Source organism: Clostridium nigeriense, assembly GCF_050585245.1.
Classification (GTDB): Bacteria; Bacillota; Clostridia; order Clostridiales; family Clostridiaceae; genus Clostridium; species Clostridium nigeriense_A.
The window spans coordinates 115,344-173,014 of sequence record NZ_JBNOOF010000009.1 but is presented as its reverse complement, the minus strand read 5'-3'; the positions used below and the strand labels follow the sequence as shown (position 1 = coordinate 173,014).

The following is a 57,671-nucleotide window of genomic DNA, read 5'->3' as shown; positions in this document are numbered from 1 at the left end:
CTTAGGCATATATCTTTCAATAAATATATTACTAACAGGAGTAAATTTTAAAGGCTTTGATTTAAACATAAAAGTGCTCATATTTACATTTACCTTTCTAAAAGTAATAATATACATTAAGTTAATTATAACAAAGTGGGGTAGTTGCCTCAACTAAAGTAGAAAATATAAATAGGAATATTATTTGCAGATATGGAAAAACTAATAAATGTGTTTGTTAACTTAATAATAAAAGAAGGGAGTGCTTATGGATATAAAGGGAAATTCGGGAAAGCTTATAAATATAGTAAATAAGCTATCCGTAATAGTGGTTACAATAATTATTATTTTAAATATCAATTATTCTAAATATAGTGCATCCGTTAATACTAATTTAAATACAGACATAAATAATAAATTTTATTCTGTATCAAATGAGATGTCTGATAATATGTTAGATAACTTGATCGTTGCATTAACAGGTAAGATTAATGGATATGAAGTAATGTTAGATGAGAATGTAATAGGATATACTTTTATAGAAAATAATTTAGATAATATAGAAGAAATAGTTTTACAAGAGTATATAATTCAAAATAATATAGAAGATGATATGGTTAAGTCCTTTGACATTGAGGGTAATATAGCATTAAAAGAAGATAGATTCGATGTAGAACTTCTTCAAACTAATGAAGATTTAGCAAAAAGTATCTATAACTTGCATAAAAAAGATTCAGAAAAAATTAAAATAAAAATAAAATATCTTAAAGAGGAAGTTAATAATATAAAACCATTTACTCTTATAATTCCTACTGAAGAGTTATATTTAGGAGAGAGCAAGGTAGAAGAGGGTTCATATGGAATAAAAAAGAATACTGTAGAGATTACTTCTGAAGGTGGAGAAGTTATAGAAACTAAAATAGTAAAAGAAGAGATCATAAAAGATCAAGTAAGCAAAAAAATATATAGAGGAACTAAGAATCCTTATGATTATGGAGTAGCTTTTTTAAAGCATCCAACTAGGGGGGGCTACATGACCTCTGGATATGGTGAGAGGTGGAACTCATTTCATAAGGGAATAGATATTGCAGGCAATATAGGTGATGATGTATTTGCCGCTATGGATGGCAAAGTTATTTATGCTCAATATAATGATGGGGGTTATGGAAACTTAATAATAATTGAGCATGAAGATGATATGAATACATATTATGGGCATTTGAGCGATTTTTATGTAAAAGTTGGAGATAAGGTTAAAAAAGGAGATGTAATTGGAGCAGTAGGTAATACTGGATTTAGTACAGGGCCGCATTTACACTTTGAATTAAGAGTAGATAATGAACCAGTTGATCCGACAGATTATATAGCTCAATAGATTTATATAAAAAACTCAAGCTTGTTTTAGCTTGAGTTTTTATTTCAATATAGATTTAATATTAATTATTCCATCACCTTGATAGTTATTTGGAATATCATCTAAAGGCTCACAAGATACTTTTAATAACGAAGTTATATCCTTCGGAGTTAGATTTTCATTATCTTCATAAATTAAGGCACAAATTCCGGCAACATAAGCGGCTGCTATAGAAGTACCACTAAAAGTTTTATAAGATAAATCTAATTTAGATGGATATAAGTTATTTCCATCCCTTTCTGATATATATGTTGTATCAGAATTCAATGAAACTATATCAACACAAGATGCACAAAGATTTGGTTTAGAATCTTTTCTTGATGATCCTGCTGAGGAATAAGTATAAGGTTTTATATTAGAAGTAGAGTCATATCCTGAGACTGTTATGCAATTATTACAAAGGGCTAATCCTATAATTGAGCCATCTGAGTTTTTATTACTTCCACTTGGAATTATACAAGTTATATTCTTACTTACTATTAATGAAACCATTGAATCAAAAAGTTTTTGCAAGAATATATTATAGCTTAATAATTCAAAAGGAAGACAAAGTATTTTAATATTACTTTTTTCATTTTCTTTAGATATTAGTTCCATTGCATATAAAATATCAGAAAAATATCCTTTTCCTGTTTTATCAAAAGCTTTATAAGAATAAATCTTACTTTCAGGTGCTATTCCACGATACATACCATTAGATTTTTTACCATTACCAGCAATAATTCCAGCTGTACAGGTTCCATGACCATTATCATCATATGGATGTCCTAAGTGATTAATTAAATCTACAAATGAAGAAATTCTATTATATGGAGTAACTAAATCTTGATGAGGATAGACTCCGGAATCTATTATAGCAACTCCTATTCCTCTACCTTTATTTTTATTTTTATTAGGTAATCTAACTTTGTTTGCAGTATTAACGCTAATACCACATAAAAATAAGTATTCATCAAAGCAAATATATTCAACTTCAGGATATTCTAAGAGCCTTTGTATACCCTTATAGTTTAAACTAGCGGAAATTATCTTACAGTGTTCTATATGACATATAACTTCACCTTTGTAAGAAGTTATTTTTTTTAGTATGCTATCTTGAAATCTTTTATATTTAATTAGAATCCTATAATTACTATAGGGCTTTGAAATTATACAAGCTTTTAAGTTTGGTTCTAATTTCCTATTTAAAGAAAACATATTACACTCCTAAAATTGATTACAATATATATTATATTAAAATGCGAAATTTTGTTAATATAATAAATAGCAATATAAAATAAATAAAAATTTACAATTAAAAGCAATCTTAAATTATATTAATTTAAGGTTGCTTTTATCATGGAGATATTATTTGATGAAAATATTTATCAATTACATTTAAAAAAGCTGTGACTAAAGATAAATAATTAAGAGTTACATTGCTATAATATTAAAGAAAACATTTACAAAATTTAGATTTATTAATTGTACATTAATATTTAACAATTTATTTAGAAAAAATATGATAAAATAGATATATAAAATGAATTTAACATAAAATAGAAATATTATTATTAACTAGTATATATAATTAATAATAATTTAAATAATGTTATAAAATATAGTTTATTATAGAAAGGAATGGTATTTATTTGAATTTAATAGTTTCAAAACTTAAGGAGGTTTTATACTCTGTTATTCCAATTACAGTTATAGTACTTATATTAAACTTTACATTAACACCTCTTGAGACCCCCTTAATTATAAGATTCCTTATAGGATCTCTAGCAATAATTATAGGACTTTCAATATTCTTAGTTGGAGTAGATATTGGTATAACTCCGATTGGTAATATTATGGGATCAAAAATGGCAAAATCAAATAAAATATTAATAGTTATTATTGCTGGATTAGTTTTAGGATTTGTCATATCTATTGCAGAACCGGATTTGCATATTTTAGCAGCACAGGTAGAAATGGTTACATCAGGGCTTATAGGAAAAGGGCTTATATTAGTTATTGTATCTATTGGAATAGCAATCATGTTAGCTTTAGGACTTGCTAGAATAGTATATAATATCCCTTTATACAAGATATTATCAGTATTATACGGATTTATTTTAATACTTGCTTTATTCACATCACCAGAGTTTTTAGCAATATCTTTTGATGCATCAGGGGCGACAACAGGAGCTCTTACGGTGCCATTTATATTAGCCCTTGCTATGGGGGTTTCAACTCTTAAAAAGGATAGTAAGTCTTCAGAAAAAGATAGTTTTGGATTGGTTGCAATAGCTTCTTCAGGAGCAATAATAGCTGTCATGATTATGAGTATAATATCAAGGATGGACAAGATATCAGGAAGTTTAGATATTAATACTAATTCATCTGATTTGATAATTGCACCATTTATAGAAAAGATACCTACAGTATCTAAAGAGATATTCATTGCACTTTTACCAATAGTATTAATTTTTCTTATATTTCAAAAGGTTTCTTTCAAGCTTTCAAAAAGGTCAGTTAAAAAAGTTTTATTTGGAATACTATTTACCTTTGTAGGATTAGTTATATTCCTAGTTGGTGTAAATGCTGGATTTATGGATTTAGGAACAGCATTAGGATATAAAATAGCTTCTTTAGACAGTAAAGCATATGTTATTATAGTAGGATTTGCATTAGGTTTTGTAACTATATTAGCAGAACCAGCTGTACACGTATTGACTCAACAAATTGAAGATGTTACAAGTGGATATGTAAAAAGAAATATTGTTATGATTACTCTATCAGTAGGAGTTGGGATAGCTGTTGGATTATCAATGCTTAGAATTGTGATTCCTGAAATAAAGCTATGGCATTATTTACTACCAGGGTATATAATTTCTATAGCAATGACTTATTTTGTTCCGAAGCTATTTGTTGGGATAGCTTTTGATTCAGGAGGAGTTGCATCAGGACCAATGACAGCAACATTTATATTAGCATTTGCTCAAGGAGCAGCAGAAGCAATTGAAGGAGCAAATGTTCTAGTAGATGGATTTGGAATGATTGCAATGGTTGCAATGACCCCTATAATTGCTTTACAAGTATTAGGTTTTATTTTTAAAATAAAATCTAAAAAAGGAGGAATCGAAAGTGACATTGGATAATTGTGAGTGCAAAAATATTGAACTTGTTTGTGTTATAGTAAACTTTGGATTAGGAAGTAAAATTATACACAAAGCTAAGCAAGAAGGTATTTTTGGAGGTACTATAACTTTATGCAGAGGTACAGTAAATAATAAAGTTCTAAGTTTTTTTGGTCTGACAGATGTAAGAAAAGAAATAGTATTAATGGTAGGTGAAGTAGATAAAGCATATAAAGCTTTAGAGAAATTAAATGAAGAATTTAAATTTGAAAAACCAAATCATGGTATAGCATTTACTACTTCAATTTCAAATATATTAGGAACAAGAAATTGTAAAATTAGTAACAGTGAAGAAAGAGGTGTAGATAATATTATGTATCAAGCTATAACAGTAATTGTTGATAAAGGTAGGGCAGAAGATGTGATTGATGCTGCTACCAAGGCAGGGTCTAAAGGCGGAACTATAATAAACGCTAGAGGGGCCGGAGTGCATGAGACTAGTAAGCTTTTTGCTATGGAAATTGAACCTGAAAAAGAAATTGTCATAATTTTATCTAAGACAGAAGATACAGATAAAATTGTTGCTTCAATTAAAGAGGAAATGAAAATAGATGAACCTGGAAAAGGAATTATCTACACTCAAGATATAAATAAAACCTATGGTTTATATGAGTAAACAGTATAAACTTGGTGAATAAATTTATTAAAATATAATTAATAAGTAAATATAGAGTTTGAAAATGTACAACAGTTAAGATGTTAATTTTAGCTGTTGTATTTTTTTATAAACATAATAATATATTTAGATTATGTAAAAAAGTATTTAATATATTAAAATATAAAATTTTATTAATTTTATTAATATATCTTGAATTCGAGATATATAAGATGTATAATTATCTTGAAATCAAGATAAGTGGGAATTGGAAATATACGAGTAATTTTAATATATGATTGAAAAATTAACTATCTTGATAGAAGAAGTACTAATAGAGATAATATAGAAATTAGAAATAATAAAATAGAGAATATATGAAGAGGAGGATGTCTTAGTAGGAAGAATTTATTTTAATTAAGAGATAAATTGTGATATTAATTTCAAATGTAGAATCTTACTAAGAATATAAAAATTAATATGAATAATAAAATTATAGGAATACAAGCAATAGATTTTCAATGGCAAGTAGAGAACCCATTTTTATTTTGTGCACATCACAAAGATTTTTATCCAAGAGGAAATAAAGATCAAGGAGTAGCAGTATCTTTGGAAGGGAGAGACATTCATAATGACTTTTCAAGAAAAGATGGTTTTAGCATGTATCATGGAGACAATGTACCAGGATTTCCAGTACATCCTCATAGAGGTTTTGAAACAGTAACGATAGTTTTAGATGGAGTAGTAGATCATTTTGACTCTAAGGGTGCTCATGGACGTTATGCTAAGGGCGATGTTCAATGGCTTACTACAGGGGCTGGATGTCAACATTCAGAGATGTTTCCCCTTATAAATGAAGATAAGGAAAATCCAGCGGAGTTATTTCAAATATGGGTTAACTTACCTAAAAAAGATAAATTCGTAAATCCGGATTACAAAATGATGTGGGATGAAGATATTCCATTATTAGAAGCTGTAGATAAAGAAGGTAAAAAGGCTACGGTAAAAGTAATTGCTGGAAATATGAAAGGAATAAAGAGTTTAGAACCGTGTAATAATTCTTGGGCTAAAGATAGAAATAATAATGTAGGAATATACTTAATTCATATGGAACCTAATTCGTCTATATCCTTAGATGCTGTATCAGAATCATTGATAAGAAATCTTTATTTTTATCAAGGAGAAGGTAATATTAATGTTGATGGTTATAATATTAAACCTTCAAATAGAGTAAAACTTTCGGGAAACGATGAAATTGAAATTGTGAATGAAGATAAAGAGTCGTATATTCTTATTTTAGAAGGGGAGCCAATATTAGAACCAGTAGCTCAATACGGACCTTTCGTTATGAATACAAGGGAAGAAATCCAAGAAGCTATAGAAGATTATCAAGAAACAGAATTTGGTGGATGGCCTTGGGAAAAGGATGATCCTGTCCATGATAAAAATCAAGGAAGAATAGCTTATTATCCTGATGGGAGTATTGAAAAAAGATAATTTAAATAAATGGTTTATTAAAAGAGCAATTGTACAACAAAATTGTATAATTGCTCTTTACTAAATATTTGATATTCTTAAGTGCCTTGGATAAGAAATAAATCTTACCTAAATGACATTGGACTTTAGCCCCTCCATTTAAAAATAATTATTCCAATTATCATGATTCCAATTCCAAGAAATTCTCTAAATCCAAATGTAACTCTCTCTGTACCAAAAAGTCCAAAGGCATCTACTATTCCTGCAGAAGCTAATTGAGCTATTAATATTATACCAATACCTAAGGTTGCACCCATAGAACCAATACTTTTCATAACAGTGAAAGTTATAATAACTCCAAGGATGCCTCCTAATAGATATAACTTATTTATCTCTTTTACAGCTTTGAAATTTCCTTTTCCAAAAAATATAACGATTATTAAAGTTAAAATTAATGCTGTGCCTTGAACTATTACATTTGTTTCCCAAGTTCCAACTTTCTCTTCAAGCCTTGTATTAAATATTCCTTGCAAGGTCATAGAAATTCCAGAAATTATTGCAAAAATTATTGATAGCATTATATCACCTCAAAAATATTATTACCATGAGATGAAAGAAATATTAAAAAACCCTCTATAATATATAGAAGGTTTTTAGGTGATTTTCTTAAAATGATTCTTCAATTTGAGTTACTGAATATCCTAAAGTAATTCCTAAGCTAATGAAGTCCTCAATAAGAGTTATATAATGATCTTCTGAAGGCGATATAATTAAATCATTTAAATCTATAAATAAATTTAAGAATTGATCGCTTAGACAATAATCATTTGGCTTTATAGCGATTTCCTCTACAGCATCATATTTTTTGTCTATGCCTACAGTTATTATAAGGGCAAAACAATCTAAGTACTTTTCAAATAGAGCTGAATTATTTAAAATTTCATCTTCTGAGATCCAATATTTATAACATTTTGTCTCATCAGCAAGATGGCTTATTTTTGTATGTAACTCTAGGTGCTTTCTAGCCCAAATTTTATATTCGCTTAAGCTGTTATCAATAATAATTTGTTTATTTCTCTCTCTTTGAGCTTCAAAAAAAGATTTAATGTTCATAAAGATCCCCCTATTTTTAAGGATTTATTATATTCTATTTTACAGAAATAAATTGAAGTTGAAAAGCTTAGTAAACGAATACAAAAAATAAATTTTAAATATTTTAATAAAATTAGAAAATAAAAAAGTACTTCTATATAATTTTGCTTATTCCGTTGCAAGCTACAAGTCATCGCAAAATTAATAGAAACACTTCAAAGCTTAAGGAATAAAATTGTAAAAAAGTTATTATAAGGGTAACATCTTTATAATTTCCTAAATAGTAAAAAAGAAGCTATATTAAAAACTAATAGTTAGCGTATAAGTTTTTAGCTTCTATTTCTAAATTATAAATATAAATTCTTTTTTAATGGATAACTTTTTACTAAGGTTTCTCTTTTATTATTTGAAAATCTCCATAACTCTATTCTATCTACCTTTAAAGTATCAAACTTAGATTTAAATTTAATTTCGCCATCAATTCTTTTCATATCTTTTGGGATAAAATTAAGGTTAGCTAAAGATATGTGCATTGGTGAATTGCCGCTAGTCTCCTGAAGATTAAATCCATGTAGTCTTAAGGTATCGTTCATTAATCTATTTATTCTTTTAATATAACCAACTTCTTGGATTTTCATATTGAGGGTTTTATTAGTTTCTGAAATAGAAACTTCTGGAGATAACTGAACCTTAAAGTTTTTATATGGTTTAATAATTTTATCCACTACAACATCTAATTTATCAATATTAGGATTTTCAATTACTTCTAAAGGTATATAAGGGGTTGGAGAATTCCTATTTGCCCTAAACTTTTTAGAAAGATTCTTTTGTATAGGATTTAAATTTTTATATGATTCATCATCAAATAATGCAACTAAGTAATATTTCATAGCTTCAGCCTCTCAAAATATATTAATTTATATGCATTTTAAATGTATACAAACTTTGTTATAAATTATAGCATATTACAGAAAATTAAAAAAGATTATATTATTGAAAAATTTTATTGGATATTTAGGCTAAAAGTAAGCAAAAATGCCTTTTGGAAGAAAAATCTCTATTTAATTAAATTATTTTTATGTTATAATGTAAAATGTAAGTTTTAAGAAAGTTACATAGAATGGATAAATGTTGAAATAATAGGAAAGATTAATATATATATATAAATTATGATAAGGGTGAAATGGATGGAAAAATTAGTAATAAATGGAGGAAGAGTTTTAAAAGGCTCAGTTGATATAAACGGTGCTAAAAACTCAGCAGTTGCTATACTTCCAGCTGCTATAATGTCAAGCAGTGGTAAGTGTGTTATTGATAACGTGCCAGATATTGAAGATGTACATTGTCTTGAAAGAATACTAACTAGTCTTGGATGTACAGTAAATAAATTAGATAATAATACTTTAGAGATAGATGCAACAGATGTTACAAGAGTTGAAGCTTGTACAAGTGATGTTAGAAGAATGAGAGCTTCATATTATTTTATAGGAGCTTTATTATCAAGATTTAAAAAGGCTAGAGTTGAGCTTCCAGGGGGATGTCCTATAGGTGTTAGACCAATAGACCAACACATAAAAGGATTTGAGGCATTAGGTGCTAAGGTTACTATTGAACATGGTGCTGTTACAGTTGAGGCAGAAAAGCTTCAAGGGGCTAATGTATTCTTTGACGTTGTTACTGTTGGAGCAACTATAAATGTTATGATTGCAGCAGCATTAGCAGAAGGGACTACTATACTTGAAAATGTTGCTAAGGAGCCCCATGTTGTTGATGTAGCTAACTTCTTAAACTCTATGGGTGCTGATATTAAGGGCGCCGGAACAGATGTAATTAGAATCAAAGGAGTAGAAAAGTTAACAGGATGTAATTATAGTGTTATTCCAGATCAAATTGAAGCCGGAACATTTATGATTGCAGCAGTTGCAACAAAAGGTGATGTAACTATTAAAAATGTTATTCCTAAACACTTAGAACCTATTGCAGCTAAGCTTACTGAAATGGGAGCTATAGTAGAAGAGGGCGATGATAGCGTTAGAGTGTATGTTGATGGAGACTTAAAGGGAGTTAATGTTAAAACTGCTCCTTATCCTGGATTTCCAACAGATGTTCAGCAACCAATGTCAGCTTTATTAAGCATAGTACCAGGCAAGAGTTTAATTGCAGAAAGTATTTGGGAAAGTAGACATAAACATATAGATGAACTTAAAAAAATGGGAGCAACTATTAAGGTTGAAGGAAGAACTGCAATAATAGAAGGCCAAGATAACTTAGTTGGAGCTAAGGTAATAGCAACAGATTTAAGAGCTGGAGCTGCTATGGTTATAGCAGGATTAGTAGCAGATGGTGTTACTGAAATATTAGAAATTGAGCATATTGATAGAGGATATCCTCATATTGAAAATAAGTTTTCAGCTTTAGGAGCAGATATTACTAGAGTAGTTATAGAAGAGTAATGTCTGATGGGGGATAGTGAGATGAAATTTTGTTCATTATATAGTGGGAGCAGTGGAAATAGTATTTTCATTGCTTCTGAAAATGCAAGGATACTAATAGATGCAGGATTACCAGGAAAAAAGATAGATGAAGCTTTAAAAAGCATTGGTGAAGATCCAAGACAATTGGACGGAATTTTTGTAACTCATGAGCATTCAGACCATATTAAAGGCATAGGAGTTTTATCTCGTAAATACGATATTCCTATTTATAGTAATGCAGATACTTGGACTGTAATGGAAGAATTGATAGGAAAAATAAAAGAACATAATATAAGAATAATGGATAGAAGATCTACTATGTCTATAAAGGACTTAGATGTAATTTCATATAATATACCACATGATGCTGTAGCACCAGTTGGATATACAGTTCACTGCAATGGAAGAAGAGCTAGCGTTACAACTGATTTTGGAATATATACTGAAGAAATAAGAGATAATATAAAAGATTCAGAAGTTATATTATTAGAAAGTAATCATGATGTTAATATGTTGAAGTTTGGACCATATCCATATGCTTTAAAAAGAAGAATATTAAGTGAAGTTGGTCACTTATCTAATGAGGATTGTGGTAAGGCGTTAGTAGACTTAATAAAATATAAGTCAAATAAGAGAATAATTTTAGGTCATTTAAGCGGAACTAATAATCACCCAGACTTAGCATTAGAAACTGTTAGTGAAGTTTTACGTGAAAATAACATTATACAAAAAGAAGATGTTGATTTGACTATGGCTAATAGGCATTGTCCTAGTGAGGTAATAGTTGTTTAATCAATTAAAATAAAATACTTATAAAATAACCATATAAAAAGGAGAATGAAATATGAGTTTATATAAGCAATGGACTGATATGGTAGTTGAATATGTAAAAGTAAAAGGAGAACAAGCTTTTTGGAATGAGTATATGGAAATAGAAAAGTCTATATACAAAGAAATATTATCAAAGCATGCAGAAAACTTTAAATTTACAATTAAAGATTTAGCTGAAAAACAAAAGACAACAGTTGAATTTGTTATGGGATTTGTTGATGGAGTTAATGATAGCTTAAAGAATCCTTTAGATTTAGAAAACTTAACAGCTGAAGAAGAAATAACATTAGATGTTGATTTAGAAAAGTTATACTTTAATATGTTAGATGCTAAAGCTGAATATTTATATAACTTACCACAATGGGATGGAATTTTTTCAGCTGAAAAGAGAAAAGAGATTCAAAAGCAATACAGAGAGTCTGTAATGGTAAGAAATGAAAATAAAATAGGAAGAAACGATCCTTGTCCATGTGGAAGTGGAAAAAAGTATAAGAAGTGTTGTGGAAAGTAATTGAATTATAGAGAGGCCTATAAATTATAGGTCTCTTTCTTTTAATATATATATTTATTATAATAAGGTTAAAATAAAATATCTGGGGGATATAGAATGGATAATAATTTACAATGGGTTAATGAACAAAGAATATTAATGGCTATTGAAGCACTTAATAAAAATAATATGAATGGGTATCTAGTTAATACTAAAGAAGAATTAATTGAAAAAATAAGAGAATTAGTAAAGGAAAATTCCACAGTTGCATGTGGTGGATCAATGTCTTTATTTGAAACAGGTGTTATAGATCATTTAAGAAGCGGAAGATATAACTTCTTAGATAGATATAAAGAAGGGCTAAGTAGAGAAGAATTAACAAGATTATTTAAGGAGAGCTTCTTTGCAGATGCCTATTTTGCAAGTAGTAATGCAGTAACTGAAGATGGTAAACTTTACAATATAGATGGTAACGGCAATAGAGTTGCAGCAATGCTTTTTGGACCAGAAAAAGTAATTCTTGTAGTTGGAGTTAATAAGATAGTCAAAAATATAGACGAAGCAGTTATAAGAAATAGAGAAATATCAGCTCCTGCAAATGCAAAAAGATTAAATAAGATGACACCTTGTGCTAAAGTTGGATATTGTATGGATTGTAAAAGTAATGATAAAATATGCAGAGAATTTATAGTAATATCAAGTCAAAGTAACAAAGATAGGATACATGTAATCTTTATGAATGAAGATATTGGATATTAGGATAAATTAAGAATGAAAAATTAGAAATAAAAATTAAGGATAAAATTCCGCTGCTTAAGCGGAATTTATTTACTTTATGCAGAGTAATATAGTGTCAAAAATTATAATCTAAAATAATTATATTATATAGGAATTAAAAAGGTAGGAGATTATAATGTTTGAGATGTTTCCGTTTTTATTCAATAATTTAATGAGCAATAACCCTAATGGAAAAATAGGTAATGTTAATAATATAAACAATAATAATTTAAATGGAAATGTATATAGTGGAAGCACTGATGATGGAAACTATAAATATGGTACATTTACTAATGGAAATGATATAATTAATGTGTTTAGTGGTAGCTTTATGGGTACATTCAATGGGATGTTTAATGACGTATTTAATTCACTAATTAATAATGAAAGTTTAATTAATAGTATAGTAGACTCAGTTTTAAGTAGTGATATGGTAAATTCTATAATTGAAGAAGAAGAGGAAGAAGAATTAAAATTAGAGTTTAGAGACTATGGAGATAGGTATCTTATAGAAGGAAAGATTGAAGGTGTAAATAAACAGGATATAGATATAGATTATGATAATGATCATATAAGCATAAAAATTAGTATAGCTGCATTAAGAAAAAGTGGATTATTAATATCAATGAATAAAGATAGAGATTATATTGAGAAAAGTTTCTATGTGCCAAGAGTAGATGCAAAAAGGATTCAAGCAGTATACAATGCAGATGTACTAAGAATATATTTAAAGAAGTTACCAGAAGCAGAAGAAGGAACTAAAATAATAGATGTAGAAGATTATACTACAGAATCAAGAGATTCAATAAAATAATAAATTAACCTATGAGGAGAAAATGGGAATGAATTTAACTATAATTTCAGTTGGAAAATTAAAAGAAAAATACTTAAAACAAGCAATAGATGAATATTCAAAAAGACTAAGTAGGTATTGTAAGTTAGAAATAATAGAGTTACCAGATGAAAAAACACCAGATAACGCATCAGAAAAAGAAGAACAACAAATAAAAGATAAAGAAGGAGATTTGATTCTTTCTAAAATAAAAGAAAATATGCATGTTGTTGCTATGGATTTAAAGGGGGAAAACCTAACATCAGAACAATTTGCATCATACATAGAAAACTGCGGAGTTATGGGTAATTCTAATATAGCATTCATAATAGGTGGAAGCTTAGGACTTTCACAAAAAGTAATAAAAAGAGCAAACTACAAACTTTGTTTCTCAAAAATGACATTTCCACATCAACTATTTAGAGTAATGCTTCTAGAACAAATCTATAGAGGATTTAGAATAATGAAGAATGAACCGTACCACAAATAAGTGCGGTTTTTACTAAAATTAGATAATTAAATATAAGGGAGATGTTATTTAAGAGGTGCCTCCACTATGAAACCAACAAAAATTATTTTATTGATTTTTTGTGGGTTTGTTTTTGTATTTATGAATAGAACATTTAATCTTAGAGTTTAGAACTCTAGGATTTTTTATTTAGAAAGCAAATAAAATTTTAAGATTATAATATTCATAAACTAAAATTAAGAAATCTGAAATAGTTGCTTATACAATATTAATAAAAAGTTATGAGTAAACTATTTAGACAGTTTTGAGATATTGTCTAAATATATACTATATAAATATATTGTAAATTGTTTTTTTAAATTCAGACTCTTATAATGAAATTAAGTTAGACGCGTGTCAAATAATTTACAATAGAAATGGGGAAAAAATATATGAGAGTTGCAATAGTTACAGGAGCATCTTCAGGTTTAGGTGTAGAATTTACTAAAACAATTATAAATAAATATAAAGATTTAGATGAAATATGGGTTGTTGCAAGAAGAAAAGAAAGACTACTTCAAATTGCAGATGAGTATAAGAATGTAAAGATAAAGCCTGTGTCGATAGATTTAGGAAAGGATGAATCATATGCAGAGTTAGAGTTAATTTTAAAAAAAGAAAAGCCAGAGATACAGATATTAATTAATAATGCAGGTTATGAAAAGATAGGATCTTTTAAAGATATGAATATGTCAGATATCCTTTCAATTATAGATGTTAATATAAAAGGAATGACAGCGATTAATAGGCTTTGTCTTCCTTATATGAAAAAAGGAAGCTTTGAAATTATTACTGGTTCAGTTTCTTCTTTTTCTCCAGTACCAAATCAAGCTGTATATAGTGCAAGCAAAAAATATATTTATTATTTTGGAAAAGCTCTTAGAGAAGAAATGAAAAAAGCAGGTATTAATGTATTGACTTTATGTCCTGGCAACATGGATACTGAAATGAATCCAAGAGGTAAAATGACACATAGTAAACAAATAAATTTACTGCCATACTTGGATATGAAGGTAGTTACAGAAAGGTGCCTTAAAAAAGCAGAGAATGGAAAAGCTATTTATACCCCAGGAGGATTTTATAAATTTTATAGAATATGCAGTAAGATAGCACCTTCTACATTTATGGTTAAAATAACGAAAAGATTTTTTTAGAAAGGATAATATACAGTCAAGATGAAATATGATTTAAGTAAGAAGACAAATCGTTTTGCGGAGAGAACATTAAAGGATTTTTCAGAAACATTATTTTCTTTACTAGAAAAGAAGAAATTTGAAGATATTACAGTAAATGAATTATGTAACTCATGCAATTATCCAAGAGCAACATTTTATAATTACTTTCAAGATATATATGATTTACTTGATTATTGCTGGGAGAATATGAGCATAAAAATTAATATTGAAGATTACAAGAGTATTGAACCAGATGAACGTACACAAGTACTATTTGAAAGATTATATGAATTCTTTGAAGAGGAAAAAGATATTGTAAATCGCATTATGATACACAATGAAATAAATGGAGCAATGGCAGAGTCATTAAAACGATTTATGCTTTTAAAAATAAGAGAGATACTATCTTCATGCAGGTGTGTTGAAAATCACAATATGCCATTAGAAATGATAACAATGCATTACAGCAATACTTTACAAATGGTTTTAGAATTTTGCTTTTTAAGGAAAAATCCAATTTCAAAAGAAGAAGCTAGAATAAGTATTGATTATCTATTAGGATCATTAGAAAGGAAAGGAAAGTTATTATGATACTATATTTTTCAGCGACAGGAAATTCTAAATATGTAGCAGAAAGAATTGCAAAGGCAACAAATGACGATTGTATATCTATACTAGATGTTATGAAAGATGAAAAATGCTCTTTATATATCAAGGAAAATGAAAATATAGGAATAGTTTCACCAACATATGCATGGGGATGTCCTTCTGTAATTATAGATTTTTTAAATAAGGTTTCTTTTAGTGGAAACAAGAAGAATTATTTTTACTATATAGCAACTTATGGAACAACACCAGGTAATAATGGTTATTTGGCTAATAAAGGTCTATCTCAAAGTACAGGAATAAAATTTGATGCTTTTTTTAGTGTGAAGATGCCGGATACATGGACACCTATATATGATTTATCGAATAAAGAAAAAGTAGATGCAATCAATAGGAAGGCTGAACCTCAGATAGATGAAATAATTGAAAAGATACAAAAGAAATCTTCAGGAGATTTCATGAAAAATAGAATACCAAAATTTACAGTAGCATTTTATAAACCATACTATGAAAATATGAGAAAAACTAAGCATTTCACTGTGGATAATAGTTGTATTGGATGTAGATTGTGTGAAAAAAAGTGCCCTGTTAATGCTATTGAAATTAAAGAGGGTAAACCAGTTTGGGTGAAAGATAAATGTACAATGTGCCTTGGATGTCTTCATCGATGTCCTAAATTTGCAATTCAGTATGGAAAAAATACAAGGAAGCATGGTCAGTATAAAAATCCTAATACAGGAAAATTATAATAGGTTTAAGAATTAGCATAATAGTAATAGCACAAAGAATAATGATACTATATAGTTTAATAATTACTAAAAATCTATTAGAGCAGGAGTAAAATTAAAGCAAATAAGATTTAACAAGAAATAATACTTAAAGTTAATTATAGAGTTTTAAGTATTATTTTTCCTATTATTCAATGAAAGTATTTTAGATATTATAGTCAAAAGAGATATGTTAGGATTGAAATTATCTATTTTAAGAAGCTTTATTAGTGAATCTGCTGATAAATTTGAGAGATATTTAAAAAAAGAAATAAAAATTTTAAGTACAGTGAATGTAGCTGAAAAACAGAAGGAAATAGATAACCTTTCAAAAGAGTATAGATTAATAGATACTAAATTGCAAGGATTAAATTGGACGACGGATATTATTTCTTAAGAAGTTAGATGGCAATTTTCAAGGGTGAACATAAGCTCAACTAATGAAGGTGTAAATTAGTACTATGATATAATGTGTAAACAATAAAAATTAAGTTCAGTAATGTTACAAGAGTAAAGTTATAAATTAATGTAACGACCATATGTTGTCTTGTAAATGAGGGTGGGATAGTTATCTAAAAGTTAATAAAAATAAATATATATTATAATTAAAAATAATATATTGAATAAATATTTTACTTATGCTTATAAGTTAAGAAATTAAGAATTGAGTAATAAAGAAAATGATAAAATGGTAAAAACAATAGTTGATAATGTTAATAAGGAAAGAATTAGAAAGGTAAATCCAGCAAAGAGGGACTTATCAAAAATAGATAATGAATTAGAAAAGCTAGATAAGAAAATAGTAAAGTTATTTGAAGCATGTGAAGATGAGATAATAACTAAGGAAGAGTTTAAGGTAAGAAAAGATGAATTATTTAAGTAAAGAAGAAGGAGTATCTATGAAGGATATTCCTTCTTCTTTATGTTAAGAAATAGTGGAATAAATACATTGAATTTAGATATTGAAATATAAGTTATATAGTATTTTATATAATAGAATTACTCTAATTCGATGATATTAAAAAACTGGAATCGAAATTTGCAAAGCATCTTAAGGAGATTTTAAGAACTTTTTAACAAAAACGCAAGATATATTCTTTACAATCAAATATATAAATAATAACACTAACAATGTTATTAAGGAGGAGAAATTGTGAAAGATACCAGTAAAATCACTAAGATACTATTTATCATTTATTTAATTGCTCTTTTTGAAATTATTATTTTTAAGTTAGAAATTCCGTTTACTAAAATGGGGTATCTTAGAAGTATAAACCTAATTCCTTTTTCTGAATCATTAATTGTAAATGGGGTAATTGATTTTTCAGAAATTTTTATGAATATGATAATTTTTATACCTTTAGGAATATATATAGAAATGTTATTTTCTAAATGGTCTACTATTAAAAAAATATCTGTTATTTTCATTGTAACCTTAATATGTGAAATATCGCAATTTATTATGGCTATAGGTACTTCTGATATTACAGATATTATTAATAATACTCTAGGTGGAATAATAGGATTACTAATAATGTACATTCTGGTTAAATTGTTTAAAGACAAGCATAAAATATATAAATTGATGAACATTGTTGCTACAATTGGAACAACATTTATGGCATTATTAATATCTATTGTTATATTTGCTAACATATAAATTAATATCCTAAGATATATAGAAATAGGATAAATTTTTTTTGCATTACTGTGAAATAGCATAATATTTAATTTTTGATTTATTACCTTTCAATGGATATGAGGAGGACTTAATATACAAGGGGGAGTTCAAGGGAAGAAAAGAAGAAGTAAATAAGATGGCTCAAATACTTTAAGAATAGAAAGAACCATTACTTGTAACACTTTCAGACGATGTAAGCGAAGAAATACCATATGCATTTATAAAGAGTATCTTAGAGAACTTCAGTAAAGTGTTAATAGAAAGCACAAGTAGAGATCAATAGAAGAAGGAGTATCTATAGAGGGTACTCCTTCTTCTTTTATGTTAAAAAGTGTTGGGATAAATGAATTGAATTTAGATATTGCTATATAAAGAATATTGAGGTTACTATTAATAAACAATATAATATTTATAATAGAGCTTAATTTGAAAAAATATTCATGTTTAACAGATAAATTAGAGTTTTTAAGAGAAGTTTTTTGTGTAAAAAAATTTTGATATTACTAAAAATCAAAATGTAAAAGACTTTTGATAGACTGTTTAATGAATTTCTGCAAGAATGTTCATGAAAGGAGGAGTATTTTATGGAGATAGGAAAGAAACTGAAAAATGCAAGAATAAAATCAAATCTGACACAGGAGCAAGTAGCGGAAAAGGTACTTGTATCTAGACAGACGATTTCAAATTGGGAAAATGAAAAATCTTATCCTGATATAATTAGTGTTATCAAGTTATCCGACCTGTACTCCATGAGTCTGGATGATTTACTAAAAGGAGATAAGAAAATGATTGAACATCTTGAAGAAAGTACTAATATAGTAAAAAGTAATAGAAAGTTAGTAGTGGCAGTTATTGTAAATATTGTTCTATTTCTTTCACTACTTATTATTGCAGGAAGTATGCCACAAACAATATATGTGCTGGCTAGCATATTCTGTCTTGCAGTAATAAGTGTAGCATTTTTATTGTATGAAATTGTAAAAAAAATTTGAGGTTGAGATATGGATAAGTATTTAATGGTTCTTTTTATTATAGGTGCTGCAATTATTGCTGTTACAGGAGTAGTTTGCAGTTATCAAATGTATAAACTTGTTAACGTTGATGCTAGTTGTCGAGGTTTAAAGCATCCAAAGTTTTGGGGAGTTTTTTCAGCGACTGGAAATAATCAGTCAGGACTACTTATGTATTTAGTATTTAGAAGAAAGTATCCGATTATTAATATTACACGTGAACAAAAGATAGACCTTAAGAAGCGTAAAAAAAGATTTGCTATAGGACTAGTGTTTCTTGTAATTGGTGCTATATTATGTGTTTGGAGTATTTTTCTTATGTAATTAATTTATATCTGGCTAATAGATGAATATAGACAAGACTGAAGACCTCACTTACTACTGATATGGAGAACCGTATCATAAATAAATGAGGTTTTTACTAGAATTATAAATAGATAAATATAATCTATAATAGTGTATTTCCCTAAATAATAGATAGATTCTTAAGCTATTTTTTTATTTAGTTATAAAATTATTCAAGTATTATTACACTATTATAGTATAATAATTTTTTATTGAAATAAATTTTTATTATATTATTTTGAATTACTGTCAATATAAATCTAAATTAACAACTCATAAGGGGCAATTTCTTTTGCTTGACTAATAATTTTAGCAATATCTTCTGGAGATTCTACTCCACCTTTTCTTATCCAAAGTAAAATAACTGATATTATACTGCTAAGTAAAATTTCATTGGCGTAATCATTCGGGATCCCTTTCATAGATAAGCTTAAACTATTGGATTTATTTACTCTGGACTCTATTAATTTTTTTATAATATCTTTAAATTTTTCTATGAAGGCAGAATCACCTTTACTGCCTATTAAAGCCATGATAAATTCAAAATCTTCTTTTACGTAATATAGAGCATTTAAAATTGAGGAATAAGGAATTAATTCCAAGGGATTATTTAAATCGTATTCTGAATCTTTTAATAAAATATTAGTAAGTTCATTGATTATTTCATTTTCTAATTGCTCAAGTAAATCATATTTATCAACATAATGTAAGTAGAAAGTTCCTCTGTTGATATTTGACATTCTAGTAATATCACTCACTGTTAAAGAATTAAATCCTTTCTCAATAAGAAGTTGTGTAAAGACATTTTTAATTATAGTTTTAGTTTGTGTCTTTCGTTTCTGAGTCATATTTTATTTTTCCTCCTTAAATCAACACATTTAAAAAAGTGATTATTGATTGTTCTATATGTATAGTATAAAATAAATCCATAAACAAATCAACATGTTGTTCATTTAAGGGAGGAGAAAAGAATATGAGCTATATAGAAATGATTCATAGCTATAAACGTTATAAAACTGGTGATACAGAAATTGTTGCTAATAATGATGTTAGTTTTTCTATTGAAAAAGGGGAATTAGTAGTTATTTTAGGCTCATCAGGGGCTGGTAAATCTACTGTTCTAAATATTCTTGGAGGAATGGATACTAATAGTGAGGGGAAGGTAATCATTGATGGTAAGGACATTTCCAATTATAATCTCAAGCAGTTAACTGCATATAGACGTAGTGATGTTGGGTTTGTTTTTCAGTTCTATAATTTGGTTACTAATCTTACTGCTAAGGAGAATGTTGAGTTGGCTTCCGAAATTGTTAAGGATGCAAGGGACCCAATTGAGGTTTTAAAAGATGTTGGTCTGGAGAAGCGTATTAATAATTTCCCAGCACAACTTTCAGGAGGAGAGCAGCAACGTGTAGCGATAGCCAGGGCAGTTGCTAAAAATCCGAAAATCCTTTTATGCGATGAACCGACGGGAGCACTTGATTACAATACAGGAAAGCAGGTTCTGCAAATACTTCAGGATATGAGCCGAGAACATGGAGCAACTGTTATTATTGTAACTCATAATGCTGCCATTGCTGAAATTGCTGACCGCGTGATTCATATGCACGATGCTAAAGTTAAAAAAATCGATATAAATCCAAATCCAAAAAAAATTGCTGATATCGAATGGTAGGTGATATGGATGAGAAAAAGAATGTTATGGAAAGACATCAGAAAGTCATTTTCTAATTCATGGGGGAGATTCTTCTCAATTATGATGCTAATGGCCTTAGGTTCTTTTGCATTGGTTGGTCTATTTGTAACGGGACCAGATATGAGAGCGACTGGAAAAAGTTATTTTGAGAATCTTAATATTGCGGATATAACAATAATTGGGGATTATGGGATTAATGAAATTGATCAAAGTACTATTGAAAAGGCCGAGGATATTAAAGATATTGAATATATTTATCTCAAGGATGTTGTTGTTGAAAATACTAATATAAGCTTTAGAATATTTTCTAAACCTGAAGTAGTTTCACAATATGAAATAGTTGAAGGGAGAATGCCAATATCAGATGATGAAATTGCTATTGATAGTACTTATAGTGATGATTATAAAATAGGAGATACTATTAATTTTACTGAAAAAGCTGATATTACTGGAGCAAAGATTTTAAAGAGACATGATTTTAAAATTGTTGGATATATTAATTCAGGTGAGATTTTATCTAGTATAAACCGTGGACAAACTACTGCTGGAACAGGAGAATTAAATAGCTTTGCAGTGGTGAATGAAGAAGTTTTTGATTCTGATGTGTATATGATGGCAAAGATTACTTTTGAAGATACTCAGGGAGTTGATCCATATAGCGATGAATACGTTGATTTGATTCAAGCACATAAGGATAATTTATCTGAGTTGTTGGAAGATCAGCCAGAAATAAGAATGGAATCTATTCAAGAAGAATATAAAAGTAAGATAGATGATGGTAAAAAGCAATTAGAAGATGCTAAGAAACAATTAGAAGATGCTAAGTCTCAGCTAGATGATGCTAAGAGTCAAATTGAATCATCTAAAATTCAGATTGAGGAAAATGAAGTAAAACTAAATAACGCTAAGAGCCAGATTGAAAAAGGGGAATCAGAAATAGCTGAAAATGAGAATTATCTTAATCAGAAGAAATCTGAATATGATAGTGGAATTAGTGAACTGGCAGTAAAGAAGAATCAATTAGAGTCAGGTAAAGAAGAAATAAATACTAAACAAAAAGAAGTTAATGATATTAAAACACAACTTCAAAGTGGTAAACAACAATATGAAGAAGGTATTACTTCGCTAAAAGTAGGAATTAGTCAAATGGAATCAGCCATAGCTGATCCTAATATTTCTGAATTAGAAAAAAATCAGTTGGAACAGAAAATATTAGAATATAAGGCACAGCTTCAACAAATTGAAAGTGAGTATAACACTTTCCTAGAAGGGACTTATAATTCAGGTATTGCTAAAGTAAATGAAGCACAGGCACAAATTGATGCAAAAAATCAAGAATTACAAAATGGACAGTTAGAGATAACACAGGCAGAGGAAAAATTAGCACTAGCAAAGTCACAGCTTGATGGAGGAAATCTTCAATTAGAGAATGCTAAACAGCAACTGGTAAGTGCCAAGAGTGAATATACTTCAGGAATAAGCCAACTTGAAGCAGCCAAGAGTGAACTTACATCTAAAGAAGCAGAATACAATGAAAAATTACAGGAATTCCAAGAAGAAGAACCAAAAGCACAGAAAGAAATTAATGAAAATGAAGAAAATTTAAAAGATGCAGAAAAAGCACTTGATGATTTATCAAATCCTATCTATTCATTAAATAGTCGTAGAGAGATTCCGGGAAGTGAAGGGTATAAAATTTATAATACAGTTTCATCCATTGTAGATTCTTTGGCGAAGGTGTTCCCTATATTTTTATATTTAGTAGCAGCTTTAGTAACCCTTACTACAATGACTAGTTTTGTTGATGAAGAAAGAATAAACTCAGGAACTTTAAAGGCATTAGGTTATGATGATTTTGATATTATCAAAAAATTTACTATCTATGGCGCTACTTCAGGAATGCTTGGAACTGTTATAGGAATAGTTTTAGGACATACATTGTTACCGTATATTGTTTATAATGCGTATAGTAAAGGATTTACAATCCCTAAAATTGAATTGCATTTTCATTGGGGAGTTACACTAGCAGCTATTATTTTATCTATTATAAGTGCTGTCATTCCTGCTCATATAGTAGCAAGCAAAGAATTAAAAGATAAACCTGCTACATTATTACTTCCTAAACCTCCAGTATCTGGTTCTAAAATCTTAATGGAGTATATTACAGTAATATGGAATCGAATGAGTTTCACTCATAAGGTTACAGCAAGAAATATCTTTAGGTATAAAAAAAGAATGTTTATGACTATTTTTGGTGTAGCTGGGTCAGTAGCACTATTATTTACAGGATTCGGAGTTAAAAATTCTATTGCTGGAATGAAAGATAGTCAATTTGGAGATATTATCAAGTATGATATTATTGTTGCTCAAAATAGTAATGTAAAAGAAAGTGATAAAAATGAACTTTCAGATTTATTAAAATCAAATGGAATAGGTAGCTACTCTAATATATATTATGAAACAGTATCGAAAGTAGCTGGTAAAAATAATGATCGTCAGGATATAAAATTGATTGTTCCTGAAGATGAAAATGATTTTAATAGTTACATTTCTCTTAAAGATAGAATGAGTAATAAAAAACTAGGATTAACAGATGATGGTGCTGTTATATCAGAACGTTTAGCTGAATTATTAGATGTTAAAGAAGGCGACACTTTCACTTTTACAGATAGTGAGAATAATGAAAAAACAGTTAAGGTATCTAATATTTGTGAAATGTATATGGGACATTTTATTTTTATGAACTCAAAAGAATATGAAAATGTTTATGGTAAATCTTATGAGAGTAATGCTAATCTTGTTATCTTAAAAGATGTAAGTGTAGATAACACAAATAAAGAAGCATCTAAATTTATGGAATTAACATCAGTTAAGGGAGTTGTTCAAAATACAACTTTGACTTCACAAATTGATACTATAGTTACTTCACTAAATAAAATTATGGAAGTATTAATTATTGTGGCAACACTATTAGCAATTGTTATTCTATATAATTTAACTAATATTAATGTATCAGAAAGAATTAGAGAATTGTCAACAATCAAGGTTTTAGGATTTTTTGATAAAGAAGTGACTATGTATATTTATAGAGAAACAATTCTATTATCATTTATTGGAATTATCATCGGATGGGGATTTGGTATACTATTACATAGTTATATTTTAAATGTTGTTCCACCAGATGATGTTATGTTTAATCCAAATCGTTGGATTGGAGTTTATGCAATTCCATTTATATTAATTACAATTATTGTATTTGTTTTAAAATATTATGTTAACAATAAATTAAAGAATGTTGATATGCTTGAAGCTCTAAAGTCAGTTGAATAAAGCAAATTACTATGATTTTATTTGTAATATATGAAGACAAATATAAAAGGTAAGTATAAAAATAATTTTTAATATTAATTCATAAGAGTGAGGATTCATATTTTGAATCCTCATTTTTATGAAATTTTATCTTTAATAGAAAATATGTTTTTTTACATAAGCATATTTTTATCTTATAATTAATACATGCTAAATTTAAAAAGGTTAATATTATAGAAGTAAGATTAATATAGGAGAAAAAATGAGTAATTTAACTATTAAGGATATTGCTGAATTAGCAGGAGTAGCAAAAAGTACAATTTCTAAGTATTTAAATGGTGGAAGCGTTAGTGAGGAAACAAAGTTAAAGATCAAAAAGGTTATAGAGGAAAATAATTATGAACCTAATGCTTTTGCACAAAGTTTAAAGGCAAAAAGAAGTAGATTTATAGGGGTTATAGCACCATGTTTAGATTCTATTGTTACATCAAGAGTTATAATGTCTATAGATAGTACTTTAAGAGAAAATTTGTATAACCCATTAATATTAAATACTAGCCATAATAAGGATCTAGAAATAGATAATTTAGAGAGTTTAAGCAGGTTAAAGGTTGATGGAATAATTTTAGTTGCTACTGAGATTACCAGTAGGCATAAAGAAATTATAAATAAGCTTAAAATACCTGTTTTAATAATAGGGCAGGAATGTAAGGGAGTTAAATCAATAATAAATGATGACTATAATGCTGGAGCAGCTATTGGAGAATATGTAGCGAGTTTAGGACATGAGAAAATATTATATTTGGGAGTAGATGAATTTGATATAGCTGTTGGAGTAAAGCGTAAAGCTGGTATAATAGATAAGCTAAAAGAGCATAATGTCAAAGATGTTAGAGTTGAAATTACAGATTTCACCGCAAAAACATCAGAAAAAGTATCATATAATGTATTTAAAAATTATAATCCAACCATGGTAATATGTGCTACAGATAACATAGCCCTAGGTGTAATAAAAGCAATGAATTCATTAGGTAAAAAGGTTAAGGAGGATATATCATTATCTGGTTTTGGAGGATATGATGTGTCAGAAATAATTACACCGAGTTTAACTACAATTAAATTTCATAATGAAGAAGTAGGAAAGATTGCGGCAAATAGTATTATCAAAATGATAGATGGAGCAGAAGTACCAGATATTCAAACAATAGGATTTAATCTAATTAAAGGCAATAGTATTAAAAGTATGAAATAACAAGTATAAGAGGTTGTTATACAAATAGCAAAATTAAGAATTAAAAATTATTGATGCAATTTTAGAGAATTACTAAAATTAATTTCCTTACTTCAGCTTTGAAGTGCTTCTATTAATTTGCGATGACTTGGAGCTTGTGATGGAATAAGCAAAATTATATAGAAGTACTTTTTTATTAATTTTTCATTGTGTGATATTTCTTTTCTTTTTATTTTTTTTTAAATTATAAGGTGGTTAAGATGTAAACAATTTTATAATTTTAAAATTGTTTATGAAAAAGTTTTCTAAAAGTATTGAATTATAAAAAGAATAGTGATATATTCTTTTTATAGAGTATGGAAACCGGTTTCTATAGTAGGAGGAGAAAAATGAGTAAAAATAACGAACAGTATAAATTAATTTCGAAAGAGTTATTAAAATTTGTTGGAGGAAGAGAAAATGTAGAGGGTGCAGCACACTGTGCTACTAGATTAAGATTAGTATTAAATGATAATAATAGTGCGGATTTAGATGCAATAGAAAAGATCGATTTAGTTAAAGGCGTATTTATTGCTGGAGATCAGTTACAAATAATATTTGGGGCTGGAACTGTAAACAATGTTTATGATGCGTTTATTCAAGAAACTGGAAAAGGAGAGATGTCATTAGGAGAAGCAAAAGCAGTAGCATCTCAAAAACAAAATTGGTTACAAAAATCAATAAAATCATTATCAGATGTTTTTGTAGAAATAATTCCAGGATTATTAGCAGCAGCTTTATTAATGGGGCTTACTGGATTATTAAGTCAGCAAGGTATATTTGGGGAACAGTCTATAATAGAAATGTTTCCATCATTAGCAGGAGTAAATAGATTTATACAAATTGCTTCTACAGGAATATTTACAATATTACCACTTTTAGTAGCATATTCAGCAACTAAACGTTATGGTGGTTCTCCAGTATTGGGTTTAGTTATAGGTGCTATAATGCTACATCCAGATTTAGCCAATGCATATTCAGTTGGTAATGGAAGTGTAAAACCAGAAGTAATCAATTTATTTGGATTAAATGTAGAATTAGTTGCATTCCAAGGTGGAATAATAATAGCATTAATGATTGGATTCGTGACTGCTAAGTTAGATAAGTTTTTTAATAAGCATATACCAGATATGGTCAAGCTATTTTTATCACCTATAGCTACAGTTATAGTAGCAACATTCTTATTATTTACAGTAGTTGGACCAGTAGGACGTGAATTAGCTAATATTGTAACAACATCATTATTATGGTCTACAGAAAACTTAGGAATATTTGGATATATGTTATTTGCAGGAGTTCAACAAATAATAGTTATAACAGGATTACATCACGTTATAGGAGCTGTAGAAGCTCAATTAATAGCTGATACAGGCAGAAATTTCATAATGCCTTTAATGTCAGTAGCATTAATTGCACAAGGTGGAGCTGTGTTAGGATATTTATTCTTAAAATGGAAAGATGATAAAGTAAAACAAATATGTATATCATCATTTGGATCAGTTTTATTTGGAATATCAGAGCCAGCAATATTTGGTGTAACTTTAAAGAATAAATTCCCATTAATAGCAGGTTGCTTAGGAGCTACTTTAGGTGGAGCTTATATTTATATAACTAAGGTATCAGCTATAGGCTTTGGAGCCACAGCTATTCCTGGAATTGCTATTGTAGCAGCTGAAAATCATGGACATTTAAATTATTTAATAGCTCATGTAATAGCATTAGTTGCAGGAGCAATACTAACAATTGTATATGGTAAAATAAAAGGTGAAGATAAGGTAGTTAATTAAGGAGAGAAAATATTGATGGATATTTTTAAGGAACCAAAACATAGAACTATATTAGAAGCAACAGAAGAAGAATTATTAGATTTAAAAAATAAGGCACAAGATAAGTTATGGAAGCCTATATATCACATACATCCTCAATATGGATTGTTAAATGATCCAAATGGATTGGCTTATTTTAATGGAAAATATCATGTTTTTCATCAATGGTATCCCTTTGGAGTTACACATGGAATGAAACATTGGGCTCATTTAGAATCAGATGATTTAGTTACATGGGAAAGACTTCCGGTTGCAATAATTCCAACTGAAAAATATGAATCTCATGGAGCTTATTCAGGAAATTCAATTGAGATAAATGGAGAGCTGTATTTATACTATACTGGAAATATAAAATTTGATAAAGAAAATAGAAGTGCAAATCAATGTTTAGCCATAATGAATAAAGATGGAGAAATAAAAAAATATGAAGGAAACCCTATAATTGAAGGTGTACCTAGTGGATATACGGGACATGTAAGAGACCCTAAGGTATTCAAAATAAAAGATAAGTATTACATGATTCTTGGAGCACAAAGAATAGATGAAACAGGAACATTTATTGTGTACAAATCTAATGATGGAATAGCATGGGGGTTTATGGGAGAATTAGAGTTGGAAAATTTCCCAAAGGAATTTGGTTACATGTGGGAATGTCCAGATTATACAAGTATAGATGGTAAGGATATTTTAATATTTTCACCACAAGGTATAGAAAAACAAGGAAATAAGTATAACAATATATTTAATGTAATATATGCAATAGGAAAATTAGATATAGATAATTTAAAATTTAGGGTAGATGTATATGAAGAATTAGATAAGGGCTTTGATTTTTATGCGCCACAAAGTTTTAAGGGAAAAGATGGACAAACATTATTACTTGCATGGGCTGGAATGGGAGAATTTAAATACCCAACAGATGAAAAATTGTGGGCGCATTGCTTAACCTTCCCTAGAGAATTAGCAATTCATAATAATAAATTAATACAAAAACCAGTAAAAGAAATAGAAAAATTAAGTAAGGTAATAGTAAAGCAAAACGGAGTTATAAATAAAAATGAAATAATAGAAAATGAGAGTAATACATATTATTTTAAAATAAATTTATCATTAGATAAATCAAATAGTTTTGGTATAAAATTATGTTCTTCTAATGAAGAAAGTTTAAATTTAAACTTCAATAAAGAACTTAATAGTGTTTCTCTTGATAGAAATGAAATGAAACATAAATTTATTGAGGAATATGGATTAGTTAGAGAAGCTGAAATAAATATAGGTAAAAATATAGATATAGAAGTTATAGTAGATAAAAGCATAATTGAAATATTTATAGATGGTGGAAAGATAACTATGAGTACAAGGGTATTTCCATTAGAAAAATCTACAGGAATAGAAATATATACAGATGATAAAATAGAGTATACTTATACTAAGTATATGTTGAATTCAGGAATTTTAGATTAGGGAGAAGTACAATGAAGAAAGTATATTGTATAGGAGAATTATTAATAGATTTAGTATCAAAAAATGGAGAGGATTATAGCAAAAAACCAGGTGGTGCTCCAGCGAATGTTGCAGTAGCAATTAGTAAATTAGAGGGAAAAGCTTATTTTTTAGGACAAGTAGGTAGAGATAACTTCGGCAAATATTTAGAAGAAGTTTTAATAAGTAATTCTGTTAATACAAAGTATTTAAAAAGAGATGGAAAAACAACTATAGCTATAGTATTACTAGATAAGTCAGGGGAAAGAAACTTTGATTTTTATAGAGGCGGAGATGGAGAATATGATGTTAATATAGAGGAATTATTAATAGATAATGACACTATAGTTCATTTTGGCTCAGCAACAGCATTTTTACCAGGAAAGCTTAGAAATACTTATTATAAAGTTTTAGAAGAATCTAAGAATAAAAAGGCTATTATAACATTTGACCCTAACTATAGGGATGTTTTAATAACAGATGATATAATGAAGCAATATAAAGATGACTGTTGGAATTTTATGAGGGAAGCTGAATTTATAAAAATGAGTGATGAAGAGGCAATGCTTCTAACTGAAACAAATTCTCTAGAATTAGCTGTTAAATCTCTTATAGATAGTAAATTGAATACAATAGCAATTACTTTAGGAAAAGAAGGGACTATGATAATTAAAGATGGAAAGACAACTATTGTAGGATCAATTAAAATACATCAAAAGGATTCAACTGGAGCAGGAGATGCATTTGTAGGAGCTGTATTATCACAATTATCTAAAATAGATAATAAAAATGAAGTGTCATTTGAAAAGTGGGAAGAAATAGTTGGGTTTGCTAATAAAGTTGGAGCTATAACTTGTACAAGTTATGGTGCTATAACATCTATTCCTACAATGGAAGAAGTAGAGAAATATACATTTATAGAATAAAAATAATATAATAACTTTTATAATATAGTTTTGTAGCCTTAGCTATTACATGGCTAAGGCTAATTTTTTAGCAGATTACTAATTATACTTCACTTTATACTTAGGTTTATTTTGGGGAGAGTATAAGTTTATTGAGCCTGTTCTGATGAACAACATTTAGAAGTCATATTCAATTTTTTGCTTCTTGTTGAATAGAATAAATTATTAAGTAAATAGAAATATATAGTATTAGGGCTGAACTATGCTTAGAATTATAACATAGGCAGTAAATTAAAGAAAATATTAGGATTCGTTTCTAAAATGAGGTATAACCAATGAAATAAAAGTGAAATTACCATAAATAAAAATTGGATATTTATTTAAAATATGGTATAGTGATTGTAATATGGTCCCTTGGTCAAGGGGTTAAGACGCCACCCTCTCACGGTGGAATCAGGGGTTCAATTCCCCTAGGGACTACCATTATATATACTGGAAGGCTTGATGTTTAGGCATTTAAGCCTTTTTTTCTTTCCCTTTATCTTAAATATTTATAAATATTACTTAATAAGATCAATATTTAATCAATAGAAGAAATTTTAAAGGACTTAAAAATATTTTTTATATTATTTTGAATTGTTAATAAAATAGATTAATTATATAATGTTACTGAATAACATTGTAAGAGGAGAGGCAATATGGTAATACAAAAGATATTTAATAATAATTCAATATTAGCATTAGACTCAAATAAACATGAAGTTGTAGTAATGGGCCGTGGAATCGGATTTAAGAAGAATGTAGGAGATAATATAGATTTAGAAAAGGTTGAGAAAACTTTTATTCTTAAAGAGAAGGCAGCTTCAGAAAAATTTAAAATGCTTTTAGACGACATGCCTAAGGAAATAATATATGTATGCTATGATATTATAGAATATGCTAAAAATATATTAGATGTAGAAATAAGTGAATATATATATGTAACACTTACAGATCATATAAGTAATACAATTAAATTATACAAAGAAGGTTTCAATGTAAATAATCCTATAATCTGGGAAATAAAAAAGTTTTATCCCAAAGAGTTCAAAATAGGTTTAAAAGCTTTGGATTTTATTGAAGATGAGCTAGGAGTTAAGTTACCAGAAGATGAGGCTGCTAACATAGCTTTACATTTAGTGAATGCGCAAGTAAATAATTCCTTTAAAGAAGTAGGAGATATTACTAAGCAAACTAAAATGATAAATGATATTTTAAATATTGTAAGGTATACGTATAATATTAAACTCGATGAAGACTCTTTAAGTTATGATAGATTTATTACACATTTAAGGTTTTTCTTTAAAAGATTAAATAAAAAAAATAATAATAAAGAAGAAAAATCAGATAATAATGAGGATTTTTTATTGAAGCAAGTAAAAGAAAAATATGTAGATGCATACAGATGTATGTTAAAAATAGAGGATTATCTAGATAAAGAACTTGATGATGAGGAAAAATTATATTTAACAGTTCATATACAAAGAATAACAATGAAATAAATTTATAAAAAATGTTGACAAGTTAAAAATTGTGATATAAAATTAAGACATATTAAAGGTTTACATTTAAATAATGATTGTTACTGGTAATGCAGGCGAGACTATAATTTAGATAGAATGGAATTCAAATTCTATCATATATTAGGTCTCGCTATTTTTTATTTTCAGTAATAATTAGTTTTTAAAATAAAGGAGTGTATTTTATGAAGTACGAAAAATTAGCAAAAGATATTATAGCTAATGTTGGAGGAAAAGAAAACGTAAACAGTTTAACTCACTGTATTACAAGACTACGTTTTAAGTTAAAAGATGAGAGTAAAGCTAATACAGAAGTATTAAAGAATATGGACGGAGTTGTTACTGTTGTTAAAAGTGGTGGACAATATCAAGTTGTAATAGGAAATCATGTTCCTGATGTTTATGCTGATGTAGTTTCAATAGGTGGATTTTCTACTGCTTCAGAAAATGCAGAAAAAGAAAAGTTAAGTCCATTAAATGCTTTTATAGATATTGTTTCAGGGGTATTCCAACCTGTACTAGGTGTACTTTGTGCTACAGGTATGATTAAGGGATTAAATGCAGTATTATTAGCAACAAAGCTATTAGAAGATACAAGCTCAACATATATGGTATTAAATGCAATTGGAGATTGTTTATTTTATTTCTTCCCAATATTCTTAGGATTTACAGCAGCTAAGAAATTTAAATTAAATCAATTTACAGGAATGGCAATTGGAGCATCATTAGTATATCCTACAATAGCAGGAGTAGCTGGACAAACCTTAGATTTCTTTGGAATTCCAATGATAATGCCAGCAAGTGGGTATTCATCAACAGTTATTCCAATAATTTTAGCAATATATATAGCATCTAAAGCAGAAAAGATATTTAAAAAGATTATTCCAGATGTAGTTAAAGCTTTCCTAGTTCCATTTTTTACATTATTAATTGTTGTTCCACTTACATTCATGGCAATAGGACCAGTTGCTACATGGGCATCTAATCTTTTAGGTGATGTAACAATGAGCATTTATAATTTTAGTCCTTTAGTAGCAGGATTATTCCTAGGTGGTTTTTGGCAAGTATTTGTTATGTTTGGTTTACATTGGGGATTAGTTCCAATAGCTATGAATAATTTAGCAATTCTAGGTGGAGATCCAGTTTTAGCACCAACAGTAGCAGTATGTTTTGCTCAAACAGGTGTAGTTATGGGTATTATGATGAAAACAAGAGATAAAAAATTAAGATCATTATGTATTCCTTCAGTTATTTCAGGATTCTTTGGTGTTACAGAACCAGCTATTTATGGTATTACATTACCAAAGAAGAAACCGTTTATATTAAGCTGTATAGTTGGAGCTGTTACAGGTGGAATAATTGGCTTCTTTAGAACAACAGGTTATATGGTAGGTGGTCTTGGTATATTTGCTCTTCCAAGTTATATTAGTCCATCAGGAATCGACAAGGGATTTTATGGAATGGTAATAGCAATGATTGCAGGATTAGTATTAGGATGTATAACAATGTTTGTTATTTATAAGGATGATGAAAAAGAAAACGTTTTAAAAAATGAAAATAAAGATGTAATTAAATCTACAGAATTAATAAGTAAAGAAGTTATAATTAGTCCAGTAAAAGGAGAAGTTCTACCTTTAGAAATGGTTAAAGATGAAGTATTCTCAAAGGGTTTATTAGGTAAAGGTATAGCTATTGAACCAAGTGAAGGTAAGGTAGTATCCCCTGTAGATGGAGTTATAACAACATTATTTCCAACATATCATGCAATAGGAATTACAAGCGATAATGGAGCTGAAATACTTATTCACATAGGTATGGATACAGTCCAATTAGATGGAAAAGGTTTTACTCCTAAAATAGCACAAGGAGATAGAGTAAAAGCAGGACAATTATTATTAGAATTTGATATAAATGCTATTAAAGAAGCAGGATTTTCAGTTACAACACCAGTAATAATTACAAATTCAGATAGTTACTTAGATGTAATTGAAACAGATAAGAAAGAAATAGAATGTAAAGAAGAATTAATTAAAGTAATGATATAAGGCAAAATACCACGAGATTAAGACTCCAAGGCTAATTAAGCGTAGGGGGTTTAATCTTAAAAATTAAGATGGAGGATAAGAAAATGAATAATAGATTTCCAAAAGATTTTTTATGGGGTGGAGCTACAGCAGCTAATCAATGTGAGGGTGCTTATAATGTAGATGGTAAAGGATTATCGATTCAAGATATAATGCCAAAAGGTATTATGTCAGCACCAACCGAAGAACCAACAGAAGACAACATGAAATTAGTCGGAATAGATTTCTATAATAGATATAAAGAAGATATTAAGATGTTTGCAGAAATGGGATTTAAAACTTTTAGGCTTTCAATAGCTTGGTCTAGAATATTCCCAAATGGTGATGATGCAGAACCAAATGAAAAGGGATTAGAATTTTATGACAAAGTATTTGATGAGTTAGCTAAATATGGAATAGAGCCATTAGTAACATTATCTCACTATGAGACTCCATTAAATCTTGCAAAAAAATATGATGGATGGGTAGATAGAAGACTAATAGGTTTTTATGAAAATTATGTAAGAACTGTATTTACAAGATATAAGGACAAAGTAAAGTACTGGTTAACTTTTAATGAAATAAACTCAGTGTTACATGCTCCTCTTATGAGTGGAGGTATATTAACTGATAAATCAAAGCTTAGTAAGAGTGATCTTTATCAAGCAGTTCATCATGAATTAGTAGCAAGTGCTTTAGCAGTTAAGATAGGTCATGAAATAAATCCAAAATTCCAAATCGGATGTATGATAATTGCTATACCAAATTATCCGTTAACACCAAATCCTGACGATGTTATTGAAACAATGATGGAAGATAGAAAAAATCTTTATTTTGCAGATGTTCATGTAAGAGGTTCGTATCCAAAGTATTTAAATAAATACTTCAAAGAAAATGGGATATCAATAAGGATGGAAGATGGAGATGAAGAAATATTAAAGAATACTGTTGATTTTATTTCTTTCTCTTATTACATGAGTTCTTGTGTTACAGCAGATGAAGAAAAAAAGAAAGCAGGAGCAGGAAACCTTATCCAAGGTGTACCAAATCCATACTTGTCAGCATCTGAGTGGGGATGGCAAATTGATCCAAAGGGATTAAGATATATTCTTAACTTCTTATATGATAGATATCAAAAACCACTATTCATTGTTGAAAATGGATTGGGAGCTGTAGATGAATTAATTACTGATGAAAATGGAAATAAAACAGTAAATGATGATTATAGAATTCAATACCTAAATGATCATTTAGTTCAAGTAGCAGCAGCTATTGAAGATGGAGTTGAAGTTATGGGATACACTACTTGGGGATGTATTGACTTAGTAAGTGCATCTACTGCACAGCTTAAAAAGAGATATGGTTTCATTTATGTAGATCGTTATGATGATGGAACTGGAACATTAGAAAGATATAAGAAAAAGAGTTTCTATTGGTATAAAGAGGTTATAGAAACTAATGGTGGGATTTTAAAATAGATGGTTTTAATAAAGAAAATCTATATAAATATGGAGGTAAATTATGAGTAATACTAAATTTCCAGAAAGCTTTTTGTGGGGCGGAGCTACAGCTGCCAACCAATTTGAAGGTGGATATAGAGAGGGTGGAAAGGGACTAAGTACATCAGATATGTTAACTGGTGGAACACATACAACAGCTAGAAGAATAACACCTGAATTAGAAGAAGGAACATATTATCCAAGTCATGTTGGAATAGATTTTTATCATAGATATAAGGAAGATATTGCATTATTTGCAGAGATGGGATTTAAAACATTTAGAATGTCTATAAACTGGACAAGAATATTTCCAAATGGAGATGAATTAGAGCCAAACGAAGAAGGATTAAAGTTCTACGATAATGTATTTGCTGAATTAAAAAAATATAATATAGAACCATTAGTTACTATTTCTCATTATGAAACACCATTTGGATTAACTAAAAAATATAATGGGTGGTTAGGTAGAGAAACTATAGATTGCTATTTAAGATATTGTGAAACAATATTTAATAGATATAAGGATGTAGTTAAATATTGGTTGACATTTAATGAAATCAATATATTAACACATGGACCAGCTGCTGCATTTATGGGCGCTGGAATTATGTTTGATGAAATAAGAGAAATAAAGTTTGGACATTATGAAAATGATCATAAACAAGAGTGCTTCCAAGCATTACATCATCAGTTTGTTGCTAGTGCAAAGGCTGTTAAATTAGGACATTCAATAAACAATGATTTTAAGATTGGATGTATGATAGCTTATGGATCTTTATATCCATATACTTGTCATCCGGATGATGTACTTATGGCTCAACAACAAGAAGAGTTATCAAATTATTTATGTAGCGATGTACAAGTAAGAGGAGAGTATTCAGGCGCAGCAAAACGTTATTTTAGAGAAAATAATATAAAAATTAAGATGGAAGAAGGAGATTTAGAAATATTAAAACATGGATGTGTTGACTTCTATACATTTAGTTACTATATGTCAAACTGTGTAAGTAATAATCCAGATGTTGAGACTACAGGTGGAAACTTAAGTATGGGATTAAAAAATCCTTACCTAGAAGCAAGTGATTGGGGATGGCAAATAGATCCTGTTGGGTTAAGAATTACTTTAAATAAAATATATAATAGATATAGAATTCCAATGATGGTTGTGGAAAATGGATTAGGTGCTGTAGATACTATAGAAGATGATGGATCAATTAATGATGATTATAGAATTAATTACTTAAAGGCTCATATTGAACAAATGAAAGAAGCTATTGATGATGGTGTTGAACTATGGGGATATACTCCATGGGGATGTATTGATCTTGTAAGTGCAGGTACTGGTGAAATGAAAAAGAGATATGGATTTATCTATGTAGATAAACATAATGATGGAACAGGTACTTTAGATAGATCAAGAAAGAAGAGCTTTTTCTGGTATAAGAAAGTTATAGAAACTAATGGTGAAGAACTATAGAAAAGCTTAGATAAACAGATCCAATAAAAGTTAAGATAAAGGATAGTCTAGTTGATTATATAAATTAGGAAGAAGGAGTATTTATTAAAGGTACTCCTTCTTCGTTTATGTTAAAGAATGTTTTAATAAAGACGTTTAGATATTGCTATATAACGAATAGTTTTTAGTGGATTAGAAATTAATTGACACATTAGTGTTAGAAGAAAATATATATTAGAGTTTTTTAGGAAAAATATTATTTAATAATACAAAAAAAGTATATATTTAAAAATACTATATAGATAGAATAAATAATTTTTGTATTGTATAATTGATTTATTGTACAAAGGATTGTATTGAAATTATAAGGAGATATGAAATGAATGTTATTATAGTTGGTGCAGGTAAAGTTGGGTATACTCTAGCTCAATACCTATCTATTGATGGAGATAATATAACCATTATAGATAAGAAGGATTCAGCTTTAGAGCATGTAAATAATAATCTTGATGTAATGTGTGTTAAGGGTAATGCAACTAGTTTAAAGGTACTTGAAGAAGCAGGAGTAAGGGAGGCAGACTTATTAATATCTGTTACAGATAGTGATGAATTGAATATGCTTTGCTCTCTTGCATCAAAAAAATTAGGTGCTAAATATACAGTAGCTAGGGTAAGAAATCCAAGTTATGATGAAGAAATAACACTTTTAACTGAAGCTGTTGGCATAGATTTAGTAATAAATCCAGAAAAGGCTGCAGCTATAGAGATAGCTAAACTTATTAAATATCCATCAGTATGCAGTATTGATAATTTTTCTGATGGAAAGGTAAATTTAGTTGGATTTAAGGTTGGGGATACAGCTCTTGAAGGAAAGAAGATAAGTGATATTGGTTTTATTAGAGGAAATGTGCTTTTCTGTGGTGTAGAAAAAAATGATGAATTTATAATGCCAAAAGGAGATTACGTTTTCGAAAGAGATGATAGGGTATATGTAATAGGTGAACATAAAGATATTCAAAACTTATTTAATAAACTTGGTAAGTATAAGAAAAAAGTTAAGAGAGCTATGATAGTAGGTGGAGGTAAGATAGCATATTACCTTGCTAAGATAATAAATGATGTAGGAGTTAGCTGTAAAATAATAGAAAAAGATTTGAGCGTATGCGAGGAACTTAATGAGCTTTTACCAAATTCAATAGTAATAAATGGTGATGGTATGGATGAAGAACTTTTATTATCTGAAAGTTTAGTAGAAGTGGATAGCTTTATTACCTTAACAGGTAGAGATGAGGATAATATAATAGCATCTATTTTAGCTAACAATAGATCTGTAAGCAATGTAATTACAAAAATTACAAGAGATAATTATAGAAATATAGGAAAAACTGTTGGAATAAATACTATGGTAAATCCAAAGTTAGTTACTGCTTATAAAATATTGAAATATGTAAGATCATTAAAGAATAAGAAAAAGAGTTTTATAGAAAATATATATAGAATTTGTAATGATAAGGCTGAAGCAATAGAGTTTATAGTAGGTAATGATACAAATAATATAAATGAAAAGTTTAAGAATATAGAGTTTAATGAAAATGCACTAGTAGCTACAATTGTTAGAAATAATAAGATTATCATTCCAACAGGTGATGATTGCTTAAAGGTAAATGATAGAGTAATTATTGTATCTAAGCATAAGAAGCTATTACAAATTGATGACATATTTCGTAGGTGGTAGTTTAAATGAATTATAAAGTGATTTTAAGATTTATTGGAAATGTATTATTATATGAATTGTTGCTTATGATAATTCCTTTTAGCTTAGCCTTATACTATGGTGATGGTGATGCAAATGCTTTCCTTTTTACTATAATTTTAATGTTACCTATAGCATTGGTTTTACGTAGGATTAAGGTTAGAGATAAGGAAATGTATGCAAAGGAAGGAGCCTTTACTGTAGGATTATCATGGATTGTAATATCAATTTTTGGAGCCTTACCATTTGTAATAAGTGGGGCAATCCCATCTTTTGTAGATTCATTTTTTGAAACAGTATCAGGTTTTACAACAACAGGAGCAACGCTACTTTCAGAGATTGAGTCTCTACCTAGAGGAATATTATTTTGGCGAAGCTTTACACACTGGATAGGAGGAATGGGGTTCTTAATATTTATATTGGCCTTAGTACCGTCATTAGGGTCTAATACAATATATCTATTGAAGGCAGAAAGTCCAGGACCTAATCCTAGTAAGATTGTTCCAAAGATAAGTGAAACAGCAAAGATATTATACATAATATACTTTATATTAACTATAGTACAAACAATATTATTAATGCTTGCAGGCCTTTCATTTTATGATGCTATAATACATGCATTAGGAACAGCTGGGACTGGTGGATTCTCTAATATGAATACAAGTGTTGCAGCTTTTAATAATCCTGCAGTTGAGTGGATTATTACAATATTTATGTTACTATTTGGAGTTAATTTTGCCCTATATTTTCAAATTTTAAAGGGAAGTTTTAAAAATTTCTTTAATAGCGAAGAACTAAGATATTATTTATTGATGATTGGAGTATCTATAGTTTTTATCACTATTAATATATTAAGCTTAAATGATGGGAAAATAGGAGATTCAATTAGACAATCATCCTTCCAAGTTGTATCTATAATAACAACAACAGGTTATGCTACAATAGATTTTAATTTATGGCCAACATTGAGTAAGGTTATAATATTAATTCTTATGATGTCAGGAGCTATGGCTGGATCAACTAGTGGGGGAATAAAGACAACAAGAATAGTAATAATGCTAAAGGCAATAAGACGTGGAATAGATAAGGTACTTCATCCAAAGAGAATACAAAGTGTGAAAATGGATGGCAAGGTAGTAGATGAGGAAACAATATCGGGTGTGTTTCTATTTTTAGGAGCCTATTCTGTAATGACCATTATTGGAACTATAATTGTTTCTTTTGATGGTTTTGATTTAATTACAACATCAACGGCTGTATTAACATCAATAAGCAATATAGGACCAGGCTTTGAAATGGTTGGTCCAACAGGTAACTTTTCAGGATTTTCACCTTTAAGTAAGATTGTACTATCATTCTGTATGCTTGCTGGTAGGTTAGAAATTTATCCAATGCTTATTATGTTTAGTAAATCAATGTGGAAGAGAACTTATTAGAAATTTAATAGGTTTAAAATATTTATAGAAAACTCCTATGTGTAATATGGATACACATAGGAGTTTTTACATTTTAAAGATTTTAAAATTTATATTGCTGCATCTAGTAATTCTGGCAGGCTTGTTTTAGTATTTTTATTTTTCTTAATTACTACAAATATAGAAAGTATTAAGCAAACAAGACCTATTCCTAAAAGAACAGCTATTTGAGGAACTATTGATAATCCTGTAGATATTCCGTTTCTAAATCCATCTACGGCATAGGTAAATGGCATATAATTGTGAATAGCTTTAAAGAAATTATCTGAAAGTTCTATTGGATAAGTTCCTGCAGAACCACTTAATTGTAAAACCATAAATACTAATAAGATGAAGCTTCCTACCTTACCTAAAAGTAGATTCATTAAGTAAACAATAGCCATAAATGATAATGAGGCAGATATTGCAACTAAATATGTTCTACCTAAGTAAGCTGGATCAAGTCCGTTAAACAGCATAAGTGCACTAACCATAATAACAGCCTGAACAATTGCTATACAACAAAGCTTTAATGCTTTCTTAGGCCAGAATGCCTTTGGATTTTCTTTTCCATTCTTAAGGTCTTTTTCTGTAGAGAAAAGGATACATAAAGCTAGGCAGCCTACCCATAAACCTACACACATCATATATGCTGACATTGCACTACCATTGTTAGCAATATAAGAATTAAATGATTCTACAGCTTCTACAGGTGAAGCAAACATTTCTTTTGATTCATCAGATAATTTAGTGCTTGATGCAACTTCTGCACCTTCTTCAAGAGCTTCTTTTAAAGTATCTGATCCATCTTTTAATTCATTAGCTCCATCACTTAATTTTAATGAACCATCATAAAGCTTTGATACACCTTCAGAAATAGATGTAGAAGCTGAGTTTATTGTACTAATTCCTGATTTTAATGAAGAATTATTTTCTGATAATGTATTTAATCCTTGAGTTAAAGTATTTGATCCTTGAGCAATTTGCGTAATTCCATCTGTTAAAGTTGGAACTGAAGAATTTAGAGTAGTTGTTCCATTTGCTAAACTCTTTGAACCATTTACTAGGGCTTCAGAATTTGAATTTAATGTATTAGCACCATCATATAACTTAGAAACTCCAGAAGTATAAGTTTCAATTCCAGAAGCTAATTTTTCACTACCATTATTTAAAGAAGTTATACCAGAATTAATAGTTTTAACTCCAGGTATTATTTGATTATCTAAAGTAGTTTTTACAGTTTCAAGTCCTGAATATAAACTGCTTATAGTAGATTTTGCTTTTTCAAGAAGTAGGTTTGAATTATTAGCAAGAGTTCCTAAAGCTGTTTTTACTTCTTCTACTTGGTTAGATACATTAGATACTCCATTCACAGCTGAATTTAAATTATTAGAAGCTGCTGAAGTTTCAGTAGCTATATTATTTAATTCTGTACCTAAATTATTTAAAGGTTCGGATAAACCTTTTATAATATCTTCTTGAGTTGTAGGATCTAATGCTTTAAACCAATTAGACTCTTTAATTTCAGATATTTTATTATTCATTTCACTAATGTAGTTTGAAGAATTTTGAACTGAAGTACCAACATTAGCTAAATTTGTTCCTAAACCTGTGAAGGAAGAAGTTAAATCAGTACTTGAACTATTTTTAATAGTATCATTAATAGTATTAATACCTGAATTTAGACTGTCTAAAGAATTAGTTAAAGTTTCGATGTTTTTACTATTCTCACTATTTACCGAAGTGCCAATAGAAGAGGATAAAATATTTAATCCACTAAGAAGATTTTCGCTTCCTTTTTGTAAATCTGATAATCCAGAGTTTAAAGTATTAGCACCAGTTAATAAATTATTAGAATTTGAATTAAGTTGAGAAGTACCATCTTTTAATGAAGCAACTCCTAAAGTATAGTTCTGTAAACCTGCATATAGACTGTTAGCACCATTATTTAGGCTATTTACACCTTCAGCAAGAGTTGAAGTTTTATCATTTAATGTACTAATTCCTGTATTTAAGGTTTTAGAACCAGTTTGTATTTCTTCTACAGCAGATAAATAATTATTAATTCCTGCTTCATATGTGTTTATTCCATCTGTGAAGGTTAAACTACTGTCATATAAAAGTTTTAGGTTTGAACTAATAGTATCAGAACCTTCTTTTAAAGATGATAAGCCATCACTTATTTGAGAGGCACCATCAGCAGCATCAAATAACTTAGATCCTGTAGAAGTAAACTCATCAAACACAGCTTTAGCATAAACTTCAGTAACACTATTTTCTATAGATGCTGTAATTTTTTGAATAGCTGATTCACTCATCTTAGAAGCAATATAGTTTTTTCCTGGATTTATTTTATATTGCAATTCCATTTTTTGAGGGTTATCCTCTAAAAGAGTTGTAGCATTATAAGAGAAATTTTCAGGAATTGTAATTACCATATAATAAGATCCATTATCTAATCCTTCCTGAGCGGTTTTCTCGTCTACAAAGCTAAAATCAAGTGAAGAATTCTCTTTAAGATTATTAACGAGCTCATCTCCAACAGCTAATTCTTCACCATTGTAATCACAAGTTTTATCTAGATTTACTACAGCTACAGGTAGTTTATCTACATTTCCATAAGGATCCCACATTGATCCTAAGAAAACAGTAGTATAAATCGTAGGAATTAATATTACTGCTATAACTGCGATAAATTTGATAATTTTAAGTAATTGAGACTTATTTTGTTTTAGATCATCCATAATATCACCTTCCTATTTTCTTTTGTATCCAATAGTATAATCAGCTAAAGTTATTGAACACTGTGTTGTTTTTTTATTTGTTATTTATTATAATTAGATTAAATACCGAACACAATAATCAATATTGTTCAATTAGTTCATTAATCAACATTTAATATTAATATTGTTCAGAAAGGGATTTTTTTATGGCTAATAAAGATAGGAGAATAAGAAAAACGCAGGAAATATTAAAAAAAAGCTTAATAAAACTTATGAAGGATAAAAGTGTAAATTCTATTACAGTAAAAGAGCTATGTGAAGAAGCAGATATAAATAGAGGAACTTTCTATTTGCATTATAAAGATGTTTTTCATATGCTAGAGGAAATTGAAAAAGAACTCTTTGAAGAATTTAAAGATATGATATTATCCCATGAGATTTCGCCAAATAAGATTGAGACGAAACCAATATTAAAAGATATATTTACTTATATAGCTCAAAATAGCGACTTTTGCATGGTAGTTCTTTGTAAAAGTGGAGATATGGATTTTATAAAAAAAATAGTATCTTTAATATATGATAAAGGGTATAGTAGTTGGTCTAGTATTTTCAAAAAAAATGATAAAGCCCTTTTTGATAAATATTATTCCTTTATTTTATATGGAGCTATTGGGTTAATAGACTATTGGCTTAAAAATGGGCTTAATGAATCTCCTGAATATATGGCGACATTAACAGAGAAGATAATTTTAAATGGATTAAAATCCGTAAATAGCTAAGTAAATTCAATTTTACAGTATAATAAGGATAAAATGAGAAAGACAATTATTTAATAATAAATATTATTAATTGACAATAGATATTATTAGAGTTATTATATATGTATAGTAATTATAGAAAAAAATAAATTTATAGATATAGGGAGAGAATATTATGAAAAAATTATTTAGATGTAGTATATGTGGATATGTTCATGAAGGAGTGGAAGCACCAGAATTTTGTCCGAAATGTAATTTAGGAAAAGAAAAATTTGTTGAACTTAGCAGTGAAGAAGCTGAAAAAATCTATGCTTCAGATAGAACTAATAGTATACATGCAGAAATGATTATATTAGCAGATAAGATTGCTAAGCTTGCTAAGGAAGGTATAGAAATAAACCTTGATCCAAAGTGTGTAAATGGATTTGAAAAAGCAAAAAATGAAGCTTGGGTTATAAAGCAAAGATGTAAAGCAGAACTTGCAGGACATATGGCTAACGGTAAGTGGTAATTAATATAAAAAAGGTTGTATATTGTATTCATACAATATACAACCTTTTTTATTTTTTAGGATATTATATCCAATTAATATTTGCAACTTTTCTTGGAGTGGTTCTTTGGTACTTTACATCAGGATAACCAATAACTAAACAAGAAATTATTTGTTTGCCATCTTCTATTTGAAGTAAATTTAAAATTTCTTTATTATCTTGGGCAGCAACTAATAAGAAGCCACTGAAGAAGGTTCCAAGTCCTAAGGAATCAATCATAAGTTCCATATTTGAAGAAGCTAGACCACCGTTTATTGGAGTTGGCGAAGTAACAAATATGGCTAATGGAGCATTAAAAAATAATCTATCATTTTTTAAAGGGTCTTTTTTATATTCATTGTAGCTATATAGCCACATATTAGCATATCTTTTTAAGTGTTCTGTTTCAGGTGTTAAATTTTCTAATATATATTCACCCTTTTTCTTTAAACTTTCATATGCTAAATCTCTCAGTTCACTTAATTTTTCAGAAACTATTGTATATGAAACATCTTGACTATTAGTTGAAGTTTGAGTATATCTTCCAGCATCTATTATTTTCATAATTTTTTCTTTTTCAATTTCTTTATCTTTAAATCTTCTAACACTTCTTCTAAATTTAATGAAGTTTAAAAGATTATCAGAATTTATTGAGAAAGTAGCCTTATTATATGGAATTACTTCATTCATATCATAATCATCAGTTGAAACTGCTTCTACTGGGCATATTGCAACACAGTGGCCACATTTAATACAACCTGCATTATTAATTTCTGCTTTTCCTTCTTGCAAAGAAATTACAGTAGCAGGACAATCTTTAATACATTGTTGACAAGCTATACATTTATTTCTATCTACTTTAAACATTTGAATTCACTCCTTAATAATATAGTTATTTAGTCCAAGAAATAATATAAGTAAGATCATTATTTGACTTATTTTTTTGAGAAATAAGTGATTTAAATTCACCATTTATATTATTTTCAATAGCTACTAAATGAAAATGACAAAGGGCTATTCCAATATCAACTTTAGTTAAGCCTTTAGTGGAAGTAATATAGAAGTGTAAGGTATTATCTTCTTTTAGTACTCTCCATGGTTGTTTATTCATTGCAGATGGAGCTAATCTTAGCATTTCAAGTGCTTCTAAGTACTCATCAGAATCATTTGGATTAAGAGGAGTATCAAAGTTTCTATTAAAGAACAGTTCAGAATATAACTTGCGTTTATTAGTATTATTACCGAATAAAGTCGCTATAACAGATTTTTTACCACCTTCATAACCAATAGGTGAGACTATAGGTAAGATTTCATTTTCTTTTAGGGTAATAGCCTTTGCAAATTCACCTTTATTGAAAGTACCACCAAGCCATACACTTCCTAATCCTAAAGAGGTACAATATAAGATAACTTTTTCTAAAGAATAACCTAATGAAATTAAAGATAAATCATCATTTTCACAAGCTGATACCAAAAAGTAATTTGCACCTTTAATAACACCATAGGTTCCAAGTTTTATATCTTTGCTAATTGAATCTCTTTTTATTAATTTTATTCTTATTTCCTTATTAAAAGGGTTTGATAAGTTATTAATATAATTTTCTATTTTCTTTATTACATCTTCAGATAATGGAGTGCCATTATAATTTCTAACCGAGTGTCTAGTTTTAATTAACTCTTTTATTGATTGATTTGATACATTATTCACAACAAATACCTCCTATGGGTTTGCTTGATATTTATATAAAAAAAAATTATGTTTTTCTTACTAAATATAATTGACTTATGTAATAATGATAGTGTATCACTATATTAATTGACTTGTCTAATTAAAATAAATCATAAATATATAACTAAAAGTTATTAATTGCAACTTATTTAAAATACAATAATTATAAGGAGAAGATAGAATGAACTTACAACATCTAGAATATTTTAAAGTAATAGCTGAAACAAAAAATTTTACAACAGCTTCAAATATATTGTCTGTAACCCAACCAGCATTAAGTAAAGCTATTTCAAAATTAGAAGAAGAATTAGAAGTTTCGCTTTTTGAAAGGGAAGGAAGAAATATAAAAATAACTAAGTTTGGAGAGGCATTTTTAAAGTATGCCGACTCAGCATTAATTGAAATTCAAAGGGGAAAAGAAAAGATTCAAAATATGAAGAAAAATAACGAAAATGTTCTTTCAATAGCATCTACTGATTGCATAGGAGTAACATTTATACCATTTATAATAAGCAATTTCTTTAACGATAATTTACAAGTAAGATTTAATATTAATAATCAATCTACTGAAGAAATTTTTAAAGATTTAAAGTATGGAAGAATTGACTTTGGTTTTTTTGATGATATAGAAATTCTTAAATACTACTCTAAAATAGAATGTGTTCTAGTAAAGAAAGTAGAGTATGTGTTAATAGTTCCTAAGAATCATCATTTAGCAAATAAAGAGGAAATTTATTTAAAGGATTTAAAAGATGAATACTTTATATCATATAAAGATAAATATTGTGACCAAAGGATATCATACTCAGATTTAATAGGGTATACACCTAAGGTACTAGCTGAGCCTAGTGAAGGGGCTCTACTTTCTGGATTAGTTGCAGCAGGAGCAGGTATTGCAATAGTTTTGAATACACCTACAATTAATACAAATAAGATTTCTGTTATTAAGATTAAAGATGACATAGGATTTAAGAACATTTATATGGGATGGAATAAGGGAGAATATACTTCTAGAATTAAAAATGCATTTAAGGATTATGTTGTAAATATAAGTAAATAATTACTTTTCTCTTACTCTTGAAGAAGTTACTGACGAAGAATACAATAACCTAAAGTAAAAAAAAGATGCACCGAATGAAATATTATTTATTGGTTATTAGTAAATAATATTTCATTCGGTGTTTTATTGATTATAATAAATAAATTATAAAATAATTAAGTGAAAATAGTAAAAGATAAGAAAGTCTATTTATACGTATTAATATTAGTTAATTTTGTACTTTTATGGATTTTTTCAGTACCAGCATCTAATGAAGTTTTATAGTACCAGCACTTATAATCAATAATAGACATAGTTTTTTGTAGTTCAGCTATACGTTCTTTCATTACTTGCTTTTGTTTAATAAACATATCATAACGTTGCTGCAATGTAGTATCCCCTTCAATGCACCAGTCAATAAAAACTTTAATATCTTTTATTGGCATACCAGATGATTTCAGACATTCAATAATTGTAAGCCATTCGATATCAGACTCTTTAAATATACGTCTTCCATTAGTAGACTTGTCCACAAACGGAAGTAACCCTTCTTTATCATAATACCTAAGTGTATAAGGAGTAAGATTCATTTTTTTAGCGACTTCACTAATTGTATAATTCATAAATTTCAAACCTCTCTTACCAATAAAGTTAACTCTAAGTTTAAATTTATGATAAAACAATGTCAAGTAATGTCAAGTAATTAAATAGAGAATATTTTATTAAAGGATATTCTTACTAAAGGAGATACAATAAGTAAGTTAAGTGGTAGTGCCATTATAAAGTTTCTAGCAATGCATAATGGATAAATTTTCAAAGCTGTGCTATTAAAACCAACAGCAATAATGGCACCATACATAGACATGAATAATACCATACCAACGACCATACAACATGATATAGCTAATATTATTTTAATTGGTTTTGTATTTTCATTTGGTTTAACGATTTTTAATGCAATTGGTTTTGCAATTTTTCCAACAATAAATATATCTAGTATAAGTGCTACAAAAAATCCAAGCCAAAAATCATTTAGAAGATTATTAAAAAAGTCGCTACTAAAGCCATCATTTAGAAGCATATTATAAATAGTCATACCAAGAACCATGCAAAAGCACATCATCAATGTAAAAATAAATTTTTGAAATTTTGTTTTTCCCATAATAAAGATCTTCCTCCTAAAAATGAAATACTAGTCAACTAAGTTGACTTGCAAAGTATAACAATAATTTTACAAAAAGTCAACTAAGTTGACAATATGTTGTGTGGTTATTAGAATTTAATATAATAAAATATGTGGTACAATATATTAAAATAAATAGTAAGGTGAGAAAATGAAAAAAGATTTAAATATAATAGATTTAATAAGTGAAAAACATATTATTCTTAGGCGTGAAGTTGAGGATAGATGGGCGGCAAGCGAAGAAGAGGATATATCCCATACAGAGGCATTTCTTTTAGCTAGGATTTCTATGGGAAAAATATCTATTGCAGAAGTAGCTAGACAGGCAAATATATCTCGTCAAGCGATGTTTAAATGCGCAAAAAAATTAGAAGCAAGAGGGTATTTAAGATTTGCAATAAATGAAAGTAATAATAAGTATATGCAACTTACAAATAAGGGAACAGATTATTGTAAAAAAAGTAAGGAACTAAAAGAAAAGTTAGAGAAAGAAATATCAGACACTTTAGGAAAGGAAAAAGTAGAAATAATTAAAGAATTGCTAAATAAAAATTGGATAATTGAATAAAATAAATTATTGATTTTAAAAATAATTTATTTAGATGGAAGTTTGTATATTTTATTTTAATTATATAATAATTTAAAACTGAATTTTTAGGAATAAGTAATAGAAGTTGTTTAGACTTCTATTTTTATATTATATAACCGAATATATTAATAAAAGTTGAATTAGATTTAGTGTATAATTATATTAGTATATTTTATATTAAAAGGATGATTTTACTATGGAGATGAAAGAGAAGGTTTTATTATATTTCAAGGAGAACTTTAAGATAAAAAAATATTATATAGCTCAAGATATAGCATCAATATTTAATATAAAAAGGAGTGTAGCTTCACATTATTTAAATAGATTAGTAGATGAAGGGGTTTTAATTAAGGAGGAAACGCGACCAGTACGTTTTTATCTTTCTAATGAAGGCATAAATAACAAAAGCAATGTCTTTTCAGATTTTATAGGGTATGAAGGTACTATTAAAAGTCAGATAGAGAAATGCAAGGCAGCAGTTACTTATCCTCCAAATGGATTATCATTAATTATTAGAGGAAATAGTGGTGTAGGTAAAAGTTATTTAGCAAATTTAATTTATAAATATGCTGTAAGCAAAAAGGTTATAAAAGAAGATGCACCATTTGTTGTATTAAATTGTGCTGATTATGCAAATAACTCAGAGCTTTTATCAGCAGCACTTTTTGGTTATGTAAAAGGTGCATTTACTGGTGCAAATAGTGAAAAAAGAGGATTATTAGATGATGCTGATGGAGGATATTTATTTCTAGATGAAATACATAATCTATCATCTGAAAATCAAGAAAAATTATTTATTCTTATAGATTCACATAAATTTAGGAGACTTGGTGAAAGTGATAAATGGATAAATGCAAATGTAAGATTAATTCTAGCTACAACTGAAGATACTAAAAATGCTCTTCTTGCAACATTTAGAAGAAGAATACCTTTAGAAATAACCATCCCTGATTTTTCTACTAGATCATATAATGAACGTATGGATATTGTTTTTTCTTTCTTCAGAGAGGAAGCTAAGAAAATGAATAGACTCCTTAAAGTAGAGTCTAAAATAATTGACTTATTGGTGGACTCAAAATTTGAAGGTAATATAGGTGAAATAAAAAGTAAAATCAAAGTATTATGTGCACAAGCTTATAACATACAAAGTAGCGAAGAATTATATATAGAAAAAGAATCAGTTCTTAAAGAAGATAAGAATAAAAAATACTATTATACAATTTCTTATAAGGAAGATAATAAAAAGGAACTTATTGAGTGGGTTTTTAATAAAAAACAATTAACAAGACTTGAAGGATTAACTTTTCAGAAGTTACGTGAAGAAGTAAATACATATATTGAAGATATTAATAAATCAATACTTGAAAAGTATAGAAGTTTAGATCGATTTTATAGTTTAGATAAGGTTAATTATTTTTATACCTTTTGTTTAGAAAAAATAAATCATATTTTAAGTAATTATGGATGTCAATTATCAGATATTGAATTAGTTGATGTATTTAAAATAATAGCTAGTATATTATTCAATATACAAGTAGAGTATTTGAACTTTGAAATTACACAACGTGAAAAAAAGAATTGCTATAAATATTTTTCATTATCTAACAAGATATTAAAAGAACTATTAGGTGAAGAACAAGATGATTTTAAATTGATAATTGAACCGATTTTAGCAGCATATCTAAGCAATAAAATTAATTTAACAGCTGAAATTAATGCTTTAATTTTGATGCATGGAGCTCAAAATGCATCAAGTATTGCGTATATTGCAAATAATTTAAGTGGTGATTATATATATGAGCCTTTTGATATGCCCATGAATGTAGGAAATGATGATTTGATACAGCAAGTAAATAGCTATGTTGAGAAGATAAATACATCAGAAGGATTGGTAGTATTAGTTGATATGGGATCATTACAAAGAATGTATGATAAGGTAAAAGGCAATGTAGATGGTGATCTAATAATAATGGACAATGTATCAACAGCTTTAGCTTTAGATGTAGCTTTAAAGTTAAAGTGTAAAAGAAACTTGACTCAGATAATGGAAATGGATTTAAAAAAATTTCAAGTATCTATGCAATTTTATGAGGGAATATCAAGAAAGGTAAATATAATAGTTTCTTGTATTTCGGGCGAAGGTATTGCGATTAAAGTAAAAGAGATAATTAGCAAGTATATAGATGATGATAATATAGATATAATTACAATGAACTACAATGAGTTAGATGAAAAGTTAAAGCAAAAAGAAGGTTCAATATTTAAAAATACAGTGGCTGTATTAACAACATCATCTTTATCAAGTACATTAGTTCCATTAACTAATATAGAAGAAGTATTTAGTGGAACTGCAGATTTATCAAATTTAAGTACAATAATGACAAAAGAGAATATGAAAAATTGTACAAATGAAATTGTAAAGTTATTTACTTTAGAAGGAGCAAGTGAAAGACTAAGATTTTTAAATCCTGAAAAGGTAATAGTAGAAGTTGAGAAAATTATACAAAGTTATGAGAGATATTTTAATATAGAAGTAAAGAACTTTTTAAGAATGAATTTATTCCTCCATATATCAACAATGATAGAAAGAATAATGATAGGGGATTATGTTGAAGAAATAACATATACAAACGATACTATGGATAAGTACGAGTTGGAAAAATTTATTAAAATATCTAATGATATATTTAAAGAAGTAATTGATAAATATAGAATTAAAGTCCCTAAAGGTGAGCATATTCTAATTTATCAAATATTAAATCAAATAATTGATAATTAGTGTTGAATGTATTAAATAGTGTCTAAATATTTTTAGACACTATTTTTAATTATAAAGAATTAGAAAAATGGGGCTTTTAACATAGTAAATTCAAAAATATAGATTTGGCATGAGGATTGCTTATATATAAAGGTGAGATTAAAAATAGTATCAAGGAGGATATTTATGGACGTACAAATTTGGCAAATGATTCTAGTTATTATTTATGGTTTTTTTATTAACTATGATAAGAATGGTACGATGATAGGAACATCGCAACCAGTTACAGCAGGACTAATAGTAGGTTTAATATTAGGTGATGTAACAACAGGTTTATTTATTGGAGGTACTCTTCAATTAATGACATTAGGTATAAGTAGTTTTGGTGGAGCTTCTGTTCCTGATTATCAAACAGCAGCACTTGTTGGTACATATATAGCAATTACTACTGGACAAGATGCATCAATTGGAATTACATTAGCTATTCCAGTTGCAATGTTAATGGTACAACTTGATGTAGTAAAATGGTCTACTAATATATATTTTCAGAATAAAGCTGAAAAATATGCTGAGGAAGAAAATTATAAGGGAATTGAATTAATGCAATATTGTGCTGTTTTTAATACTATGTTAACTTCTGGTATTCCAGTTTTATTAACAGTTTTATTTGGACCTGATTTAGTAGGAGGAATTATAAAATATATTCCAGATTGGTTATCAGGAGGACTTTCAATAGCAGGGGGATTACTTCCAGCAGTAGGTATAGGATTATTGTTAAGATACTTACCGGTAAAAAGCTATTTTTCATATTTATTAATAGGATTTGTAGCAGCAGTATATTTAAACATTCCTATATTAGGTATAGCATTATTTGGAGTTGCAATAGCATTTATTATTTACAAAAAGAGAAGTGAAGAGGTTCAAGTAAGTGTAGTAGGAGGAATGAATGAAGATGAGTAAAGATAAATCTACAAAATTAGATAAGACTAAAAAGAGAGTACTTTGGCGTTGGTTTTTAAATGGAGGAGCTTCATTAAACTATGAACGTATGATGGGTCTTGCTTACACATATTCAATGCTACCTTTTCTAAAGGAAACATATAAAGATGATCCAGAAGGATTAAAAAAATCAGTAAAAACTCATTTGCAATTTTATAATTGCAGTCCTTATGTATCACCATATGTTATGGGAATAAATATAGGAATAGAAGAAAAAGAAAAAACTAAAGCATTAGATGCTATAGCATCTTTAAAAACAGGTTTAATGGGACCTTTAGCTGGACTTGGAGATAGTGTTTTCGTAGTAATTCCATGGACTATATTTGGAGCAATTGCAGCTAATATGGCATTAGAAGGAAGCTTTGTTGGAATTGGAATTTGGGTTTTAGTTACATGGATATTAAAAGCATTAGGATATCCGTTATATAAGGCAGGTATAGCATCAGGCACAAGCTTAGTAACTTCAATTGAAAAGAGATTAAAGGCTATAAAGGAATGCGTAGCTATACTTGGATTAATGGTTGTAGGTGCCTTAATACCAACAGTTGTAAAAGCAAATGTTGCATTTACTTTTACTCAAGGTGACTTAACAATGACTGGTAATGAAATACTTAATCAAATTTTACCAGGATTGATTCCAGCAGCAGTAGTTTTCGGAGTTTATTCACTATTAGGTAAAAAAGTAAAGCCAGTTTATATAATTCTATTAATTATAGTAATTTCAATAGTTTTTAAATTATTAAATATATTAGGATAAAAGGAGAGTTTTCAATATGGAAGGAATTATTCATATACGTATAGATGATAGATTAATACATGGACAAGTTGCAACTCAATGGACTAATGAACTTGGTGCAACAAGAATAATGGTAATAAATGATGAAATATCACAAAATGAAATGCAAAAAACAATATTAAGAGTAGCAGCACCACCAAATGTAAGTACTTCAATTATCTCAAGAGAAACTGCTTATAAGAATATTACAAATGGTAAATATAAAGGACAAAGAGTTCTTGTAGTAGTTAAGTCTCCAGTTGATATTTTAGCACTTGTTAATATGGGACTTGATATTAAGAGTGTTAATGTAGGAAATATGTCTACTAGACCAAATACAATACGTTTGAAAGCTACAGTTTGTGTTACTGAAGAAGAAAAAAATGCTTTTGAAGAGTTAATTAATCGCGGATTAGAAATTACTGCAATAATGGTTCCAGGTGAGCCAAGGATTTATATAAAAGATTGTATGTAATAATGAAAGTGAGAGTGTGAATAGATGTATCAAATAATAATTGCAAGTCATGGACCTGTGGCAAATGCTATGAAAGAATCATTACAATTTTTTTTCAAGGATTTAAAGAATGTTCATACTGTAACTTTAGATAGAGATGGTATAGGAAAATTTTCTTGTAACATAAGTGAAGTATTGGAAAGTTATAAAAATGATGAGTTACTTGTTTTTGTAGACTTATTTTATGGTACTCCATTTAATGAGTTTGCAAGACAATGTACAGAATTAGAAGCAAATTTTGAGATAATATCAGGAGTAAATATGCCAAGCTTAATAGAGGCTGTAAACTATCAAGAACAAGGGAAAAATCTAAGAGAAGTAATAGATTCAATTATGAGAGCAGGAAAGATAAATACTTTTAGTAATACAATTGAAAAATCCCAAGTAAAGGATGATGATGAATAAAACACTTCTTTTGAAGTGTTTTATTCATACATAGAGGTAAAAAAATATGAGTGAAAAATTGAATGATGCTAGATATTATGTAAAAGAGAATAAAGTAAAAAATAGATTGAATTATCATATTACACCTAGTGTAGGATGGTTAAATGATCCTAATGGGTTGGTTTATTTTAGAGATGAATATCATGTATTTTATCAAACATACCCATATGATACAAAAAATTCTAACATTTACTGGGGACATGTAAAAAGTAAAGATTTAGTAGGATGGGAAGAGTGTCCGTTGGCTTTGGCACCTGATAAAGATTATGATATAAATGGTTGTTTTACTGGTAGTGCAATAGTCCATGATGATGAGCTAGTATTAATGTATACCGGACATAGGTTAACTGAAGATGCATATATAGAGACACAAAATATTGCAAGAAGCATAGATGGTATAAATTTTACTAAATATGAGGGGAATCCAGTAATAGAAAAATCTCCAGAAGATACTACTCATAGATTTAGGGATCCTAAAATATGGAGTGAAGATAATAAGTTTTATACAGTAATAGGTGGAGAAGATTTTAAGAATAATGGAAAAGTAATTATTTATGAAACAGAGGATTTAGCTAATTTTAAATATAAGGGTGTATTAGCTAGCTCTGATGGAGATCTTGGTGAAGTATGGGAATGTCCCAATTTTATCAATATAGATGATAAGGATATTTTAATAATTTCTCCTAAGGGATTAAAAGATAGAAAAAAATTTAATTATCCATATGAAAGTGGATATCTTATTGGTAATTATGATAGGGAAAAGAATAACTTTAATCATAGTAAATATAATAAGTTAGACTTTGGACATGATTTTTACGCACCACAAGTATTTAAGGATAGAAAGGGTAGAAGTATACTTATAGGTTGGTTTGGGGTACCTGAGGCCAAATTAGAAGAGATTAGATTTGGATGGGCAAATGCATTAACATTACCTAGGGAACTATATTTAAATAAGGACAATAGATTGTGCATGAAGCCTGTAGAAGAATTAGTAGCTTTAAGAGAAGAAAAAATAGTAGATACAAAATTAAATATAGAAGAGGAGAATAGTTTTAATATAGATAATGATTCAGCTGAGTTTTTATTAGATATAATTAATATTGAAGAATGTACAGAAAGTGTAGGATTTAATATAAAAAGCAATAATAATTTCGTTCAGATTCTATATTATCCCAAAAAAAATGAAGTTATTTTATCTAGGAATACTGAAGATGGAATAAGAAAGGCTACAATATACAATAGCGAAAAAATTTCTATGAGGATATATCTAGATAAAAGTACAATTGAGGTATTTATAGGAAATGGAGAAGCTGTTTTTTCTAGTAGAGTTTACTTTGATGGAAAGCTAAACTTTAATTTAGTATGCAATGATGGAAGAGCAAATGCAAGATTTAAATACTTTAAATTAAGAAAGATATTTTAAGGAGTAAAATTATGAGTAATGTTTTTTGTATCGGTGAATTATTGATTGATATGGTATGCATTGATAATAAAGGATTAAAATATGGGCAATCTTTTGAAAAAAAACCAGGGGGAGCACCAGCAAATGTTGCAGCAGCTATATCTAAATTAGGAGGAAATGCATACTTTTTAGGTCAAGTTGGTAAAGATTTCTTTGGAGATTATCTAATAGAGTTATTAAAAGAATTAAAAGTAAATACAGATTTAACTTCTAGGGGAGGAAATACTACAACGGCTTTTGTCGGGATTGATAAAAATGGTGAGCGTAACTTCACTTTTTTAAGAGGAAGTGATATGGACTATAAATTCAGTAATATTAATACTGAAATAATTAATAATACCGACATAATACATTTTGGTTCAGCTACAGGATTATTAGGTGGAGATTTAAAGAAAACATATTTTGAATTGTTAGATTATGCAATAAAAAATAATATTTATATATGTTTTGACCCTAACTACAGAGACAATTTAATAAGCAATGAACATTTAGAAGAGTACATTAAGGATTGTAAGATATTTTTAAAGAATTCAGATTTTATAAAAGTAAGTTTGGAAGAATTATTTCTAATTACATCTGAAAAAAATTGTGAATTAGGAATTAGGAAGCTACATGATATTGGTGCTAAAGTTATAACTGTTACTTTAGGTGAAAAGGGAACACTTTTAAGTATAAAAGGTTTTAAGAAGATTATTAAATCAATTAAGATTAACCAAGTAGATTCTACAGGTGCTGGGGATGCGTTTGTAGGAGCTGTATTATTACAATTATCTAAAATAGATAATAAAAATGAGATATCTTTTGAGAAGTGGGAAGAGATAATTGAATTTGCTAATAAAGTTGGAGCAATAACTTGTACAAATTATGGAGCAATAACATCTATTCCTAAAATAGAACAGATAAATACTTATATGTCAGATAATGAAATATAGTATATATTTATAGTTTATTATTATAAATTTTATACAAAAAAAAGAATATTAGTAAAATAATTAACCTTAAGTATTGCTAGATATTTTTAATGCCCGTCAACTATGAATTATTACAATAAAAATAAAAATCTATGCATAATTACATGCATAGATTTTTTTATGTAATATTTTAACTCATATATATGTCTTTATTTAAACATCCTTCAGAATTTGAAACAACTATAGCGGTTGCAGAATCACCAGCAACATTTAAACAAGTTACTAACATATCCATTGGACGGTTTATAGCAAGAATTAAAGAATAAGCAACTAAAGTTGCACTATTATTAAAGCCCATGCCTGTTAAAACTGTAAATAGGATTATAGCTGATGATCCAGGTGCTGAAGGAGTACCAACTGATGCTATGAGTGCAAAAACTGCTATTAATAATATATTATGAAAATCTAAGCTATATCCTGAAGATGCTGCAATAAAAACAGTTCCTATAACTTGCATAATTGCAGTACCATTCATATTTATAGTCATTCCTAATGGAAGTACAAAAGAAGATATATCTTTATTTGCTCCTAGTTCTTCAACAGTAGTTTTTTCATTTAATGATAATGCAGCCGAAGAAGAAGCAGCAGAAAAACCAAGTAAAGCAACCTTTGCAAATTTTTTTATAAATATTATTGGATTTAGCTTAGTAAATGAATATATGAATAAAGGATAACATGTAAAGAAAACAAATATTGATGATATTGAAACTATAGCCATATACATTAAAGCAGGTCTAAGTTGGTTTATTCCATATACAGCAAAGGTTCTAGTTATCAATACAAATACAGCAATTGGACTAAATTTAGATATAATAAAATTTAAAAAAACAGAAATAATATTATTAATATCTATAAGTAAGTTCTTTAAAACTAATATTTTATCACCAACTGAATTAATACAGAGACCTACAACTACAGCTAAAAATACTATTGCTAATACCATACTATTATTAGATAAAGTAGATGAAATATTGTTTGGTATCATATCTATAATAACTAATAATGGATTACTACTAACACTAGTGTTAATAGATGAAGATATATCTGCATTAATATTTACACTAAATAATCCGAACTTATAAGCTATAAACCCAAATAAACAAGCTATTATTAAAGAGTATATAGAAGTTGCTAAAAATCCTAATAAGGTTTTTGAAGATATCCTTCCTAATTTTTTTGTATCACTAATATGGCACATAGAAAGAGCAATTGATGAAAATACCATTGGAATTATTATTAATTGAAGACAATTAATAAATAACTGACCTAATATATAAAAAATACCTATAGAATTTTTACCTTCTTCAGTAGATATATCTTGAAATAAAAGATTATTGATAAAATTCCATATTGAAGTCTTGTCATTGTTAATTAAAAATTCTCTTAATAACATAAAAAGTGTACCAAATATTACGGCAAGTACAAGCGAAATAGCCATTTTTATAGCTAATTTAGTAGATTCACTCTTCCCATTTAAAAAGTTCGATTTCATAAAAATATCTCCTAATAATATTTAATATTTAAATTAAGTGTTTAATAATGTATTAGTGAAATATAGTTATTTAACGTTAGCATAAATATATATTAGATAAATAAATATGTCAATAATTTAACTATTAAACTAATGGAAGGAAACATTAATACATAAAAGAAATCTATAAATTTAATAGAAAATTTCTATATATTATTACTAAGATTAAATTAAAGTG

Annotated in this window: 53 protein-coding genes and 1 tRNA gene (1 of these 54 only partly in view); 42 read left to right on the top strand and 12 right to left on the bottom strand. The window is 28.1% G+C overall.

Features of this window, described 5'->3' with window-relative positions; genetic code table 11:
• A protein-coding gene (locus tag ACQPUY_RS14300; protein ID WP_430842117.1) for a DnaD domain protein crosses the window boundary here: on the bottom strand, positions 1-81 show its start. 918 nt of this gene lie to the left of the window's left edge; the window shows 81 of its 999 coding nt (coding positions 1-81); it begins with the start codon at positions 79-81; its stop codon lies beyond the left edge, outside the window.
• A 166-nt stretch (positions 82-247) separates the two neighbouring features.
• Between ACQPUY_RS14300 and ACQPUY_RS14295 the strand changes: the two genes are divergently transcribed.
• On the top strand, positions 248-1,354 hold the full coding sequence (locus ACQPUY_RS14295; protein WP_430842095.1) for a M23 family metallopeptidase: 1,107 nt from the start codon (positions 248-250) through the stop codon (positions 1,352-1,354).
• Between the two features lie 39 nt (positions 1,355-1,393).
• On the opposite strand, the gene ACQPUY_RS14290 is transcribed toward ACQPUY_RS14295, so the two are convergent.
• Positions 1,394-2,590, bottom strand: a complete 1,197-nt coding sequence (locus tag ACQPUY_RS14290) for a S8 family serine peptidase (protein WP_430842093.1) — start codon at positions 2,588-2,590, stop codon at positions 1,394-1,396.
• A 434-nt stretch (positions 2,591-3,024) separates the two neighbouring features.
• On the opposite strand from ACQPUY_RS14290, the gene ACQPUY_RS14285 reads away from it, so the two are divergent.
• The 3 genes from ACQPUY_RS14285 to ACQPUY_RS14275 all read left to right on the top strand — a co-directional run bounded on the left by ACQPUY_RS14285 (position 3,025) and on the right by ACQPUY_RS14275 (position 6,649).
• Positions 3,025-4,518, top strand: coding sequence for a DUF1538 domain-containing protein (locus ACQPUY_RS14285; protein WP_430842091.1), 1,494 nt, complete (start codon positions 3,025-3,027; stop codon positions 4,516-4,518).
• Positions 4,505-5,173 (top strand): P-II family nitrogen regulator, encoded by a 669-nt coding sequence (locus ACQPUY_RS14280; protein WP_430842089.1) that lies wholly within the window; start codon positions 4,505-4,507, stop codon positions 5,171-5,173. The genes ACQPUY_RS14285 and ACQPUY_RS14280 overlap by 14 nt, the downstream gene beginning before the upstream one ends.
• Positions 5,174-5,632: 459 nt before the next feature.
• Positions 5,633-6,649: a pirin family protein gene (locus ACQPUY_RS14275; RefSeq protein WP_430842087.1), complete on the top strand. Its 1,017-nt coding sequence runs from the start codon at positions 5,633-5,635 to the stop codon at positions 6,647-6,649.
• 125 nt (positions 6,650-6,774) lie between these two features.
• Here ACQPUY_RS14275 and ACQPUY_RS14270 read toward each other — a convergent pair whose 3' ends face one another.
• From ACQPUY_RS14270 to ACQPUY_RS14260, 3 genes are all read right to left on the bottom strand, one after another.
• Positions 6,775-7,206 (bottom strand): DMT family transporter, encoded by a 432-nt coding sequence (locus ACQPUY_RS14270; protein ID WP_430842084.1) that lies wholly within the window; start codon positions 7,204-7,206, stop codon positions 6,775-6,777.
• 88 nt (positions 7,207-7,294) lie between these two features.
• Positions 7,295-7,741 carry a dUTP diphosphatase gene (locus ACQPUY_RS14265; protein WP_430842081.1) on the bottom strand — a complete coding sequence of 149 codons (447 nt, stop codon included), beginning with the start codon at positions 7,739-7,741 and terminating at the stop codon, positions 7,295-7,297.
• 326 nt (positions 7,742-8,067) lie between these two features.
• Positions 8,068-8,610 (bottom strand): hypothetical protein, encoded by a 543-nt coding sequence (locus ACQPUY_RS14260; RefSeq protein ID WP_430842079.1) that lies wholly within the window; start codon positions 8,608-8,610, stop codon positions 8,068-8,070.
• Between the two features lie 297 nt (positions 8,611-8,907).
• On the opposite strand from ACQPUY_RS14260, the gene ACQPUY_RS14255 reads away from it, so the two are divergent.
• The 14 genes from ACQPUY_RS14255 to ACQPUY_RS14190 all read left to right on the top strand — a co-directional run bounded on the left by ACQPUY_RS14255 (position 8,908) and on the right by ACQPUY_RS14190 (position 19,195).
• The gene (locus tag ACQPUY_RS14255; RefSeq protein ID WP_430842077.1) at positions 8,908-10,173 is read left to right on the top strand and encodes a UDP-N-acetylglucosamine 1-carboxyvinyltransferase; all 1,266 of its coding nucleotides are present in this window, start codon (positions 8,908-8,910) and stop codon (positions 10,171-10,173) included.
• A 21-nt stretch (positions 10,174-10,194) separates the two neighbouring features.
• Entirely contained in the window at positions 10,195-10,986 is a 792-nt protein-coding gene (locus tag ACQPUY_RS14250) for an MBL fold metallo-hydrolase (RefSeq protein ID WP_430842073.1), read from the top strand.
• Positions 10,987-11,038: 52 nt separating this feature from the next.
• On the top strand, positions 11,039-11,536 hold the full coding sequence (locus tag ACQPUY_RS14245) for an SEC-C metal-binding domain-containing protein (protein ID WP_430842071.1): 498 nt from the start codon (positions 11,039-11,041) through the stop codon (positions 11,534-11,536).
• A gap of 96 nt (positions 11,537-11,632) precedes the next feature.
• Positions 11,633-12,274 (top strand): lactate utilization protein, encoded by a 642-nt coding sequence (locus ACQPUY_RS14240; RefSeq protein WP_430842069.1) that lies wholly within the window; start codon positions 11,633-11,635, stop codon positions 12,272-12,274.
• A 154-nt stretch (positions 12,275-12,428) separates the two neighbouring features.
• The gene (locus ACQPUY_RS14235) at positions 12,429-13,106 is read left to right on the top strand and encodes an Hsp20 family protein (RefSeq protein WP_430842067.1); all 678 of its coding nucleotides are present in this window, start codon (positions 12,429-12,431) and stop codon (positions 13,104-13,106) included.
• Positions 13,107-13,134: 28 nt separating this feature from the next.
• A complete protein-coding gene (gene rlmH / locus ACQPUY_RS14230; RefSeq protein WP_430842065.1) occupies positions 13,135-13,614 on the top strand; it encodes a 23S rRNA (pseudouridine(1915)-N(3))-methyltransferase RlmH in 480 nt (159 codons plus the stop codon).
• A gap of 410 nt (positions 13,615-14,024) precedes the next feature.
• Positions 14,025-14,786, top strand: coding sequence for an SDR family NAD(P)-dependent oxidoreductase (locus ACQPUY_RS14225; protein ID WP_430842063.1), 762 nt, complete (start codon positions 14,025-14,027; stop codon positions 14,784-14,786).
• A gap of 21 nt (positions 14,787-14,807) precedes the next feature.
• Entirely contained in the window at positions 14,808-15,398 is a 591-nt protein-coding gene (locus tag ACQPUY_RS14220) for a TetR/AcrR family transcriptional regulator (RefSeq protein WP_430842061.1), read from the top strand.
• A complete protein-coding gene (locus ACQPUY_RS14215; protein WP_430842059.1) occupies positions 15,395-16,162 on the top strand; it encodes an EFR1 family ferrodoxin in 768 nt (255 codons plus the stop codon). The genes ACQPUY_RS14220 and ACQPUY_RS14215 overlap by 4 nt, the downstream gene beginning before the upstream one ends.
• 181 nt (positions 16,163-16,343) lie before the next feature.
• Positions 16,344-16,577: a DIP1984 family protein gene (locus tag ACQPUY_RS14210; RefSeq protein WP_430842115.1), complete on the top strand. Its 234-nt coding sequence runs from the start codon at positions 16,344-16,346 to the stop codon at positions 16,575-16,577.
• A 267-nt stretch (positions 16,578-16,844) separates the two neighbouring features.
• Complete coding sequence (locus ACQPUY_RS14205) at positions 16,845-17,063, top strand: hypothetical protein (protein ID WP_430842057.1); 219 nt, start codon at positions 16,845-16,847, stop codon at positions 17,061-17,063.
• 270 nt (positions 17,064-17,333) lie between these two features.
• On the top strand, positions 17,334-17,840 hold the full coding sequence (locus ACQPUY_RS14200) for a VanZ family protein (RefSeq protein WP_430842055.1): 507 nt from the start codon (positions 17,334-17,336) through the stop codon (positions 17,838-17,840).
• A 605-nt stretch (positions 17,841-18,445) separates the two neighbouring features.
• Complete coding sequence (locus ACQPUY_RS14195) at positions 18,446-18,853, top strand: helix-turn-helix domain-containing protein (protein ID WP_430842053.1); 408 nt, start codon at positions 18,446-18,448, stop codon at positions 18,851-18,853.
• Between the two features lie 9 nt (positions 18,854-18,862).
• Entirely contained in the window at positions 18,863-19,195 is a 333-nt protein-coding gene (locus ACQPUY_RS14190) for a hypothetical protein (RefSeq protein WP_430842051.1), read from the top strand.
• Positions 19,196-19,476: 281 nt separating this feature from the next.
• On the opposite strand, the gene ACQPUY_RS14185 is transcribed toward ACQPUY_RS14190, so the two are convergent.
• The gene (locus tag ACQPUY_RS14185) at positions 19,477-20,064 is read right to left on the bottom strand and encodes a TetR/AcrR family transcriptional regulator (RefSeq protein ID WP_430842049.1); all 588 of its coding nucleotides are present in this window, start codon (positions 20,062-20,064) and stop codon (positions 19,477-19,479) included.
• Positions 20,065-20,189: 125 nt separating this feature from the next.
• Between ACQPUY_RS14185 and ACQPUY_RS14180 the strand changes: the two genes are divergently transcribed.
• The 13 genes from ACQPUY_RS14180 (at position 20,190) to ACQPUY_RS14120 (ending at position 39,470) form a co-directional block, all read left to right on the top strand.
• Complete coding sequence (locus ACQPUY_RS14180) at positions 20,190-20,891, top strand: ABC transporter ATP-binding protein (protein ID WP_430842047.1); 702 nt, start codon at positions 20,190-20,192, stop codon at positions 20,889-20,891.
• A 9-nt stretch (positions 20,892-20,900) separates the two neighbouring features.
• A complete protein-coding gene (locus ACQPUY_RS14175) occupies positions 20,901-24,242 on the top strand; it encodes an FtsX-like permease family protein (RefSeq protein ID WP_430842045.1) in 3,342 nt (1,113 codons plus the stop codon).
• Between the two features lie 241 nt (positions 24,243-24,483).
• Positions 24,484-25,473 carry a LacI family DNA-binding transcriptional regulator gene (locus ACQPUY_RS14170; RefSeq protein ID WP_430842043.1) on the top strand — a complete coding sequence of 330 codons (990 nt, stop codon included), beginning with the start codon at positions 24,484-24,486 and terminating at the stop codon, positions 25,471-25,473.
• A 368-nt stretch (positions 25,474-25,841) separates the two neighbouring features.
• Positions 25,842-27,278, top strand: a complete 1,437-nt coding sequence (locus ACQPUY_RS14165) for a PTS transporter subunit EIIC (protein ID WP_430842041.1) — start codon at positions 25,842-25,844, stop codon at positions 27,276-27,278.
• A 15-nt stretch (positions 27,279-27,293) separates the two neighbouring features.
• On the top strand, positions 27,294-28,781 hold the full coding sequence (locus tag ACQPUY_RS14160) for a glycoside hydrolase family 32 protein (RefSeq protein ID WP_430842039.1): 1,488 nt from the start codon (positions 27,294-27,296) through the stop codon (positions 28,779-28,781).
• An 11-nt stretch (positions 28,782-28,792) separates the two neighbouring features.
• Positions 28,793-29,725: a carbohydrate kinase family protein gene (locus ACQPUY_RS14155; RefSeq protein WP_430842037.1), complete on the top strand. Its 933-nt coding sequence runs from the start codon at positions 28,793-28,795 to the stop codon at positions 29,723-29,725.
• Positions 29,726-30,112: 387 nt separating this feature from the next.
• A tRNA-Glu gene (locus tag ACQPUY_RS14150) sits at positions 30,113-30,187 on the top strand.
• A 215-nt stretch (positions 30,188-30,402) separates the two neighbouring features.
• Positions 30,403-31,245, top strand: a complete 843-nt coding sequence (gene licT, locus ACQPUY_RS14145; protein WP_430842035.1) for a BglG family transcription antiterminator LicT — start codon at positions 30,403-30,405, stop codon at positions 31,243-31,245.
• A 203-nt stretch (positions 31,246-31,448) separates the two neighbouring features.
• Entirely contained in the window at positions 31,449-33,308 is a 1,860-nt protein-coding gene (locus ACQPUY_RS14140; RefSeq protein WP_430842033.1) for a beta-glucoside-specific PTS transporter subunit IIABC, read from the top strand.
• Positions 33,309-33,391: 83 nt separating this feature from the next.
• Positions 33,392-34,804, top strand: coding sequence for a glycoside hydrolase family 1 protein (locus tag ACQPUY_RS14135; protein ID WP_430842031.1), 1,413 nt, complete (start codon positions 33,392-33,394; stop codon positions 34,802-34,804).
• A 43-nt stretch (positions 34,805-34,847) separates the two neighbouring features.
• Positions 34,848-36,302, top strand: coding sequence for a glycoside hydrolase family 1 protein (locus tag ACQPUY_RS14130; protein WP_430842029.1), 1,455 nt, complete (start codon positions 34,848-34,850; stop codon positions 36,300-36,302).
• A gap of 358 nt (positions 36,303-36,660) precedes the next feature.
• A complete protein-coding gene (trkA, locus tag ACQPUY_RS14125; protein WP_430842027.1) occupies positions 36,661-38,016 on the top strand; it encodes a Trk system potassium transporter TrkA in 1,356 nt (451 codons plus the stop codon).
• Positions 38,017-38,021: 5 nt separating this feature from the next.
• Positions 38,022-39,470, top strand: a complete 1,449-nt coding sequence (locus ACQPUY_RS14120) for a TrkH family potassium uptake protein (RefSeq protein WP_430842025.1) — start codon at positions 38,022-38,024, stop codon at positions 39,468-39,470.
• Positions 39,471-39,559: 89 nt separating this feature from the next.
• On the opposite strand, the gene ACQPUY_RS14115 is transcribed toward ACQPUY_RS14120, so the two are convergent.
• On the bottom strand, positions 39,560-42,232 hold the full coding sequence (locus tag ACQPUY_RS14115) for a YhgE/Pip family protein (RefSeq protein WP_430842023.1): 2,673 nt from the start codon (positions 42,230-42,232) through the stop codon (positions 39,560-39,562).
• A gap of 185 nt (positions 42,233-42,417) precedes the next feature.
• Between ACQPUY_RS14115 and ACQPUY_RS14110 the strand changes: the two genes are divergently transcribed.
• Entirely contained in the window at positions 42,418-42,990 is a 573-nt protein-coding gene (locus ACQPUY_RS14110) for a TetR/AcrR family transcriptional regulator (protein WP_430842021.1), read from the top strand.
• A gap of 154 nt (positions 42,991-43,144) precedes the next feature.
• Positions 43,145-43,480, top strand: coding sequence for a rubredoxin-like domain-containing protein (locus tag ACQPUY_RS14105; RefSeq protein WP_430842019.1), 336 nt, complete (start codon positions 43,145-43,147; stop codon positions 43,478-43,480).
• A 64-nt stretch (positions 43,481-43,544) separates the two neighbouring features.
• On the opposite strand, the gene ACQPUY_RS14100 is transcribed toward ACQPUY_RS14105, so the two are convergent.
• Positions 43,545-44,366, bottom strand: a complete 822-nt coding sequence (locus tag ACQPUY_RS14100) for a nitroreductase family protein (protein WP_430842017.1) — start codon at positions 44,364-44,366, stop codon at positions 43,545-43,547.
• Positions 44,367-44,391: 25 nt separating this feature from the next.
• Positions 44,392-45,207, bottom strand: a complete 816-nt coding sequence (locus ACQPUY_RS14095) for a nitroreductase family protein (RefSeq protein ID WP_430842015.1) — start codon at positions 45,205-45,207, stop codon at positions 44,392-44,394.
• A gap of 202 nt (positions 45,208-45,409) precedes the next feature.
• On the opposite strand from ACQPUY_RS14095, the gene ACQPUY_RS14090 reads away from it, so the two are divergent.
• A complete protein-coding gene (locus ACQPUY_RS14090; protein WP_430842013.1) occupies positions 45,410-46,288 on the top strand; it encodes a LysR family transcriptional regulator in 879 nt (292 codons plus the stop codon).
• Between the two features lie 185 nt (positions 46,289-46,473).
• Here ACQPUY_RS14090 and ACQPUY_RS14085 read toward each other — a convergent pair whose 3' ends face one another.
• Together ACQPUY_RS14085 and ACQPUY_RS14080 are read right to left on the bottom strand one after the other, a co-directional pair.
• A complete protein-coding gene (locus ACQPUY_RS14085) occupies positions 46,474-46,890 on the bottom strand; it encodes a MerR family transcriptional regulator (RefSeq protein WP_430842113.1) in 417 nt (138 codons plus the stop codon).
• An 80-nt stretch (positions 46,891-46,970) separates the two neighbouring features.
• Positions 46,971-47,429: a DUF2798 domain-containing protein gene (locus ACQPUY_RS14080; protein ID WP_430842011.1), complete on the bottom strand. Its 459-nt coding sequence runs from the start codon at positions 47,427-47,429 to the stop codon at positions 46,971-46,973.
• A gap of 172 nt (positions 47,430-47,601) precedes the next feature.
• Between ACQPUY_RS14080 and ACQPUY_RS14075 the strand changes: the two genes are divergently transcribed.
• From ACQPUY_RS14075 to ACQPUY_RS14040, 8 genes are all read left to right on the top strand, one after another.
• The gene (locus ACQPUY_RS14075; RefSeq protein ID WP_430842009.1) at positions 47,602-48,018 is read left to right on the top strand and encodes a MarR family winged helix-turn-helix transcriptional regulator; all 417 of its coding nucleotides are present in this window, start codon (positions 47,602-47,604) and stop codon (positions 48,016-48,018) included.
• 217 nt (positions 48,019-48,235) lie between these two features.
• On the top strand, positions 48,236-50,818 hold the full coding sequence (locus ACQPUY_RS14070) for a sigma 54-interacting transcriptional regulator (protein WP_430842007.1): 2,583 nt from the start codon (positions 48,236-48,238) through the stop codon (positions 50,816-50,818).
• A gap of 165 nt (positions 50,819-50,983) precedes the next feature.
• Positions 50,984-51,757: a PTS mannose/fructose/sorbose/N-acetylgalactosamine transporter subunit IIC gene (locus ACQPUY_RS14065; RefSeq protein WP_430842005.1), complete on the top strand. Its 774-nt coding sequence runs from the start codon at positions 50,984-50,986 to the stop codon at positions 51,755-51,757.
• Positions 51,744-52,553 (top strand): PTS system mannose/fructose/sorbose family transporter subunit IID, encoded by an 810-nt coding sequence (locus ACQPUY_RS14060; RefSeq protein ID WP_430842003.1) that lies wholly within the window; start codon positions 51,744-51,746, stop codon positions 52,551-52,553. The genes ACQPUY_RS14065 and ACQPUY_RS14060 overlap by 14 nt, the downstream gene beginning before the upstream one ends.
• Before the next feature lie 16 nt (positions 52,554-52,569).
• Entirely contained in the window at positions 52,570-53,046 is a 477-nt protein-coding gene (locus ACQPUY_RS14055; RefSeq protein ID WP_430842001.1) for a PTS system mannose/fructose/N-acetylgalactosamine-transporter subunit IIB, read from the top strand.
• 24 nt (positions 53,047-53,070) lie between these two features.
• A complete protein-coding gene (locus tag ACQPUY_RS14050; RefSeq protein ID WP_430841999.1) occupies positions 53,071-53,490 on the top strand; it encodes a PTS sugar transporter subunit IIA in 420 nt (139 codons plus the stop codon).
• Between the two features lie 46 nt (positions 53,491-53,536).
• On the top strand, positions 53,537-54,952 hold the full coding sequence (locus ACQPUY_RS14045; RefSeq protein ID WP_430841997.1) for a glycoside hydrolase family 32 protein: 1,416 nt from the start codon (positions 53,537-53,539) through the stop codon (positions 54,950-54,952).
• Positions 54,953-54,960: 8 nt separating this feature from the next.
• Positions 54,961-55,923, top strand: coding sequence for a carbohydrate kinase family protein (locus ACQPUY_RS14040; RefSeq protein ID WP_430842111.1), 963 nt, complete (start codon positions 54,961-54,963; stop codon positions 55,921-55,923).
• 169 nt (positions 55,924-56,092) lie between these two features.
• Here the strand turns inward: ACQPUY_RS14040 and ACQPUY_RS14035 are convergent, their stop codons facing one another.
• Positions 56,093-57,454 (bottom strand): dicarboxylate/amino acid:cation symporter, encoded by a 1,362-nt coding sequence (locus tag ACQPUY_RS14035; protein WP_430841995.1) that lies wholly within the window; start codon positions 57,452-57,454, stop codon positions 56,093-56,095.
• Positions 57,455-57,671 lie beyond the last annotated feature (217 nt).

What these genes read in the sequence shown, in the direction of transcription:
- ACQPUY_RS14295 (WP_430842095.1), top strand. Translation starts at nt 248, where the DNA reads ATGGATATAAAGGGAAATTCGGGAAAGCTTATAAATATAGTAAATAAG.
- ACQPUY_RS14290 (WP_430842093.1), bottom strand. Translation starts at nt 2,590, where the DNA reads ATGTTTTCTTTAAATAGGAAATTAGAACCAAACTTAAAAGCTTGTATA.
- ACQPUY_RS14275 (WP_430842087.1), top strand. Translation starts at nt 5,633, where the DNA reads ATGAATAATAAAATTATAGGAATACAAGCAATAGATTTTCAATGGCAA.
- ACQPUY_RS14270 (WP_430842084.1), bottom strand. Translation starts at nt 7,206, where the DNA reads ATGCTATCAATAATTTTTGCAATAATTTCTGGAATTTCTATGACCTTG.
- ACQPUY_RS14265 (WP_430842081.1), bottom strand. Translation starts at nt 7,741, where the DNA reads ATGAACATTAAATCTTTTTTTGAAGCTCAAAGAGAGAGAAATAAACAA.
- ACQPUY_RS14260 (WP_430842079.1), bottom strand. Translation starts at nt 8,610, where the DNA reads ATGAAATATTACTTAGTTGCATTATTTGATGATGAATCATATAAAAAT.
- ACQPUY_RS14255 (WP_430842077.1), top strand. Translation starts at nt 8,908, where the DNA reads ATGGAAAAATTAGTAATAAATGGAGGAAGAGTTTTAAAAGGCTCAGTT.
- ACQPUY_RS14250 (WP_430842073.1), top strand. Translation starts at nt 10,195, where the DNA reads ATGAAATTTTGTTCATTATATAGTGGGAGCAGTGGAAATAGTATTTTC.
- ACQPUY_RS14245 (WP_430842071.1), top strand. Translation starts at nt 11,039, where the DNA reads ATGAGTTTATATAAGCAATGGACTGATATGGTAGTTGAATATGTAAAA.
- ACQPUY_RS14240 (WP_430842069.1), top strand. Translation starts at nt 11,633, where the DNA reads ATGGATAATAATTTACAATGGGTTAATGAACAAAGAATATTAATGGCT.
- ACQPUY_RS14235 (WP_430842067.1), top strand. Translation starts at nt 12,429, where the DNA reads ATGTTTGAGATGTTTCCGTTTTTATTCAATAATTTAATGAGCAATAAC.
- rlmH (WP_430842065.1), top strand. Translation starts at nt 13,135, where the DNA reads ATGAATTTAACTATAATTTCAGTTGGAAAATTAAAAGAAAAATACTTA.
- ACQPUY_RS14225 (WP_430842063.1), top strand. Translation starts at nt 14,025, where the DNA reads ATGAGAGTTGCAATAGTTACAGGAGCATCTTCAGGTTTAGGTGTAGAA.
- ACQPUY_RS14220 (WP_430842061.1), top strand. Translation starts at nt 14,808, where the DNA reads ATGAAATATGATTTAAGTAAGAAGACAAATCGTTTTGCGGAGAGAACA.
- ACQPUY_RS14215 (WP_430842059.1), top strand. Translation starts at nt 15,395, where the DNA reads ATGATACTATATTTTTCAGCGACAGGAAATTCTAAATATGTAGCAGAA.
- ACQPUY_RS14195 (WP_430842053.1), top strand. Translation starts at nt 18,446, where the DNA reads ATGGAGATAGGAAAGAAACTGAAAAATGCAAGAATAAAATCAAATCTG.
- ACQPUY_RS14190 (WP_430842051.1), top strand. Translation starts at nt 18,863, where the DNA reads ATGGATAAGTATTTAATGGTTCTTTTTATTATAGGTGCTGCAATTATT.
- ACQPUY_RS14185 (WP_430842049.1), bottom strand. Translation starts at nt 20,064, where the DNA reads ATGACTCAGAAACGAAAGACACAAACTAAAACTATAATTAAAAATGTC.
- ACQPUY_RS14180 (WP_430842047.1), top strand. Translation starts at nt 20,190, where the DNA reads ATGAGCTATATAGAAATGATTCATAGCTATAAACGTTATAAAACTGGT.
- ACQPUY_RS14175 (WP_430842045.1), top strand. Translation starts at nt 20,901, where the DNA reads ATGAGAAAAAGAATGTTATGGAAAGACATCAGAAAGTCATTTTCTAAT.
- ACQPUY_RS14170 (WP_430842043.1), top strand. Translation starts at nt 24,484, where the DNA reads ATGAGTAATTTAACTATTAAGGATATTGCTGAATTAGCAGGAGTAGCA.
- ACQPUY_RS14165 (WP_430842041.1), top strand. Translation starts at nt 25,842, where the DNA reads ATGAGTAAAAATAACGAACAGTATAAATTAATTTCGAAAGAGTTATTA.
- ACQPUY_RS14160 (WP_430842039.1), top strand. Translation starts at nt 27,294, where the DNA reads ATGGATATTTTTAAGGAACCAAAACATAGAACTATATTAGAAGCAACA.
- ACQPUY_RS14155 (WP_430842037.1), top strand. Translation starts at nt 28,793, where the DNA reads ATGAAGAAAGTATATTGTATAGGAGAATTATTAATAGATTTAGTATCA.
- licT (WP_430842035.1), top strand. Translation starts at nt 30,403, where the DNA reads ATGGTAATACAAAAGATATTTAATAATAATTCAATATTAGCATTAGAC.
- ACQPUY_RS14140 (WP_430842033.1), top strand. Translation starts at nt 31,449, where the DNA reads ATGAAGTACGAAAAATTAGCAAAAGATATTATAGCTAATGTTGGAGGA.
- ACQPUY_RS14135 (WP_430842031.1), top strand. Translation starts at nt 33,392, where the DNA reads ATGAATAATAGATTTCCAAAAGATTTTTTATGGGGTGGAGCTACAGCA.
- ACQPUY_RS14130 (WP_430842029.1), top strand. Translation starts at nt 34,848, where the DNA reads ATGAGTAATACTAAATTTCCAGAAAGCTTTTTGTGGGGCGGAGCTACA.
- trkA (WP_430842027.1), top strand. Translation starts at nt 36,661, where the DNA reads ATGAATGTTATTATAGTTGGTGCAGGTAAAGTTGGGTATACTCTAGCT.
- ACQPUY_RS14120 (WP_430842025.1), top strand. Translation starts at nt 38,022, where the DNA reads ATGAATTATAAAGTGATTTTAAGATTTATTGGAAATGTATTATTATAT.
- ACQPUY_RS14115 (WP_430842023.1), bottom strand. Translation starts at nt 42,232, where the DNA reads ATGGATGATCTAAAACAAAATAAGTCTCAATTACTTAAAATTATCAAA.
- ACQPUY_RS14110 (WP_430842021.1), top strand. Translation starts at nt 42,418, where the DNA reads ATGGCTAATAAAGATAGGAGAATAAGAAAAACGCAGGAAATATTAAAA.
- ACQPUY_RS14105 (WP_430842019.1), top strand. Translation starts at nt 43,145, where the DNA reads ATGAAAAAATTATTTAGATGTAGTATATGTGGATATGTTCATGAAGGA.
- ACQPUY_RS14100 (WP_430842017.1), bottom strand. Translation starts at nt 44,366, where the DNA reads ATGTTTAAAGTAGATAGAAATAAATGTATAGCTTGTCAACAATGTATT.
- ACQPUY_RS14090 (WP_430842013.1), top strand. Translation starts at nt 45,410, where the DNA reads ATGAACTTACAACATCTAGAATATTTTAAAGTAATAGCTGAAACAAAA.
- ACQPUY_RS14085 (WP_430842113.1), bottom strand. Translation starts at nt 46,890, where the DNA reads ATGAATTATACAATTAGTGAAGTCGCTAAAAAAATGAATCTTACTCCT.
- ACQPUY_RS14080 (WP_430842011.1), bottom strand. Translation starts at nt 47,429, where the DNA reads ATGGGAAAAACAAAATTTCAAAAATTTATTTTTACATTGATGATGTGC.
- ACQPUY_RS14075 (WP_430842009.1), top strand. Translation starts at nt 47,602, where the DNA reads ATGAAAAAAGATTTAAATATAATAGATTTAATAAGTGAAAAACATATT.
- ACQPUY_RS14070 (WP_430842007.1), top strand. Translation starts at nt 48,236, where the DNA reads ATGGAGATGAAAGAGAAGGTTTTATTATATTTCAAGGAGAACTTTAAG.
- ACQPUY_RS14065 (WP_430842005.1), top strand. Translation starts at nt 50,984, where the DNA reads ATGGACGTACAAATTTGGCAAATGATTCTAGTTATTATTTATGGTTTT.
- ACQPUY_RS14060 (WP_430842003.1), top strand. Translation starts at nt 51,744, where the DNA reads ATGAAGATGAGTAAAGATAAATCTACAAAATTAGATAAGACTAAAAAG.
- ACQPUY_RS14055 (WP_430842001.1), top strand. Translation starts at nt 52,570, where the DNA reads ATGGAAGGAATTATTCATATACGTATAGATGATAGATTAATACATGGA.
- ACQPUY_RS14050 (WP_430841999.1), top strand. Translation starts at nt 53,071, where the DNA reads ATGTATCAAATAATAATTGCAAGTCATGGACCTGTGGCAAATGCTATG.
- ACQPUY_RS14045 (WP_430841997.1), top strand. Translation starts at nt 53,537, where the DNA reads ATGAGTGAAAAATTGAATGATGCTAGATATTATGTAAAAGAGAATAAA.
- ACQPUY_RS14035 (WP_430841995.1), bottom strand. Translation starts at nt 57,454, where the DNA reads ATGAAATCGAACTTTTTAAATGGGAAGAGTGAATCTACTAAATTAGCT.